The following is a 57,671-nucleotide window of genomic DNA, read 5'->3' on the forward strand; positions in this document are numbered from 1 at the left end:
TTATTGGCGGTTTTTTTATATTTAAAGCACTTAATTGAGCTTCATTAACAGCGCCAATAACAACTTAGTATCATTGTTCAGTATCGTTTTCTACGCAAAAAATGCCATTCATGCAATTTTTGGCACCTGTTTCCCATGGTGATTGAAGCGGTAACGCTTCTGCTTTTTGGTAACGAGCGATTACCCATTCGCTCATCTCATCACCATCTTCATCAATACTGGAGGTAGGGTATTTCTCCTGACGCTGACTATCGCTTAGCGCTATAAAGCCTAACAAAGCTTGAGCGTCTCTAGCCAAAACACTATTGGGACGTCTGGCTAATTTGAGTATTAACGGCCGATATTCGGGTGCGACAAATTCATGAATGCTGTCATCCGTCCATTGCGTATTTTCTGAACCAAATAATAGTAAATAACGATAGACCTCAAATAAATATTTGGCGTCTTGATGTGCGTAGCCTTTCGGATAGCGTGCTAGATAATCTTCCCAAAACTGTGCGCGTTCAATCAACTCTTGCAAAGAAAAGGCAATCGCCGCGTCAAACCAAAATATTTTCTGATTATCCATTGCCATGCGCTCAATAAACGCTTTTTGATCTTGGCGCAGATAAGGGGTAAATATATCTGCCATGGCTTGTAAGTCATGAGTGAATTCGTAATAGCCTTCGCCCAAATATATGACCCTTACGTCAGCGTCGTCCTCTACCAGTCTAATAAGATATTGCAATCTTGGGTTTAGCGTCTTCAGTAGGGGCTCGGGCACCTTTTTGCCTTCGTCTGCCATTTCCATAACGATATTGAAATTCTTATCCTCTATAGTCTCATTTGTGAGTAAAAAACGCTCATACATCGCTTGGTAGTCTTTTAGCAACCTCAATACTTCGGCATTACTAGCCGTTGGCAAACAGGATTTCAGCGATTTTTGGATGGCATAAATAGCTTCAATCTTGCTGGTGTCATCTATCTTTTCCATAGATTTACTCAACGCCAAGCAAATTTTTGCGTCTATCGCTGGCTCTGTGACCACAGCTGGTTTAGATTGTTCTATGCTTAGGGGTTGCTTGTTATTTTGCTCTACTTTTTGCCTGTCGTTTGATTCAGTAGGCATTTCTACCTTCGGTTGACAACCACTTAAGGCAACCAGCAAGCTCATTACTGTGGTAAGAGATAATAGAGTTTTTTGCATGCGAACCATCCTTTAAATAAAGGTTAAAAACAGTAGCGAATTATTTTTGCTGTATTTTTGAGTTTTAACCCGCCCAAGTGCCTTTCTATACCGCCATTCTCTACCGCCTTGTTAGTCGAGACGCTCATCTTGGCAAATCACCCCGTTTGAGCAATCTCTATTATCACCATCAGTATTCCAAAAGGATGGTATCTGCATCGCTTGATTTAATCGATAGTAGGTCATTGTCCTCTCATGCATCTCGTAACCATCTTCATCGGTACTAGGTGCTGGATAGTGCTCTTGACGTTCGTTATCGGATAATGCCATGAAATTAAGATAGTTTGTTGCATCTTTTGCCAAGACACTATCGGGACGTTTGCTGAGTGCAACCATCGTCTGCTTATACTCTGGTTCCAGAAACTCACGGATATCATCATCCGTCCATTGGGTATTGTCTGAACCAAAAAATAAGTAATAGCGATACGAGTCTAGTATGGTTTTGGCATCTTTTACCGCGTAGCCATTTGGATAGCGCGTTATATAACCCTCCCAAAACACGGCACGCTCAACCAACTCTGCAAAAGAGGTAGTAATGGCGGCATCACTCAAAAAGATATCTTGATTCTCTATTGCCATTTGCTGGATAAATGCTTTTTGGTCTTGGCGTAAATAAGGGGTAAATATATCTGCCATGGCTTTCAAATCATGACTAAAGGAATAGTAACCTTCGCCTAAATTGTAAACTCTAACATCGGCACCATTTTGGATGAGACCAATCAAGTAGCGTACGCGTGGGCTCAGATTTTTTAGTTTTTCTTCCGCTACTTTTTCGCCTTGCTCTAAGGCATTCATTACTTCAAAAAAATCGTTATTGAATTCTTCGTCATTAATATCACTATCATCCCATAAAAAGCGCTCATACATCGCTTGATAGTCTTTTAGCACATTCAATACTTCGGCATTACTAGCCGTTGGCAAACAGGATTTAAGCAGTTTTTGAATGGCATAAATAGCTTCAATTTTGCTGGTGTTATCCACTTTTTGCATGGCGTCACTGAGGGCTAAACAGGTCTTGGCGTCTATCGCTGAATTATCAGCAATCGTAGGCTTAGGCGATTTGTTTACTGATGGTTGGCGAATTTGGTCGGTGCTGTCTTTGACCTCTACTTCAGGCGCTTCTGATTTAGGCTGACAAGCATTTAAAGTAAACAGCAAGCTCATCCCTATAGTGAATGATAAAATAGTTTTTTGCATGCATTACGTCCTGTAAATAAAGGATAAAAAGAGCAGGGGCTATCTTGGAAAACTACGTTGATATGACGGTATTTTTTGAAGGCATTTTTTGAAAACACATTTTTTATATCAAACTAAGAATATCCGCTTAATAAGCTTATAAGACCGCATAAATAATAACGTTTAATAATCCAAAAATATACGTATGTCGGTGTTTTTGTTTGTAAATTTCACTTGGAATGCTGGCTTTTACCCCTATAAAGAACACGGCTTATACATAGCATGCTTAGTCAGTTCAAGAAGCAAAAGTACGTGCTATTGACCAATTATCGATAAACTTTATAACTGTCGTTTTATAACAACAAACAAGGCTTTTTATGGCACACGATAACTTATTTGAACCCATCACAATGGGCACCCAAACCCTAAAAAACCGCATTATTATGGCACCATTAACACGCTTGCGCTCTGTCGAGCCAGGTGACGTACCGACAGCACTGGCAAGTGAGTACTATTCACAGCGTGCAAGTGCTGGCTTAATTATTGCTGAAGCCACGCAGGTGTCTTTTCAGGCAAAAGGTTATGCGGGCGCACCCGGTATCCATACCCAAGATCAGACGACGGCATGGAAAACTATCGTCGATAATGTCCATGCAAAAGGCGGCAAGATTGTTGTACAGCTGTGGCATACGGGTTTAGTCGCGCACGAAAGCGTGCAGCCTGATGGCAAAGCGCCAATCTCTGCCTCTGATGTCCATGTTGGTGTGCGCACCTCACTTCGCGATAGCAATAATCAAGCCATTCGTGTTGAGGCGACTACCCCGCGCCCAGCGACGATTGATGAGATCAAGCAAGTTGCCACTGACTTTGGTCTTGCGACCAAAAACGCCAAAGAAGCGGGCTTTGATGGTGTAGAGATTCATGGTGCTCATGGCTACCTTTTGCATCAGTTTTGGGCTCAGCATACTAACCAACGTGATGATGAATATGGCGGCAGTCGTGACAACCGTGCCCGCTTGATGTTAGAAGTGATTGATGCTTGCGTTGGCGCATGGGATGCTGATCATGTTGGTATTCGTATCTCACCGCTTGGGACGTTTAATAATGTCGAAGCGGGCTATCATGAAGACGAAAATATCTGGCTGGTTGAGCAAATTAATAAGCGCGGTATCATGTATCTACATCTGTCTGAGCCTGATTGGGCAGGTGGCACGCCGTATAGCAATGAGTTCCGTCAGCGTGTCCGTAATGCCTTTGGTCAGATGGTTATCGCCGCTGGTGGCTACACCGCTGAAAAAGCTGAGAAAAATATTAAAGATGGTTATATTGATGCGGTTGCTTTTGGTCGTGACTATATTGCCAACCCCGATTTGGCTGAGCGTATCCGTGAAGAGGCGCCACTGAATGAGCAGCATCCAGAGAGCTTTTATGGTGGCACTACTGAAGGCTATACCGATTATCCATTTTTAAACCAAGCATAATCGTTTATTAGTCAATGCTCTTGATGAAAATAGAGTGATAGCCCAACAAAAAAGCCACTTTGCTATGATTAGCAAAGTGGCTTTTTTAATGGTTCAATTTAACTATTCGTACTAACGGTTTAGCTTTAGCTATTTACCAAATTGACCCGTTTGATAATCACGAAACGTTTGTTTTAGCTCAGCTTGTGTATTCATCACAAACGGTCCGTAGCCTGCAATCGGTTCACCGATAGGCTCACCGCTTAATAATAACAATTTGACGGGCGTTAAAGGCTCATCATCATTCGTAGCGTAAGAGTAATCAATCTCAATGCTATCATTGTCAGCAACCGTATGATTGACATCAGGCGCTGCAAACTGAATCAGGCTACCAGCTGCCACAGGTGTATTGTTAATAAGTAGCTCGCCTTCTTGCACCAATAACATGACACTGTGTGTGCTCGGTACTTGCAACGTCGTTGACCCTGCGCTATGCAAGGCAATATCCCACATATTAATAGCGGTAAAAGTACTTGCCGCGCCGGATGTGTTTTGCGATTGACTAGCACTTTGCCATTGACCTGCGATTATGGCAGCTGTACCAACGATATTGCCATTTTTATTATCTTTAAGCTCAACCACAGGCAAGTCGGCACGCTTAAGAGATTGATATTTAGGGTCAGTGAGCTTGTGGGCGCTTGGCAGATTGACCCACAATTGCACCATACTAAAAAGCCCGCCGCGTTGACTAAATGCTGGTGAGTGGAATTCTTCGTGCATAATGCCGCGCCCAGCAGTCATCCACTGCACATCACCTTCTTGAATCACACCATGGCCACCGGTTGAATCGCCATGACTGATTTCCCCTGCATAGGCGATAGTGACCGTCTCAAAGCCCTTGTGCGGATGCTGTCCGACACCGTGAGGACGCGATTCATAGTTGGAATTGGGCTCAAAGCTGGTAGGTTTACCGTAATCTAATAATAAAAACGGATCGGTATGCTGGTAATTAAAGTCGGGATTATCCTCAAGGTGATTGACCAAGGTTTTTACATAAAAACCGTCACCAACCCAATGTGATTCTTTATCACTATGAATGTTTTTGATTGAACGCATGTCGCACCTCGCAAGCCTAAGCCTGTTATGTAATATCAATAATTTTTTTGATACCCATAAAATAGCTATTATTAAATAATTCTAAATTTATTTAGGTATATGTTAAGTGTATATTGTATTTATATTCACAATTATCAAGTGTTGAATCAGTAATATATTCGGTACAAAATAGAAGCTGGTTTGATAAAACTGAGTCAACAAAGTCAGTTCAAACTTTATAAATATAATTTAATACTAAATAATCTCACCGCAGACAAAGCCACTGGCCCACGCCCATTGAAAGTTATAGCCGCCAAGCCAACCTGTAACATCCAGCACTTCACCGATAAAATATAAGCCATCTTGATAATTACTCTGCATGGTTTTTGACGATACTTCATCGGTTTTTATCCCGCCACGCGTGACTTCAGCAGTACGATAACCTTCGGTGCCAGAAGGCTTAAGCAGCCAGCCGTTGAGCGTTGCGCCAAGTTCTATCAAGCGCTCATCTTTAATGTTAGCAAGCTCAGTATTTTTGATATCTTCCCATAGATGCGTTTGTAGCGCTGCCAGTAGCTTTTTAGGCAATGCGCTATCCGTATAATCCGCCAAAACCGTACGGATAAGTTGTCTAGGATGTGATTTTTTATGAGCAAGAAAAAGCGCGGTCATATCCGTGTCTGGTAGTAGATTAATACTGATGGTTTCACCAGTATGCCAATAGTTTGATAGCTGTAGCATGGCAGGACCTGAGAGTCCGCGATGGGTAAATAACAGCGGCAATTTAAATGAGATACGCTCATTACTAGCAATCACCGGCAGGCTAATACCAGCAAGCGTGCGAATCAGCTCACCTGTTTTATCGGTAAAGGTAAAAGGTACTAGGCTGGCGTCAGTCACTATGAGGGTATGATCAAATTGCTGCGCCAATTCATAACCCAAACCACTAGCGCCCATCGTCGGAATGGACAAACCGCCTGTTGCCACCACCAATGATTCACAGCGATAGCCTGTTTGCGGAAGTTTGGTTTGATTTGCTGTGTCTTTTCTTTCTTGCTTTTCTTTTTTACTGAGTACCTTAGTTGTCAATAACTCAAAGCGGGTATTTTTATCTGCTTCGAGTGCTTGTACACTTTCAATCTGAGTATTAAGCCTTACTTGTACGCCCACAGCAGCACACTCATCAAGTAGCATGGTCAAGATATCTTGCGCCGAATCGTCACAAAATAGCTGACCGTGTTCGCGCTCATGGTAGGGGATTTTATGCTGCTCAACCATGCCGATAAACTCCCAACTGGGATAACGGCTGAGCGCTGATTTACAAAAATGTGGGTTGCTACCGATAAAATGCTCAGGCTCAACGAAATAATTGGTAAAGTTGCAACGTCCACCGCCTGACATAAGGATTTTTTTGCCTGCTTTATTGGCATGATCAAGTACCAATACGCGGCGACCACGGCGACCCGCTGTTAGCGCACAGTATAGCCCTGACGCACCAGCACCGATGATGATGACATCATAATGGGCGTGTTGTGGTGCATTGCGGTGATTGTCCATGATGGTTTGTTCCTGATTTAAAAAGTAAAAATGGGACTGATAGCGCATTTCTTATTTAAAAAGATATGTTCTTATGGATGTGGCTTGCAGCGATTTCTTTAGGGTAGCTATTGTCCATGTTTTATATCAGGTTACAAGGATTAATTAGCACGGTAATAAATTATAAAAGAGTTTAAAAATGGGTGGTGTATCAAAAAGTATGCTGATTAAAATTTGAACAATTCTTGAAGCCTTGAAAGGCCTGTAGAATAAGAAAACTTAGCATAGGTTTCTTATTGACTTTTATCGCTAGCATACTTCTTAGAACACCACCAATATTTCTTTGGCTGGAGGATCTACTCTAACAATAATAGATTGTTCATACTCTAAAGCTTCTGCTACTGGAAAAGGCAAATCTATCTTTTTATTATTTATATAAATGACCCCATCATTAATATCAAAATTTGAAAAAATCATTTCTATAACCTCTTTGTATTTCTAAATGAAGATTCAGGTAAACGCTCTAAAAGTTCGTACTGTATTGAGTTTCCTACGCCAGAAAACTCTGGCAAAGGATTCACTGTTCCTGTCCGAATCTTCGTACTACAACCAGGAAGTTTTGATACAGTATTAATCAGTTCCCCTTTTTATCATGAACGCCAAGCGATTAGTCTATCAATAATTTTAATACATTCCTCTTGAGGTAATATGAATTCATCCATATCCATTGCTATTAAGCTGTGCAGATCACTCTGAAGTTCATAAGGTATCTCGTTAGAATAATCAAGCAAAAATTTCATAGCTTGTATTGATACCTTAGTAGGTTGGTAGTCGGCCAATATATGTCTTCTCAATTCCAACAACTCAGCTTTTATAAGTTCATTCATATTCTCACCTTAAAATTGCCCATCGTAAATATATTTGGTGGTGTATCAAAAAGTATGCTGATTAAAATTTTAACAATTTCTGAAGCTTTGAAAACCCTATAGAACCAGAGAACTTAGTATAGATTTCTTATTGACTTTTATCTCCAGCATACTTTTTAGAACACCACCTAAAAATGCTCTACATAGCAAATATTACACACTTATTAAGTAATTAATAAAATCAGATATGAATCATTAAGTCTACAGGCGTACAGTGAAATTGTTGTGATTGGTGGTTGATGTCTTGCAACCATTCTGCTTATTTGTCACACTATCCTTAAGTGTCAAAATTATGGAAGATGACCCTTATCACCTGTGTAAGTCTTCGCTATCTGCGATGGTTGCTACAGGTCATAATAATTAAAAAAGGATGACCCTATGACCCAAAAATCATTTCCGATTGCGGCTGAGTTTGTCGCCGCTGCCAATATCACCGCCGAGCAGTATGCTGAAGAGTACAAGCAATCCATTGCATCACCTGAGGCGACCGATGCCTTTTGGGCAAAGCGTGCCGAGCTGATTGATTGGATAAAAAAACCCACCAAAATTAGCGACGTCAGTTATGATCTGGAAGATTTTCGCATCAAATGGTATGAAGATGGTGAGCTGAATATTTCAGTCAATTGTCTTGATCGTCACGTCAAAAATAATCCTTATAAGCCTGCCATTATTTGGGAAGGCGACCACCCTTCACTACATAAAATCATCTCATTTAAAGAGCTGCATTCAGCGGTCTGTCGCTTAGGTAATGCGATGCGCAAGCTTGGGGTTAAAAAGGGTGACCGCGTCACCTTGTATATGCCAATGGTACCAGAAGCGGTGGTAGCGATGCTGGCATGCACACGCATCGGGGCGGTGCATTCGGTGGTATTTGGCGGCTTCTCTGCTGAGAGCTTGGGCAACCGTATTATTGATAGCCAGTCCAAACTGGTCATTACCGCTGATGAAGGTATTCGCGGTAATAAGCGTACGCCACTCAAAGCCAATGTCGATCGTGCTTTAGACATGGATGGCACGGATAGTGTTACCAATGTCATTGTCGTCCATCGTACAGGCAACTCAGTACCGATGAGTGGTCGCCGTGATGTTTGGTACCATAGTTTGGTGGACGGTGAGTCGCAGCATTGCGAACCTGAGGTCATGAATGCCGAAGACCCGCTATTTTTATTATATACCTCCGGTTCTACTGGTAAGCCTAAAGGCGTCTTGCATACCACCGGCGGTTATATCACTTATGCACTGTCTACTTTTCGGGATGTCTTTGATATCAAAGACGATGATGTTTATTGGTGTACGGCGGATGTCGGTTGGGTGACGGGTCATACCTATGCCACTTACGCACCGCTTGCCAATGGTACCACGACGGTTATGTTTGAAGGGGTGCCAGAATATCCGACTTGGGCACGCATTGGGCATATCATTGATAAACATCAAATCACGATTTTATATACCGCACCGACTGCTATCAGAGCCATGATGAAAGAGGGTGATACCTTTGTTCGTGAGTCGGATCGCTCAAGTCTACGCTTGCTTGGTACGGTTGGAGAGCCAATCAATCCTGAAGCATGGGATTGGTATTATCATCTCGTCGGTGGTGGCAAGTGTCCAATTGTTGATACTTGGTGGCAAACTGAAACTGGCGGTATTATGCTTTCACCGATACCGGGAACGGTAGCACTTAAACCGGGCGCGGCGATGAATCCACTCTATGGCATCATACCTGAAGTCATTGATACTGACGGTACAGCACTTGAGGGTTCTGCTGAGGGTAATTTGGTTATTAATAGTAGCTGGCCCGGTCAGATGCGCACCATTTATAATGACCATAAGCGCTTCTTAAAAACCTACTTTACTGAATATCCTGGCTATTACTTTACCGGCGATGGGGTACAACGGGATGAAGATGGGCATTATTGGATCACCGGTCGTGTCGACGATGTGCTAAATGTCTCGGGGCATAGATTAGGTACGGCAGAGATTGAGAGTGCAGTGGTCGCGCATCCGGCGACTGCTGAAGCGGCGGTTGTTGGTATGCCGCATGATATTCGCGGCACCGGTCTTTGCGCCTTTATCATCCTCAAGTCTAGTGAAACAGCAACGGATTCACTCAAGGCAGAATTGAACCGCCATGTACGTTCCGAGATTGGTCCGATTGCCAATCTAGATGCCATTTATATGGTCAATGTACTACCAAAAACTCGCTCTGGTAAGATCATGCGCCGCATATTGCGTAGCCTAGCGGCAGGGCAATATGTTGGGCTTGGTGATTTATCTACCCTAGCTGATAGCTCAGTGATTAATGAGCTGGTCGAAGTGGTCAAAACCGAACGAGCAAAATAGCCTTGATTATTCAATATTAATGCGCTTTAAATATGATCAGCGTTTGAAAATGATTGTACGCTAAGGTATAAAATGATTGTACGCTAAGGTATAAAAAGCCATGCTATTTTTATAGCATGGCTTTTTACCGATATATTACAGTCCGTCCTAAATAAAAGAAATACAAAGGTTATCAAGCACTACTGGGATTAATTTTTCTTGCTTGCTGTGCCCACGCAGACAGAGGCTGCGAATAATTAATCTCAGTAGCGCTATACTCTTTTAAAAGTGGATGAACTATATTGCTAGGCTTTAAAGGTTCAATGTTTTTTAGAATAACCACGTTATTTTTATCTCACTACTTATTATTTTGCCCCATAATTTATAAGGTTCACTGTCATCATGACTGATTATGCTGCGCATGCTACCGATAAGATACCAACGCCTACCATCGCCATTATCGGTGGTGGTTTGACCGGTTTATTTACTGCCACTTTATTGGAGCGCGCGTTTACTCATGACAATCGCAAGTCGGTCGTACCAAACATTGTTATTTTTGAGAAATCGCGCAGCGTCGGTCGTTTAGCAACGCGTTACCGCACGGACAGCGCTACTACTAAAAACTGGCAATGGGCATTTGGTGCGCAATTTTTTACTGCTAAAAGTGCCGATTTTCAGCAGTTTATCAAGCCTTGGTTGGCGACCAATTTACTACAACCTTGGTGTGCCAATGTAGTAAATTTAACACCTTTCCATGATGCCGCACCGATTGCTGATATCCAAAAAAAAGAACAATGGAATAGCACACAAGCGCGTTATATCAGTACACCAAAGATGACCAGTTGGGGTCGCGCCTTGGCTGATGAATTACAGCATACAAGCATAAACTTTAAAACCCGTGTGGCACCATTAAGTAAAGAGCATTTTGTAGAAAGAAATGATACTAATAGCAAAACAGAGTTGTTCGATGAAGATGGTAACAGTCTTGGTCACTTTGATTGGGTGGTTTGTACGACCCCAAACGGACAGGCGGTGGAATTAATGGCAAATAGTGGCTTTAGTGAGCAAGCGAAAATTAGTAAATCACAGATGCAAGCCTGCTATACCTTGATGCTAGGTTGGGAAGATGGGCAGCCATTACCTGATACCTTAAGTAGCCAAACACATTTATGGGACGTCGCTTATGTCCATGATTCGCCATTGGATCGAATATTTATCGAGCATCAGAAGCCTGCTCATGACCAGCTGCTGCCCAGTGTCACTATCCATGCGCGCAATGATTGGTCGCAGACGCACGTCGATGACGATATTAAGGTAGTAAAAGCGCAGTTACTACAGGCCACGAAGCAAGCTTTGAGCTGGAATGATGAAAGTACGCCTAGCCAAGTTGACTGTCATCGCTGGCGTTATGCGGCAACAATTAGTAATCCAGATAACATAGCGAATAAAGCGCTGCACATCTTAGTAGATGACAAGCACCAATGGATTGTCAGTGGTGATTGGTGTGGGCAAGGTAACATTGAAAGCTGTTATCAAATGGCGGCGGAGACGGTAGCGGTAATTTGCTCTCAAACGACAGGCAAAAAAAGAGCCCACGGAGGGGGTTATTACGGTGTTATCTAACGTTATCTAATGTTAGCTACAAGCTATGTATTGTCTGGTTTACGTGCTAATATCTATTATCTAGCGTTATCACAACTGACCACCAATTAGTTACATTACTGGTGGTCAAAGTGGTGGTCAAGCTCCCATCTGCGTAGATAGATAATAAAGGTGTGTAATCATGGCGGCGTTAACAACTGATACTCAGATTAAAAAAGCCATTAAAGAGGCGCAAGGGCAAAACCGTGTCTATCACACCATTGGTGGGTATCAAGGTTTAAGACTGCGCATGAGGGGTGGTTGCATTGAGTTTCAGCACCGTTACACGCACCCAATGACAGGTAAGCGTAAAGAAATGACGCTAGGACAATACCCAGCATTAACACTTGAGCAGGCAAGACGAGTGCACAACGATAATATGAGCATGCTTGCTAATATGTTGGACCCAATCACCCAGCGTGATAATGAACGAACCAAACAAGCCGCTGCTATCAATAATACATTCCAAGCGGTCGCTGATGATTGGCTAAGCGAGTTGACTAATAACCCCGACCACCAGCCAGCGACAAGCACACTAAGAAATGTACATAACTATCTTAGACCGCTGACGACTGCTTTTGGCAAGTTCCCCGTTAGTGAAATTACTACTCAGCAAGTCCTAGCTTTATGCCGTGACATACAGGGAGTCTATGTGCACAAAGGTAATCGCGTTAAGCACATGGCGCAGCGCATCTTTGCCCATGCTGTACTAAAGGGGTTTATTGAATATAACCCAGTAATGCAGCTATCAGGTGCTAAAGCATTAAAGCCTACTAGAACCAAGCATCATGCTTCACTGACAGATCCTAAGGACTTTGCTGTGCTATTAAAAGACATTGACGAGCTCAGCGATAAGCAGGTGTACAACAAGCCAATATTAAAGCTATTAACCCTAACCTTTGCACGTATAGGTGATATATGTGCAATGAGGTGGTCAGACATTGACCTTAATGCTAAGCAGTGGGCATTTAAGCCACAGAAAGGGCAGCGTCGTGAGGACATGGTAGAGAGTTTGGTGGTACCACTGGCATCGCAAGCAATAGCCGTTATAGAGCAGATGCAGTCATTAACAGGTGGACATGAATATGTGTTTTATAACCCTAGACGTAAGAAAGGTTTTTATCATGATCCGCAGTTAGTGAACAAAGTGTTAAATGACCCATCTATGAACAGCGGCGGCATTGGTGCCAATTATGAGGACAGAGGTTATAAAGAGGTGCATACGCCACATGGGTTCCGTGCCAGCGCAAAAACTATGCTGATGGAGCGATTAGGCTATGACGAGCTACTAACAGAGATACAGCTAGGGCACCAAATGCTTAACAAGTACGGCACTGCTTACAACCGTATGCAAGCCGTAGATGAACGAAAGCGCATGATGACGGACTGGGCAAACTATTTAGATGATATCAAAGACGGTAAGTTTGATAACGTCATTCATGCCAACTTCAAACAACAATCACAAAAGCTGGGTTAATGCTCAGCTAACCACTTTGCAAGGCTAGGGGTTGCTCCCGAACGACAGATATTCACACCCTTAAACTGTCACCGCCTTGCTCCTATTTCAGTCTAAGGGTGTAGGGGTGTGATATGAGTATTCTAGCTAATAAGATTGAAGATAAAGGAAGAGGATTTATCTTAGTTTCGGAGGTATTAGAACTAATATCAAAGGTGACCAATAACGATCTAAATATTGTTAAGGATTCTCTATTATCTGATGATATTCAAGTAAGCATACCGGTGTACCATAAAACTAATATACACGAGTTTGATGTTCCAGACGCTAATAGGCCAGAAGGTTATTTTAATAGTACCTATAAAGCATTAACGGAGACGCTTACAGGCAATGAATATTTCTATATTGATGACTTAGAGGATTTCAAGCCTTTAAGGAGATTAGATATTTTCGCTTATCAGCGTGGCTATCACTACATTGCTAAACAGACAGTGGGGAAATTTAAGTCAGGTAAGTCATTAGGGAAATTCAAGTCAAGTAAATCATTAGGGAAATTCAGGTCAGGCGAATATGTCACTGGCTTAAGTCTTACTCGTGCCATTTTTCTGCTTAAAGAAGGTGCTATTGAAAAGCGTACTATTGAGCAGCACAAGCAAGATATGTCTCTACAAGGTGACTCTATTTTGCCTAGTCTTATCGTTGATGAGTACGATACAAATGATGATATTGATCAGCAAAATAAGAACTGCGAAGACGAGTATTTGACAGTGTATAGGACAATAGAGCTTATTAAAGAAAGAACGGGCCTTTATTATGACCTTACTAAACTAAGAGACGTGGCGAGAAAGAAAGAGGTTATACCGTGCTTTTATTTTAGCGGCTATGTTGGCAGTTCAGTAGGTAAGAGAACTGGTCGTTTATACACAGAGTTTGTCACTGGCTATTTTACATATGGTGGCTTGAAGGATGAAATAGATAAACCTGGAAGGTACATAGAACTTCCATCTTCAAAAGTAAAAAATGACCTAATGATTTATCGTGTCCTTGAGAAACAAACCGCAGAATATACGGATTACGATGAAGAAATATGCCTTTTTACAAGCAAGCCGAGAGGGTCCTATGATGCAGACAAATTGGAGTTAACGTATATTGATAATGGCGAAATCAGGTTTTCTAAATCAGCAATAGACCGTTACTTAGATTCAACTACTAAGGTCAGTTCTGTTTCATTAGAAGATCAAAAAGCAGCGGATTCCCAAGCTACTATCGATAAAATCACCATCGAAAAAGCCGAGATGCAATCTGAGTTGATAAAAGTTAGGGCTCAGTTAGAAGAAGCCGTACAGTCACAAGCGAGCATGCCAGTCCATCCCGATTCAATAAAAATACCACACCAAGCATTCCCGACAATAGACAAGGTGATGTATGCAATGGCTAAGCTTACTAAACTAGATAACTCAAACCCATATGGTCAGAATAGGTCATCTTTAAATGAAGCAATTCTTAGAACTTTATCCGAAAATGGTTTTAAACTTGAGTATGAGGCTGTAGGTAAATGGCTGACAAGAATCAATGATGTAAAAAGCCTTACAAGTGAGCCTGTAACTACTCCTGAGAAACTAAAAGCTGCGGCCGAGTTAAAGTCTAATGTTTAGTGATTTCTATTAGTGGTGATAGTTGTATAAAACTTAGAGTAAACTCTTCATTCTTACCCGCCATTGTGCGGGTTTTTCATTGTCTAAAAACCTGCTATTGCATAAGAAAATAAAGGTTATCTACAGTAGATAGGTTGCTGTCTACTGTAGAACCTTATGAAGCCCCCATCCTTTAATCTATAAGCTAGAGTTAAAGCGGCTAAGTCGCTTGCTTAAATGCCAAGTACCTAAGCAATGGTTTAGGACTTAGCAATACACAAAGAGGTAGATTCTAATGCAACTAGCACAAAGTTACCTACAAGGTCAGGCAAGTCCGTTTGATGGCGTACTCGAAGCCTATGGTCAAGGTCAGATATTCCGTCAGAACAAAGACTTACTGCAAACACAACAAGCAGAACAAGCGCGTAAAATACAAGCTCAACAACAGCTTGAACAGCTTGATTGGGATGACATGGGCGCAGTCAGTCGTGTTGTCGCTCAGTTCCCCGAATACACCAAAGGCGCTCAGGATTATTATAAGAACATGGAAGCTAAAGAGCAGCAAGCTATGCTTTTTGATATGAGCGCATCCATATCAGCACTAGGAAGCAACAGACCTGATGTAGCTGTGCAAAAAATTCGCGATAAGGCTAACGCTTATCGTGATGCGGGAAACGAAGAAAAAGCCGAAGAATACTCACAATTAGCTGAATGGATGGCAACCGATCCGCAGACGGCTCGTAAGTCTCTATTAATGAACTACTCAGCCCTTGCAGGCAAAGACGCAGGCGCAGCGTTCAAGTCATACACTGACGCGAATATTACTGAGAACGAATCGCCTTATGTTATTGATGGAAAAGTCGCAGATACAAACAAAACCAATGTAGAGGCTAATGAGATTGAGGTTTTACTACCAGGCAATAAAGCCAAGCTAGAAGCCGAAGAAGTCGATACATTAGCAAGTGCTAAGCAGAAAATCGCAAACGCTGGTGAGTCTGATGCTCGTACCAATCGCATAGGTCAGCTACTACCGTCAGAAATAGCGTCGATGGACGCTGGCACAAGCCTAAAGACAGCGCAAGCAGGTTTGGCGGCAACGCAAGCGACCGACATACCGATTGCACGTGCAGATGCACAGGCGCAACAGGCTGTCGCTAATGATATCGCGCAATTAAAACTACAGTTAGCCAGTGAAGGCAATCAAGTAGCCCGAGAACGCCTACAAGTGCAGATTGATAAGCTTGAGCACACCAAGGCAGCTTATGCGGCAGGTTTAACAACTAAACAGATTGAAACTAATCAAAAGAACCAAGAACGTTTGGCTCAGTATGAAAGTCAAAAAGAAGGGTTGGCACAATCACGCTCAACTATCACTCGCTTGCTAAATAATAAGGGCGCTATGTACGGCTTATTTGGCGGCGGCGCAGTTGGCCCTATAGCTGGTAAAATGCCATCAATCAGAGCTGCTACAAAAGCGTTTGAAAAAGATATCGAAACCCTAAAGAGCCAAGTGTTTTTGACTCAGGTGGAGAAGATGCGAGGCTTGGGTGCGCTGACCGACTTTGAGGGTAAGAAATTAGAGTCAGCTATTGCTAGCCTTGATCTTGATATGGGCGAAAAGGAAATGATAAGAAATCTAACTATCATCCATGACAGTACGAAGCTCGCAGATGAGCGCCTAAATAGTAAGTATAAAGACTTGCTAGGTGAAGTCAGTAAGAACGCAACAGGCTCAACGGCTGGGCGTTCCTATATGAAGTATGCTAATTAATTACTTTAAGCCTACTCAGCCTCTACTCGAGGCTGGCAAGCAAACTAAATTGCTGAACCTTACTATTTTGGTTATAGTGCTTAGACATACATTATAGTAATACTTCTGTAATGAAATAATATTGATGGTACTGGTAGTGCTGAGTTTAATACCTCGCACTACTAATTCTTAAAGGCCCACACATGGAATATCTACTACTAGGTATCGGAATTCTTGCTGGTATTCTTGCTTTAGCATTGTTGGGTTATTTGGCAAGAATGCTTTGGCGATTTGGTAAACACCTGAAAGTTAAAGTGCCTGCACTTTGGTACATTTATAGTGGTTTTTGGATTTTATTACTATTAATTGTTCTAGTGGCAGTTTTTGGAAGTGCTATTACCTATTACAGTCAGGAAAAAGAGAAGAAAGCTAAGCATGCTTTTTTAGACACTAATTCAAAGCTCATAGATAGTGCCGTAAATGATTTGGTTGAGCTAAAATACTTATCAGATAGAACGTTTTATATTGGTTCCGATGTTGATGAATTAGCATCGTGCATACCAAGTCTCATTGAGTTGGAAAAAAACTATGATAATAGCAATAGTGGGTATTTCGATCTAAGCTACGCAATTGGAGATCGAGCTGAAGAGCTGGGTGACAAGTCAACACCTTGGAATAACCTAACTCAGAAAGAAAGAGACAGGATATCTTTAAAAATTATTGATTGCGATAAAGTATTAGGGTTACTGACAGATGATGAATATGAAAGACAGAAAAGACTTGTGTTAGTAAAAATACAGCCAATACCTAAGAATGAAATAAAGAAAGAAATCGAGAGCCTGCGAGAAATGGGCATGAATGATGCGGAAATTATGGACGCACTGCTTATTCATAAGGATTTTGGAGCTAACTTACAACTTCTTGCTGAACGATTTGAAGATACGGGCTCAATAGACCCCTTATATGGTGTTGGTAATCGCATAGGTTTAAACACGCATGATACAGGGCCATCAGCTGACATGGCCAAACTGCAATCAAGGCTTGATGAATATGATGCACGTTCAGAAGCTACCAGAGAAGCGATAGCCAACCTAAATACTAGTCCAGCAATTAATTATAGCCAACGCAAGAGCACTCCTCCTGTAGTGAAAATTGAAAAGCCGGAAAAAATCAGGATTGAGCAGAATAAAGAAGGTTATGAGTTGGTGCCTGAGAAGGAAGATGTAATAGTGGTCGACTGAGAGAATACGCAACAGTCTTGCCAGCGTTCTAACAACAGCCTTACTTCAATTAGTAGGGCTTTTTTAATGCCTACAACAAACAAACTAAATGCATAGAGCTGCCTACTATCGATAAAAAGGTTATCTACAGTAGACAACCTGCTATCTACAGTAGAACCTTTCACGGCTTACAACTTCTAAGATTGCTAATGCTGATAACGGCAATTAACGGCATTACACAGGAGTTAGCAATATGCTACATATATCAGATAATCCCCAAACCACTGCAGAGTTACACCCAAACGGTCAAACAAGAATCAAGGCTGCTGCAGCAATCATAGGCGTTCATCATCAAACGTTACGCAGATGGTGGAAAGATGACAAGTTTCCAAAACCCACGGACATTCACGGCATCCTGCTATTTAAGAACGCTGACTTATTATCATGGCTAGCAAGTCACAGTACAGATGTGGATAGTGACCAAGATAACCACTTGCCAGCGCAGGAGGCTTGATTATGCTGACTATCTCAAACAACAAAGTAGGTATAACAGAAGATGGGCTTTATTGTCTAAATGACTTGCATAAGGCAAGTGGTGGTGAGAAAAAGCATGCACCATACCGCTTTATGAGGAATGCTGAAACAAGAAAGCTAATTAAAGAGGTAGAGCGAACCCCAAATGTGGTGAACGGCAATACCGTAAAGGCATACAAGGTGATTAAAGGTGGTAATGCAAAGAGCAAACAAGGTACATACGTCTGTAAAGAGTTGGTTTATCGCTATGGGATGTGGATTAGTGCAGAGTTTACTTTACTCATTATTCGTACTTTTGATGAGGTCGCAAATCATCAGTATAAGCTTAGTAAGCGGCTCGATGGACTATGTAAAGACATAAACACTGTAACTTTAAACCTTAGTAGTGCTGGACGCTTTCTAAACATTGCTGGCAAGCAAATTAAGCCGCAATTGCAGCGCAGCATTGATGAAACGCTTAAACAGATGCAGCCTAGTCTTGAGCTCACAGGGGGTAACAAGTCATGAGTGATAATCATACCAAACTCAATGTAAGAGCCCGTCACGGAGTGAATTCGAGCCTAAATGATACAAATTCGAGTTTAAAAGCACAGAATTCGAGTCTAAGTGACATGAATTCGAGTTTTAATAGCAGCATTATAAATATGTGCGCTAAATTAGATAAAGTCACTAAATATCAGCTTGATCCAAGGTGCAAAAAAAATGATGTAACAGGGGCGGTTACCCATTTTTTTGTAAAACAAGCCGTTGCAACTGATGATAACAACGGTTACTATAAAGACCTCTCAAAAATCACTAGCGACTCGCCAAGTCGTGCATTATTGGCTTTTTTTGTGCCTAATACTTGCCTAGCCTCTCAAGCGAAGCATGTTAACAGCACAGCATTTATATACCTACCAGCTTATTGCAAGTATGGGGGTAAAACCGTCTATGACGGGTTGACGTTGCAAAATAAAAGAGCTTTAGGGCGAATATGCAAGGCGGCTTCTAGTGATGCCGAGAGTAAGACCCGTCACCTTTTGGACTTGTCAAAACATGACATTCAAAGCGTGACATTAACTCAAAAATCACTAGGAGATAGCTATCATGGCTAAATCAATCTGTACGACCTCAACCACCCAAGCCCCTACCAACAGTACACTAGCCGCATTCAAAGCTGGTGACAGCGTGCTATGCCCGTCTGTGGGCAATGGTACTTATAAGCTATTCAACAAATCAAAAGACTGCCTAACTATCAATATTGGCAATGTTGAGTGCTTATATCGCGCTGATGGTAGAGCCTATCATGACGACTGCTACGTATTGCCGTCACTATTCCACGATACAAAAGACAACCGCCAAGCGATTGCAACGCTATACAGTGGCATACCTACCAGCCAATCAAGCCAGCGTACAGTCATAGACACCACCGAAGCAGACGACAAAGAAGTGATTTTAATATCTGCCTTTGATTTATCAGATATTGCTTGCGACATTGAAAGCGCGGCTATTGTCATAAGTGACATTGGTAGTCTGTTAGGACTTATTCATTACGAGAAAATAGACACTCACACCGCTATATCAATGGCACGCTTAACGCATGACGCTACTGTAACGTGGTATGACCTATTACAAAGACAAGTAAATTCAATCAAAGAAACCCTAGCAATGACTCGTTACGGCAAGGAGGGTAAACAGTGAAAACCTACCCACCAAAGCAGGGCCGTAAACACGCTAAGCGCAAAAGCTACTATAAGAAGTATAGAGAGCAGCGCAAACCGAACCAGTCACAAGCAAGGGGGACTAGATGACCACCACACCACAAACAAACACCCATGAAAAAGCCCGCGCATCTAGCGCAGGCTTTGAAATGGTAAGTCGATTTAATGCAGCCACACGGCAAGGGCTAGCAGATGACAATATATTACTTAGTCTTTATGACTTATATGAGCAGTTAGGCATACAAAACAAGCTATTGCACCTTGATAGCAATATTACCATAACCACAGGCTTTGATACAGGTACTAGAGCACCTACAGAGGGCACGATAGGGCTAGTATTGAGTAATAACCAAGATGAACCCGTCACCCTTGCCAGCGTCAGGCCTAACAGCAATCAAAAGCCGCTAATCATTGACCGTATGCAGCCCTCTGCCTTAATCATTGGGACGTTAGATAGCACCCGTGAGCTGATAGCCGTTGATAACTTAGATGACGCTGTAATGCTTGCTCAATACTTAATAATGGATAATGTCACGGTGCTGGCAAGCGTTGACAGTCTGCTATTCAATGGCATGGTAAAGCATTTTGCCGAAACCTATCCCGTAACTATCTTTACCACTATAGATAAGAAAGATAAGGTATGTAAGCCGCTGACAGGTGCAAATGTTAAAGCGATGATTACTGTTTTTGATGTGTTGCTACAGTTAGATAATCATTCTACTTATGCAGATATTCTAGCTGATAGTGATACAACTATACTCGATCTACAGGCTGAAATATGGGGCGAACCTGAACCGTTAGCCACTAACCCAAGCCAGCCTACACCATTCCCTATCCATGCTTTTAAAGGTATATTGCGTGCCAGCGTTGAGGCGATTTCATATCACACGCAAACACCTATGGCTATGGCGGGCTTTTGCTCACTTGGAGCAGTGGCACATATTGGGCAACGTTTTATTACTGCCCCTATGGGTTATAACAGTATGCCGACAAGCCTATTTTTTATCATTGAGGGCGACAGTGGTAGCGGCAAGTCACAAGCAATGGGCTTAAGTCATTTCAAGATACGTGAACATGAACGCCAACTATATGAGGACTACTTAAGCGACTTGGAGCAGTGGGAGAACAACAAGGCTAGTCAAAAAGGTAAGGACATAGCCGATTTTTTAGCCAGCACGCCCAAACCTCAGAACCCTATGACGTTATTTGATGATGCAACCATTGAGCCGATACTCGATAGATTTATCAATGGAGAAATGAGCAACGCATCATGGACGACAGACGAAGCAGGGCAGTTTTTCAATGGTCACACTATGCAAGGTGATACCGCGGGCAATGCCTTATCAGCGCTCACCAAGCTATGGAGTGATGGGCACGTGTCCCGCGTGCGTTCACAAAAGAACCAATATGCCAACGTCCGGACCCAAGCCTATGACGTTCGCATGACGCTATTGTTAATGGGGCAGCGCATCATCTTAGAAACCGCACTAACTGATGAAATGATGAACCAACAAGGCTTTTTAGCAAGGGCGCTTATTGCTTGCCCTGAGAGCTTGCAAGGCACGCGCATATGGAATGATGAACAGCGCCGAAAGATTGACCCTTACAACGACCCAGCCATGATTGCCTACTGGTCCCGTTGTCAAAGCTTACTTGATCCTTGCCCCGCTAATATGCCTGAAACCCCGCAAGGCGCACCCAATCGCATACCGATGAAGTGGGCAAACAGTGAAGCAGAAAATACTTTTTATAAGCATATGCAAGACATTGAGAACCGCCAAGCAGTAGGCAAGCACTTGGAATATTTAAAAGCGTATGCCTCGCGTATGTCAGAAAATGCAAGCCGTATCGCTGCATTGATGGCGTTCTTTGATGGACGCATGACCATTACCACCGATGATATTACCCGCGCTTTTATGTTAGTTGAATACTCAACAGCTGAACGCTTGCGCTATATCGATGCAACGCCGACAGGTGAGGAAAACGACAGCGAGAAGTTAAGCCGCTGGCTTGTGGCTCACTGCCAAGCGCAAGGAGTGGGAAAGGTGGCTTATGCCACAGTCCAAAGCCGTGTTAATCCTAAACGCTTGCGTAAAAAAATAGTGCTGGAGGTGGTCATTGAGGAGTTGATCGCTAAAAATTATATACGTGTTGTCAGTAATGATGATGTTCGTTTTATTCATATCAACCCCATGCTATTGACCCAATAGCATGATTATATAAATACATTTATGCTTAAAGGTGGGAAAACGAGGAAAACGGGAAAGTCACACCGCTAAAGCTATACCAATAAAGACTTGCAAGGATTTCCCGCTTTTGGGGCAAGTGGGAAAATGGGGAAAGTTAGGGGGAAACGGCGGCAATATTACTGGCTCACTTTCCCCGCCTTCCCGTTTTCCTTTTTAGTGGGAATGCGGGCAAACCCTTTAGCATAAAGGCTTACAGCATGTCACTTTCCCACTTTCCCAACTTTCCCGCTTTTTAAGAATATATATAATAGTCACTACACGGATATAGGTGCCATATGAACAGATCAAACAATGTGACCGTTGAGGAATATTGCAAAGACTTACTGCAGAAAGTCACAAGCTGGCAAGAAGAAAATAAAAAAGCCCGCCTATTGGACGCGCAAGCCGTCAATACGTCCGACTATGCCAAACGTGAAGCATTGATAAAAGTTGCTGAGGTAAAAATATATACAGCCAAGCAGACGGGCGATTGTATTAGCGAATACATGGGCTAGTATCTTCACCAATGGAAAGGAAACAACATACAAAGGTGGGCGTTAATCGTCTGCCTTTTTTATTGGGTATTCATCAAGGAATGAGCGTGCCAGCATGTTGTAAAATGTTGTGGTTGGCATTACTGTACTAGGGTTATAAATATCAATGATATAATCAAGGTTATAAATTGCTTAATGATTTAGATAACAGGTGAACATACATGCCAGCAATAGCCACAGCGTCAAACCTTAGTCACCACCTAAAATTAAGAATATCTCACTACCGCGATCAACTGACACGCCAAAAGGCTGAGAGCATACAGGTAGGCTATGAGCACCGCGGCAAGTCATATAGTTACGACATTAAGCTATCAAGGACAGCGTGCAACTATGGCGGTCATCGTCATTGGTGGTTATGCCCTAAGTGTAGTAAGCGGGTATCGGTGCTTTATTGTGCAGGTGCTTACGTCTGCAGGCATTGCATAGGTGGCAAGTATGGCTCACAGCTTGAGCAACCTATTGATAACCTATTCAGGCGTTTGAATGCGATTAGAGCCCAGCTAGGCTGGCAAGACGGCATCATTCATGGCATTGGCGAACGACCTAAAGGAATGCACCAGAGCACGTTTAATAAAATTTTACTTGAGTATCAACAACTAGAGCAAAAGCTTATAGGGGCACACTATGCGACTACCTGATTTAAACGACCTGATACAAGATTTACAGTTAGCCAAGCAGATGGCAATTGAAGACAACAACCCAAACGCCTTGATTATGGCAACCATTGGACAAGCTAAGCTGCTAGGTATCGATAAGCCAATCAAGGACGTAACACTAATCAGAGATGTTGAGCCACAGCAAACACTAGACTACTCAATGCTAAGTGATGACGAATTAAGGCAGCTCATAGCGATTACTGAGAAAGTGGAAAAGGCTGTACTTGATAAAAGAATAGAGCACGCCCGCAACGAGTATTAGTAACTGAAAGATACCCACAGTTGGTGGGAATCCTATTTTGCGCATGAATCAAGACTTTTCGGACATCTTAGAGAGAGGTTTTTGGACATCGTAGAGGGAAGTAGATAAATCCAAATTTGGTTCTATCTATTTTGGGCGTTATTTAAGTCCCGCCAATGACGGAAGTTAATAATCCATGTAAAAGACAGAGCATTACCGCCAACGGCAATCATGCTCAACAAGATGAATGACAGAGATGTGATTTACGCTTGGAACAGATGCGTCCAAACTTGGACTTATCTATTTCGAGTGTTATTCAGCTTTCACACCGTGCGTAAGTTAAGGGTAGCACCGCTCAAAGTTGGTCAGTGGGTATCAGATGGAGATTTGAGCCATTGGCGATAATTCAATTTTGCGTGTCCATAAAACCACAAACCCCAGTGGGGTAGATATCCCCAAGTTTGGGGATATCTAATTTTGTCAGTCCATAATAGATTAGATGCGCGCAGTTTTGAGCGTATCTCATGCAAAGGGTAGTATTCGGACACGTTAGAACCTAACAAAACCTAACATTCAAATCAGAACAATGCAGCCGCGCATGTTGTCAAAAGTTAACATTCAGCACAAAAGCAAACTACTACTTTTTACTACATTGGCAGCGCCTAGCCGTCATGGCGAACCCCAAGAATACCCCAAGATTAGAACCTGTTAAAACCTGTTATTCAGATAGCTGCCGACTTAATAAAACTTAAGGTTAGGGTTAGGGTTAGGACGGTCCGATTACGGTCCGTATAGATAACGCCTTTAATCTTGCCCACATTCCAAATGTGATCAAGTTCTAACCTTCACTGGCATCAATCGTCAGTATATTGGTTAGATGTGTTTGAGCAGAAGTTACAGCTAAATCGATATAGGAGTCATCATCATGAAAGATATTTACTACACTACTAAAGACATTAAAGAGATATTTCAATGGCGGTCTGACGATACACTCGCCCAACGTCGAAAGTCTGGATTTTTACCTGAGCCTGATATTTATGGTCGACCAAATAAATGGCTTAAAGTTAAAATTGACGCTATTGTTGGGGTCGATACGAATCCAAGAGCAGTAGTCGGGACAACAAAGTAATACTATGAACCTGTCTAAACTTGACCTTCAAAATCAACTTGCGCGCATTTGAAATACTAGCAAGGGTCACATTTCAAATGCTACCCTTCCCCAGCTTTGGGTAGGCTGGCGAGTCGATAGCAGATATCAACTTTAGGTAGCATTTCTTGCACGTCCTCAAATTGAGGAAGTCAGAAATCACCGGGGCAATTCACTGCTCAAAATTGAGCAATGGCTGGCGAGTTAATATCACTGTCCGTTTTTAGATAATAGGGTTCGACATGATGTCGAACGGTATTCTTGCCAGCAATTTAGTTGGAACAGAGGAGCCTACTAAACATAAGTTAAATTATTGTTGATAGAGGTGATTTGCAGTGCTATGGTTCAAATTTATATTATTCGACTATTAAGGTAGTAGCCTATGAAAATGTGGTCAGCACTTCTTATATCTATGTTAATGATGGCACCAGTCGTACAGGCGAATGCTCAAAACTACCCTTGTTCTAAAAGCATGGGCGGTGTATCGCATTGCAAAGATGGTAAGTTTGTTTGTAAGAATGGTAAAATTAGCCAGTCTAAGAAAGTTTGTACTAGTTAGGCTTTGCTAGATTGAAAGGCAGTAAAAAACCCACATCACAGTGGGTTTTTTTATTCATGTTACTAAATAGAATAACAGTTTGTATTAAGCTGCTAACTCAATAATAAATTCTTTTCTAATACTCCATGGAATTGGAGTTACGTTATAGTTAAGTAGCGATTGTTTAACAGAAGCAGAAATTTTTTGATCAGTATCGTTAATGATAGCAAATAGTTCGGAGTTATCAGGTCGAACCAGTTTAGTATCACTCCAGCTAAATAGAAGTTGCTCAACGTTTGATTTGTTTGGCTGAGTCATTACTTGCAAGATACGTTCGGGTTGTTCCTTATGTTTCGGAATTACGAAGTCGAAATGAAAGTCAAATCCTGATTTACCATTTAGATTAACTGATGGTACATATCTGATATCATTTTCATCTAACCATTCTTTTACATCTTCATAAAATAAGCTTGCAATACTGCTACTAGCTAATGCAAACATATCGTTAACTGATAGCATTGCTTGAATAAAATTATTCTTTTTAACAGGGAAATTATCGGTGTTTGCAGTAATAAACAGTTCATTCCCATTTATTAGTTGGACACCAAAACCGTTAAGTATCTCATTAAGTATTTTCTTTCTTTTTGGTGTGTTGAATTGGACACCGGAAGCTTCTAGATCATCTATAATATAGCCACCATCACTAAAATTAATACCTTCATCATTATAGTTTGCGTAAAACTGTAAGCAGTCATTATGCCGATCTAGATGAGGTGTGGTGATTTCCACCCACCCTTGTCCAACTTCCTTAAAACAAGTTTTATCTCTAAGCCATTTAATATAATTATCAAAATGGCCTTGAAATAGGTCTACTGGTAAAGCATTGGTTTTCATTTCAAAAACTCACAGTAGGTTCGTTAAATGGATTAATAGAAATATTACAAAATTTACGGAATATTTCGAAAAATTCCCACATGTCTTTACAGTTATCAAATTCTGTAGGTAGGGCATAAGCCCACTTATCACCGTAACCCTCTTTATATATATGAATGTGAGGGCATGGAATTTCTTCATCATTAGGGTTTCTATGCGGTGGCCCACCTATATCTAACCTAACTAAGATTATACTCTTCCTTGCTCTAGTCTGATATGTGATTTTGTGAAGGTCAAATTTGCCTGGTGTAATATTTAAAAAAAATTCCTCTCTCTTATCTGAACTAATTAGTGTTGCAACTTTTTTTAGATGATCAAAGATTAATCCACCACCTATGTCCACAGGTATTTTAATTAAGGAAATCAGGTGTTCAGCTTCTTTTTGGGTAAGTTGCATATTGTTCTCTAAATTACAATTGTTAATCGTCTAGCCAACGACTGTTTAGTAAATCCAATAATATAAGATACTGGGTTATATTAAAAATTCTTTCCATCCTCAAGCATGTCCCGCTGCTCATCACATACTTTCAATCCAATCTCTCTAGCCTCACTCAAATCAGCACCTTGCTTAATGCTATAAGGCACGTTTGGCGTTACACCTATTACCTTAATTATATTGGCAGCAGCCTTGTTGAGTGGGGTACCAACATAAGACTCATCAGTAAATCCCATCGGCGCAAAGAATACTCCGCGGCCAAACTCTACATGGTAACTACATCCAATCTCACCTGATGCAGTGAATGGGTAAGGTGTGTCGTTATCAGCTCCCCAAAATTCCTCATGCACTGGAACGAAGCCAGCACCATAGTTTTCATCTTGAACTACAGGAGTGCATGAAACTATCGATAGAGCTAATAGGGTAATTAACCACCTAGACATATTGATTCGCATGGCACACCGTCCTTATCGCCATCTATCTGCGTATTGCCGCAGGCAAGTTGCTGCTGGGCTTCTACGCATGTTGTTATCTGACTACAGGTTTTCTTAATAAAGTTACTGCAGATAGAGCCGGTAGGTGGCAATGGTATAATAGTGCCAGAACCATTAGAGGAACCTGCGCTAGGTTTGCTATAGCATTTACTAGCACCTTTTGATGGCAAACGATCATTATTAAAGTTGAGGTCGGAGCTATTTTTACCGCTTCGATAATCAGATGGCTTTATAGGATATCGATTTGCCCACAAGCCCCTACCATTTGAACGCGCCACAATCTCAGCGTTGGCATATTCAATGCGATCGTAAGGTGTCTGACTACTTTGATATTCTTTATAATGCCAAGCCGCACCCTTTTGCAATTGGTTCAAGTTGCAGTCAACATTATTAGCAATGACCTTACCAAGCAGACGATCGTATCTATCTCTTTCAGTCCATTCGATAGTAACGATAGCATTGTTTGTACACTGATATAAGGCAGTAGTGCTTTCTGTTCCGTACTCTTGTGCCGATTCTGGTGCATCAATACCTAGTAAACGTACGCGCTCGCTTTGTCCTGATGCTTGAGTAACCTCTACCGTATCACCATCGATAACACGTGTCCCAGTGGCATTCAGCACATTAGGTTCATAGCATTTGGTTGTATTACCACTGTTAGAGCCATTGTTGCCACCAACGACGCCAGTAGAGCCCATAGTGGCGTCCCTCATAGCGTCAATGTCATCGTAACCACCACACCCAGCAAGAGCTAATACCAAACCAACAACCACTAAGTTTCTCATGACCAATCACCAGGGTAATATTTACCCAACTGTAAACGATTGGTAACTTTTCGGCAACTGTTTAGAATTGATATTTAAGGTTTTTGTGCATACTAGAGAACACTAGATACTTATCTGAAGGCAATGGTGAGTAGGTATGAAAGCTACTAATAAAGCTGGCGAGCATGATTGTACTTTTGAGAGAAATGAGATCATCAGAATTTTGAGCAGATGGTGGTCAAATTGGTGGTCAATTCAATATATTAAAATATTAATTATATATAAATCAGTATGTTACAGGTAAAAAAAGAGCCCACGGAGGAGGAACCGTGGACTGAGGAAAACTTATTATGCGGCTGAACTATTAATGCTGAACTATTAATAATGAATCATGCAGTAATGAATCGTTAGCCACAAATAAATTGATACAAATTTATTATTGTTAATATAAAGATGATGTCAAAGGATGATATTTCAAGAAATTCTTACATCTACTTACAATATTCAGTGTACAACTGTATTGATGTTGTCAGGTCATCATAACTGAAATCTTATGATTTACCTAAGCTGGTTTACATGTTATTACGTTTCAAGCAATGGGTTTATTAAGTCTATTGTAAAGGCTCAGTGGTATATCGATATTTTTGTTAAGCAATTTTGATTAAACAACAGGAATTATTTAGAGTAAATAGGCAGTCAATTCAGTATAAAAGACGCTTAATTATAAGAATGTACGGCTGGTATCAACGAACATACAGAGATGGCATGACGACTTGCCTGAAAAATGCTAAGCTATCTGCCATTATTATGTCTATATTAAACTGGGTTTGCCATGACTGAGAGTAAGCATTTGCATACGCAGGAGCCGCAAAATACCAAGAGTATTTTTAATTTACCCAACAACCTGACGATTGCGCGTATCTTAATGATTCCGCTATTCGTGGCCATCGCCTATTGGCCGCCTGCCATGGGAATTGGCATGCCAGCAATCTCAGATAATGTGATTGCAAAGGTGGGTATGAGTGAGTTTAGCGATAGCTTATTACGCCATTTATTATTGACTGGTGTGTTTATCCTAGCTGCAATTACCGATTGGCTCGATGGCTATTTTGCGCGTAAGCTTAATGTAGTATCAGCCTTTGGTCGCTTTTTAGATCCCGTGGCTGATAAGCTAATGGTAGCCGCCGCACTGATTATATTGGTGCAATGGCATCCTAATATCATTATGGCGATTGCGGCTATTGTGATTATCTCACGTGAGATCGCCGTCTCAGCATTGCGCGAATGGATGGCAGAGTTGGGCAAAAGCACCAGTGTTGCTGTCTCTTATGTGGGCAAGCTTAAGACCACCTTTCAGATGATAGCCATTACGGTGCTACTATTAAACTGGGAGTCACTTGAAACTGTCGGCTATGTGCTAATGGTTGCAGCGGTAATTTTAACTTTGTGGTCGATGATGATTTATTTAAGAGCAGCTTGGCCTTACTTAAAACAAAGTGGTTAAATATTTAGCGACTAAATATATAGTGACTAAATCTACTGCATTGATATCAAAACCGTAAAATCTAGACAATAAAAAACGCCAGTCGCACCAGCCACTGGCGTTTTTTTATTGCCTATTTTTATTGGTTAACTATATTTGATTAGAGACTGTTTGATTATTCTGTGATTATAGTTAAGCTTAAGATATACTGAAACAAGTAAATAAAAAAAATAAGCATTGGAAATAAGCATTGGATAGGTATGGCGTAAAATCATTCAAATAAGGATATGATATGGATATGACATTGCAAAAGAAACAGTCAGCCGCTGCCGTTTTATTACTGGCACTAATAACAGGTTGTTCGTCATCGCCAACCATGCAAAAAGAAACCGCAGATGTGGCACAAAGTACGCAAGAGCAGTCAAAGCAAGACCGTTCAGCGGATATGCAAACCGATTCAAGACAGCCAGAGTCGATGCAAGACGCGGCTGAATCAGAACGTTTGGGTACTCAGTGGGGTGATGATGTTGACTCAGAAGTGACCACCGTTGATCTACGTCGTGTCAGTGACGAGCCTATTGCGCAAATGCAGGTCTCTTACGCTGACAAAAATTATAAGGGGCGTGCGGTAAATAGTATGTCCTTACTGGCCGGAAAAGTTGAATTCTCAGCCGCTACGGATAGTGGACAACTACCGCTTTATCGTGATGGTAGTAATTACTATCTGCAAGGCAAAGCAGGTCAAGCCTATCGCTTGGTTTACCACAATAATAGCGCCAACACGTATGAGATCGTCGCCAGTGTCGATGGCTTAAATGTTCTCGATGGCAGTACAGCCAGTCGTTATGATAGCGGTTATGTTTTGAATCCAAATGATGAGTTGGTCATTGAGGGCTTCCGAAAAAGTAACAGTGCGGTTGCCTCCTTTATTTTTAGCAAACCAGACAACGCTTATGCTGCTAATACTGATACCGGTTCGATAGAGAATACGGGAATTATTGGTACCGTTATTTATGAGCTGTACGATCCTGCTAAACCTAAGTATAAGCCTCAGCCTAAATCAAAACAGCCACAAGCGTATCCAGCAGATAATGGCTATGCAAAACCGCCACAATAACCGTGATTAATGTATGATTAATACCTGATTAAATGAACAATAAAAAACGCTAGTAAGCATATTGCTACTGGCGTTTTTTATTGTTTTATCCTGCTATAAAATAATGCTATTAGTAAATTATTTTCATAGCTAATAAAGGTTAAACTTTAGCGAAAGATAAAGATTATAGCGTTATTGAGAAATTTTCACCCAAACTATCACCAACAGCCGTATCTGTTACCGCTGCGGCAGAAATTTTAAATACATTAGCAAATGAATTACCATTAGCCCAATATTCTGCACCGTGCGGTACTACTTTTATCAACTGCACTTTTGGATCTTCTTTGCCATGCTCAAAGTAAGCATTGTAGATAGTTGACCACAATTCATCGAGCTTGTCTTTATCGTCAACCAGTTCGGCTTTACCTGCGATAGACAGATAGTCTTTGTTATCTTGGGTTGCGTAGGCAAGATTAACTTCAGGATGCTTTTTAATGTTTTCAACAGTCTCAGATGGTGTATGACCAATGAACCAAATCTCTTTGGCACCAATACTAGTTTCGGTGGTATTCATCGGGCAAGAATGTAGATGATCGTCGCTGGTACGAGTAGTCATCATGGTGTATTTAACATCTTTCACCAGCGCTTGAATTTTATCCATTTGTTCTTGTTTACTCATAATATTTATCCTTGTCGTTATGAATGCGTTATGAATGCGTTATGAATGCGTTATGAATGCGTTATGAAATATTGTTATAAATATTGATCATGATGTGACGTACTATTATTAGAGTGAGCTTATATTTATTATGCTTATATTTATAAAAACTCTCACTCTTAATAAAAGTACATCATTTTCAACGGACTGATATATTCTGACTCATGCTTTATCCTATAGTGAGTTCAGTATAAAAACGATACAGCGGAACTGAAATGGATTTTTCGCAGCCTCTGTCGACGTAGGCACAGCAAGCCAGGAAAATTTATTCCAGTTTCGCGTAAAAATATCATGTATCTGTTTTATTTAGAATTGACTATACAGATTACTTTATAAAGTCACTGAAAAGGTTTCACCCATATTTTCAGCCGTTTTACCTTCTTGTACCGCAGCTGCCGCCATTTTAAACATATTTACGACTGAGCTGCCGCTAATCCAGCACTCTGCACCATGAGGTACGACTTTAATTAACTGCACGTTCTCATCTTCTTTACCGTTAGCAAAAAAGGCATTATAAACAGGCGACCACAACTCATCTAGTTTGTCTTTATCGGTTGATAGTTCGGCATTACCACTGATAGAGACATAGTTTTTTGCATCTTGGGTGGCATAAGTCAAACCGATTCTTGGGTCGTCTTGAATGTCTTTTACGACATCTGATGTTTTATCGCCGATAAACCAAATCTCTTTTACACCAAGATTGGTTTCACTGGTCGTCATTGGCCAAGCATGAATATCACCTTTTTTATTGGTGGTACTCATCATTGCAAATTTAACATCTTTGATGACATCTTGAATTTTGTCGATATGGTCTTGTTTACTCATAGTGGATATCCTTTTTCATTATAGTAGTTGAATGGCTATTCATTGAATTTTAAATTTATAGTTATTAATTTTTCAGTGTAGACGAGCAAGTGCTATTTATTAAAAGAGCAAACACCTCGCTCGTCAGTAACTGTTATCTAGAATACCGATGAGGGGTAGTCTATTTATATAGGTTGCCAGTAATGCGATGTGAGTGTTTGTAAGGATTACAAGCTTTAGGTAAAAATTGTGACGGCAGAGATTTAAAGTTTCTGCTATGAAATTATAGTGCTTAAATAGTGCTTAAAAAGTAACGCTAGCTTCCTTTATAACAGAGGTTTAGTGATTGTTTGGCGGCGCTTATTAGCAATTTATCTTGGTTTAGACCTGCTTATTACAGGGCTTCTTGTTATAATACGCGGACCATTTACTTTGCATGGCAGAGATGCCTGTTCTTGCCTATATCCTATGGAATATGCCTTTATGATGACCATCGCCGGACAACCGTTTCTTACCGATTTTCAGACGCAGCAACTCATCAGTCAGTTTCAGCAAAAAACCGAACTAAATGTCAGCCAAATTAATACTCAGCAAGTTTATGTGCTGTCACGGGAATTAGACGGTGATGAGCATAAAAAGGCGTTGGATTTACTGGCGGTTGACAGTACGACTGTACTTGAAGCCCCGCAAGACAATCAACTACAAGTCATTGTTGGTCCGCGTTTTGGTACGATTTCGCCATGGGCAAGTAAAGCGACCGATATTTTTAATAACTGTGAAATTGCGATCAATCGCGTTGAGCGCGTTATCGTTTATACCCTAACACTTGAGGGTAATGCTGCTAGTAAGCATTTGCCAAAGGTAGCCGAGCAGTTATTGTTTGACCGTATGACCCAAAGCTTGGTTTATGACTTAGCAGAAGTAAATAAGCTGTTTGATGACCAGCAGCCAGCGTCGCTCAATCATATTGATGTCATCGGCGAAGGGCAGTCTGCGTTAGAGGCTGCCAATACAGAATTTGGTTTTGCCTTATCTAGCGAAGATATTGACTATTTAATGAATGCTTACGTTAATGAGCTAAAGCGCAATCCGACTGACGTTGAGCTGATGATGTTTGCACAGGCGAACTCAGAGCATTGCCGTCATAAGATTTTCAACGCTGAGTGGACAGTTGATGGTGAAGTCCAACCAAAATCATTATTTCAGATGATTAAAAATACTTATAAAGCCAATCCGCAAGGCATTTTGTCTGCTTATAAAGACAACGCAGCAGTAATGGCAGGGTCTGCAGGCTGGCGTTTTTATCCCGTTCCTACTGATGCAACCGACGTAAATGCTGCCCATCCTTACGATTTTCATCAAGAAGAAATCGACATCTTAATGAAAGTCGAAACTCATAACCATCCAACCGCGATTGCCCCTTATGCTGGTGCAGCAACGGGTGCAGGCGGTGAGATTCGTGATGAAGGCGCAACCGGTCGTGGCGGTAAACCAAAAGCCGGTCTAACAGGTTTCCATGTGTCGCACTTACATATCCCAGAGCTTGCCGAAAAATGGGAGCAGTCTGGTCAATTGAGCACGCAGGATTATGGTACGCCGGATCGTATGGCAACCAGTCTTGAAATCATGACCGAAGCACCATTAGGTAGTGCTAATTTCTCTAATGAGTTTGGTCGCCCGAACCTATGCGGTTACTTCCGTAGCTTCCAGCTTGATACCTCAGCGGCAAAAGATGGCAGCCAAATGCGCGGCTATCATAAGCCGATTATGCTGGCAGGTGGTTACGGCAATATCAAACGCAACCTCATTGAAAAAAACGCCATTCAACAAGGTGATCTATTAATCGTCCTTGGTGGCCCTGCCATGCAGATTGGTCTTGGCGGCGGCGCGGCTTCTTCTGTTGATAGTGGTTCATTAGATGAAGGCTTGGACTTTGCCTCCGTTCAGCGTGATAACGCTGAGATGGAACGTCGCTGCCAAGAAGTGATGGATCGCTGCTGGGCCTTAGCGGGTAATGATGTCGATGCCAGCAACAATGGCAAAGATGGCAACCCAATTGTTTCTCTCCATGACGTCGGTGCAGGTGGCTTATCAAATGCTATGCCTGAGCTGGTCAATGACCATGAAATGGGCGCGCATCTAAATTTACGCCGTATTCCGTCATTAGAAGCTGGCATGTCACCGATGGCGATTTGGTCAAACGAAGCGCAAGAGCGTTACGTACTCGCAATTCGCCCTGAAAGCGAAGCCCAGTTCGATGCCATTTGTGCCCGTGAGCGCTGCCCATATGCGATTTTGGGTACAGCAACGGATATTCGTCAGCTGATCGTTGATGATGAATTATTAGCGGAACAGCCAGTTGATATGCCTATGCAAGTATTGCTTGGTGGTACGCCGCAGATGAAGCGTCGCTTTAGCCGTACAGAGACTACCTTGCCAGCATTAGAATTAGGCGAAGTTAATCTAGCCGAATCAATCAAAGACGTCTTACGTCATCCAACCGTTGCTAGCAAGTCATTCTTAATTAGTATTGGTGACCGTTCTATCACTGGTATGGTCGTCCGCGATCAATATGTTGGTCGCTATCAAGTGCCAGTATCAGATTGCGCGATTACCGCTTCAGGCTTGATTGCTTTAGATGGTCAGCCGATGAGTGGTGAGGCGATGAGTGTCGGCGAACGGACGCCTGTCGCGCTTATTAGCCCAAAAGCTTCTGCACGATTGGCAGTTGGTGAAGCAATCACCAATATCGCTGGCGCACGTATTACTCAGCTATCTGATATCACCATGTCGGCAAACTGGATGGCAGCGTGTGGCGACGATACAGAAGATGCTGCATTGTTTGACGCGGTATATACCGTTGGTGAAGAGTTATGCCCAGCGCTTGGTATTGCCATTCCAGTCGGTAAAGACTCGCTATCGATGCGTGCCAATTGGACAGATGACAATGCCAACAATTCTAAGCAGGGCAGCACGGATAAATCAGTGGTTTCGCCAATGAGCCTCGTGATTACGGCTTTTGCGCCTGTTATTGACGTTGCAAAAACCTTAACGCCTGAGCTCATTAATGGCGATAGCGCGTTTTATCGTATTGACTTATCCAAAGGCAAACTGCGCCTCGGCGGCTCAATCCTCGCGCAAACTTTAAGCCAATTAGGCAATGACTGCCCAGATTTAGCACAGCCAAGTGACTTGATCGATTTCTTTAACTTTATCCAAGCGGGTAACGAGCAAGAAGTTATCAGCGCTTATCACGATATCGGTGATGGTGGTTTGCTAGCGACTATCGCTGAGATGCAATTCACCAGCCGTCAAGGTATCAAGCTATCATTGACTGACGATAACTTATTGGGTCAATTGTTCAGTGAAGAGCTGGGTGCAGTTATTCAAGTATTGCCAGAAAATGTCGCTGCCTTGATGGAATTGGCAGAACAGCATAACGTTAGCGATATGCTTAGTCTGGTCGGTCAAAGCTCGGAAGAAGACAGTCTGCTTATTCAAACGCCGTTGCATATGGGCGATGACACCTTACGCTTTAGCCGTACTGAGTTGCAGCAAGAATGGAGTCAGGTCAGCTATCAAATCGCTCGTCGCCGTGATAACCCTGCTTGCGTACAGCAAGAGTATGACTTGATTGCCGATACAAACTATAAAGGTCTTATCGCTGCGCCAAACTTCGATCTCAATCAAAAAGTCGAAGCGCCATATTTAGCTAGTCGCGAAAACAAACCAAGAGTCGCCATCTTGCGTGAGCAAGGTGTCAACGGTCAGACAGAAATGGCAGCAGGCTTTACTCAAGCTGGCTTTGAAGCGGTAGACGTGCATATGAGCGATTTGCTCAGCGGTCGTATTAATCTACGTGATTTCGACGGTTTGGTCGCGTGTGGTGGCTTTAGTTATGGTGATGTATTGGGCGCAGGCTCTGGTTGGGCAAACTCTATCTTGTTCCATGACGAATTACGCATGCAGTTTGTGCGCTTCTTTGCCCGTCCTGATACCTTTTCACTTGGCGTCTGTAACGGTTGTCAGATGATGGCGCAGTTAAAAGATCTCATCCCAGGTGCGGAAAACTTCCCACGCTTTATCGCCAATAAATCAGCTCGCTTTGAAGCGCGTACGGTCAACGTAAAAGTCGAGCGTACCAAGTCCATCCTGTTCAAAGGTATGCAAGACAGTATCTTGCCGATTGCGGTTGCTCATGGTGAAGGCTATGCCACGCTTAACGAGACAGAAATCGATGGCATGGCAAAACACGGTCAACTCGCTATGCGCTTTGTCGATAGCCAAGGTCAGCCAACTGAAACGTATCCGCTCAATCCAAACGGTTCGGTTGGCGGTGTCACTGGTCTGTGTAGCACCGATGGTCGCGTTACGCTCATGATGCCGCATCCTGAGCGTACGCTACGTGCGTACAATCACAGCTGGAAACCGGCTGTCTGGGACGAAGATGGCGCGTGGATGCGCATGTTCCGTAACGCCCGTGCTTGGTTGCGTTAAGATATAGGCTAAGTTATTTTAGAGTATTGTTTTAGACAGCTGTTTTTTAAAATAAGAAGGTGGGCTTCGGCTCACCTTTTTTGTGTTTGGGGTTTGGGTTTTTGAGAAGTAGGGGAGATGACCCTATTCAACTAGAAGTATATAAATATATTCATTAAGTGAAATGAGCTATTAAAACTACTATCTTACTTGCTATCAATGTTTTAGACCTTTATATTACTAAGGAATTAATTGTTTCAACTTAGTTAGGACGGTTAGATGAGTGACAAAGCTGTAAATGCAGGTGTTACAGCTCAAACAGGCTTTGAGTTGCAGAGAAACTGTGCACTCCTTTTACTACTTGAAAACTATGATTTCTACAAAGATAAAGATTTTTTCTTGTGCATAGAACATCAAGATGACTTTCTATTTGCGTTTACAACAGATGATTCTAAGACGCTTTTAAAGGTTAATACCTATCAGTCTAAAAAGAAATCAGGATCTGTATGGAAAATTAATGCCGATTTTGGTGAAATCATAACGAAAATACTTGGAGTTGGAACTACTCTTAGAAAAGACAACATGCCTAAGTGCAAAAGCTACGACCATATTTTGACTTTTATATCAAACACTCATATGGCTTTTGAATACAATCCAAATAAGAGCCAAAAGATTAAAGGTGAAAAATCAGAATACTGTCATATCAATGAACAAAATGAAAAACAAATATTTAAAGATCTACCACAAAATATTAAAGATAAGTTTAACATCCAAGTCCAAAATCACTGTCAAAGTAAGTCTGTTACAGTTGACGAGACTGAATTCAATAACTTAAATTTCCAATGGATCGACTTTCCAAAAACCGCTAAAAAACAAAAAGAAGCTTTGATAGGTTTAATGTCTACGAATTTTTCACATGTCGTTGACCCTAAAGCATCTGTTGAGCTATTCATTGAGCTGTTTAAACGAGTTGAACAAATATATAATCAAAAAGGTATAGCTAGCTTACTAGATGAATCAAAAAGACTATACGGGCATGACCTTAAAAAGACTTTAGAGATTATTCAAGTAGAACAAAAGACATATAAGAAATGGCGTGAAAATGCTAATTCTTTTGCCCCTACTTTTAGAATACCTATATTTATTCAAGAGAATGCTGAAGATAAAATAAGAGAAACCTTCGAGTACTTTAAAGATTTAAGTAATTTTGAACACTTAGAGATAAAGAATTTCGTTGCTAATCATGATTATCGACGTACATGCTATGATACATCAGAGATGTTTAGTTTATATATGACTGAGATTAAAAAAAATATTAAAATAAGTCTAGATGATATCGATGTTTTTTTTGCTTGCTTATGTGCGTATGTCGAGCATTACGATAAGGATTTTTTGTGAATATTATTAATTTTAAGAGTTTGTTTGTATATTCTGAAGATAAAGAGGTGTGTTTTTATCAGACGTTTAATAAGAGAGTTAATATTGTTAGTGGTTGCAATACATCAGGAAAAAGCACTTTAATTCAAAGCTTTTTATATGCTCTTGGTATTAATGATATAAAAGAAAAACTTAGTGAAGTTTTAGATATGCAACCAGTTTTTAGGTTGGATTTTACATTAGAGAATGAAGACGAACTCACTAATTATATTTTAATTCGAGATGATGGTACAATTTATCTAAAGAAAAATGATGAAAGATTAATTTCTTTTTATGGAGTCGGTGCGAATACTGGTAGAGAACGTACAAAGTTCAAAAATTATCTTAGTAATATTTTTGGTTTCAATATGTATGTTGAGTATAGAGGAGATTACATTACTGCTCCTCTTGAAGCATTTTATTTACCTTATTATGTTTCTCAATCTGTTGGTTGGGTATATCTACAAGAGTCTTTTTCAAACTTTCAGTTTTATAAAGATTTCAGACGTGATTATTTAGATTATTATTTAGGAATATCAACAAACTGGGACAGAGAAGAGTTGATTGCACTTAACAAACAAAGAAATGAGCTTAATACTGAGATTAAATTACTTGATAAGCAAAAAAGTAGTACCAATTTTGAAATAGCAAAAAACGTAGATGAAGCTTTTGGTGTAGAGGCACAAGAATATATTAATGATTATGTTGAGTTATATCGGAGCTTACAAGAAGCTAAAACTAATTTAATAAAAAATGCTAACCAACTTGCTATCTATGAAAACCATCTAAAAATAGTTAGAAAAACGAAGAGTAATATTAAACATCAAAAATTTGATAGTATCGATTCTTGTCCAGCATGTTTGCAAACGCTTCATTATTCTCTAGAGAGAATATATGAGTATCATCAAAAAAAGAATGATAACCTAAAAATTGAAGAACACTTAAAAGATAAGTTAAAAGTATGTCAATCAAAAATTAATAGTTATAGAAGTAAGATAGAAGAGTTAGAAGAAAATATTCAAAAAAGATATAGTGTTTTGGAGAAGATTGAACATTTAGATATAGACTATAATACTTGGATAGAAATAAAAGCTGATGCACGTCAGTATAACAATTTAACAGCAAATATTTTTGAACTTAATAGTAAATTGGAAGATACAAAGAAAAAACTAAACAACTTTGATGAAACTAAAGCAGACTCTTTAAGAGCTCAGAAAGCGAATAAGTTTTCTAGATTGTTTAAAAAAGCTTTGTCCGATTTAGAGGTAAAGCCATTAGAAGAAGATAGATATTTAGATATTTATCGTATTAACTCCTTTCCATATCAAGGCGTAGAGCTTCATTCTACGATGCTGGCTTATCATCTTTGCTTTAATAAAATAATTTTGGAGACTGATGGCATTCATAGACTGCCTCTTTTGTTAGATGGGGTTTTGAAAGAAGATATTGATCCAAGTAGCTTAGTTAAGATTTTTAAATTTATTGGTAAAAATTTACCTAAAGATACACAGTCTTTTATTTCTGTTTCGGATTATAGGGCTAGTGAAGATAAAATAGATGGTAGTGAAGTAGTAATGAGGTTTGCAGTTGAGGATATAAAGGAAGAGTATTTTGATGAAGAGTCTGAAATTATTTATATATCCGACAATAAAAAGAAGAGAGTTTTTCTTTCTCAGTTTTTAGATAAAAAATTAGATATTTATCAGGATACTATAAATATATTGAGTACGTAGAATAGGCTGTGCTTTGTCTTCGTTTTCTATGAAAGCTCGGCAAACCTAACCTATTCTACGATAACCGCTCAATTACTCACCATCTAAACCCTCTTTCTTAGCCTCAGCAATCAACTCATGAATCTTCGCACTTTCTTTTAGCACACAGGCATCATACGTAGAGGGAAGTTGAGATTATTTCTTCCCTCCTGCTGTTCCTATGCTTGTTTGGCTTTTTCTTCTAGGTATCTCTGTAGATCGTTTGCTCAGAGTTATTCAGCGTTTATCTATCTTATCACTTTTTAATATCCAAAAAAAACGGCACTGAAATCAGTACCGTTTTATAAGTCGTGACAATTTAAAAGCTAAATACGAATCGCCAAAATCAATCCCAGCTTAAAATTACCTTACCGCATTGCCCACTTTCCATGATATCAAAGCCTTCTTGAAAATCATCAATGTGCATGCGATGGGTAATGATTGGCGACAAATCAATACCGCTAATCAGCATTTGCTCCATCTGATACCAAGTCTCCCACATCTCACGCCCATAAATACCCTTCAGGGTTAACGCCTTGAAAATAATCTTGCTCCAATCCACCGTGGTGGTGTTAGGTAAAATGCCCAAGAGAGAGATTTTAGAGCCGTTATACATGTTACTAATCATCGAATCAAAGGCCTGAGGCGAGCCAGACATTTCAAGCCCAATATCAAAGCCGTGCATGTTTAACGTATCGATGGCGCCTTCGATGGTTTCACCTTTGGCTGGGTTTATGGTCATAGTCGCGCCCATTTTTTTGGCAAGCGCCAAGCGATAATCGCTGATATCACTGACCACAATATTACGCGCCCCTGCGAAGCGGCAAATCGCCGTTGCCATTGAACCAATCAGCCCCGCACCCGTAATCAGCACATCCTCACCAAGTACAGGAAATGATAAGGCGGTATGAGTGGCATTGCCAAAGGGGTCCATAATGGCTGCCATCTCATCGCTGATACGCTCATCGAGTTTTATGACATTATCGGCAGGTATCACCAAGTATTCGGCAAACGCGCCATCGCGGTCAACGCCCACGCCTATAGTGTTTTCGCACACATGTAGCTTACCACGGCGGCAGTTGCGGCAATGCCCGCAAGCGATATGTCCTTCGCCTGTGACTCGGTCACCCACTTCAAAATGCTGCACTCCATCGCCCACTTCACTAATGATGCCGACGTATTCATGTCCGATAATCATCGGCGTCTTTATGGTTTTTTGTGACCACTCATCCCACTTATAAATGTGCAAATCTGTACCACAAATGGCGGTTTTTTTAATTTTTATTTTAACGTCATTGATGCCGACCGTAGGTTCTGGCATGTCTTGCATCCAGATGCCTTTTTTGTCATAGGCTTTAACCAGTGCTTTCATATTTTTCTCTTATTTAGCTGTGTTGCATTTAATTGTTGAATCCAGTAGGTAACTATGTAATTACGTAACTAGCGAACTACTCTTAATCAATCACCTTCATTTGCTTGGCGACTTTAATAAAGGCGGCGATACACTGGTCTAGCTGCTCGCGAGTATGGGCGGCAGAGAGCTGGACACGGATGCGAGCCTCGTCTTTGGGTACGACAGGGTAGAAGAAGCCAATCACATAAATGCCCTCGCAAAGCAGCGCATCTGCCATTTGTTGCGAGACATTAGCGTCATAAAGCATAACCGCACAAATTGCCGATTCGGTAGGCTTGATATCGAAGCCCGCATCTTTCATTTGCTTAACAAAATAGGCGGTATTTTCATGCAATTGGTCTTGTAGGGTATTGTCTTGCGCTAGCATCTCAAATGCTTTTACCCCAGCTGCCGCCACCATGGGAGGAATGGAGTTTGAAAACAGATACGGGCGCGAGCGTTGACGCAACATCTCAATAATTTCTTTTTTACCCGTAGTAAAGCCGCCAATAGCACCGCCAAATGCCTTGCCTAAGGTGCCAGTGATAAGCTCAATATCACCACGTAGATTAAACAATTCAGTCACGCCGCCACCGGTGTGACCGACGACGCCTGCTGAATGCGATTCGTCAATCATCACCATGGCATCATATTTTTGTGCCAACGCATAAATCTCATCCATTGGCGCCACATTACCATCCATTGAAAACACACCATCGGTCACAATTAAACGAAAACGCTGTGCTTGCGCCGCTTGTAATTGAGTCTCTAAATCTTGCATATCCGCATTGGCATAGCGATAACGCGCGGCTTTACACAGGCGCACACCATCAATGATTGAGGCATGATTTAACGAATCAGAAATAATGGCATCCTCGCCGGTCAGCAATGGCTCAAATGCACCGCCATTGGCATCGAAACAGGCCGCATAAAGAATCGTATCTTCGGTATTAAAAAACTTAGAAATTGCCGCCTCTAATTGCTTATGCAAATCTTGCGTACCACAAATAAAACGCACCGATGACATACCATAACCTGAGTTTTCAATGGCTTGGATAGCCGCCTTTTTGATCTCAGGGTGGTCAGACAATCCAAGGTAATTATTGGCACAGAAGTTAAGCACCTCACGGCCATCGGCGATCTTGATTAGCGCATCTTGCGGGGAGGTGATAATGCGCTCGGTTTTATACAGCCCTGCCGCGCGTATATCGCTGATTTCTTGTTGTAGATGTTTCTGAAAGGCTTGATACATAAAAATTCCTTTTTTAATATTATTTGAGTCTGCATTGATAATGCAGATATTAGGACTGCTGATAGGACCAAACTATCAAAGCTGCGCATCATCCTAGCCTTCAGTAAAACTAACGATATGGGAAACCAACGATATGGTGCGAGCAGTGATACTATCTATAACCCCGTAAGCGGTAATTTTATCATTAGCCCATCTCAATAAGTAGCCCAAATAGCTGGTGGATAGGACTATTTTTTTGAAACTATATAGTATTGTTTGGTTATAGTATTGGCCTCAAGGCTGCCTAGTCTTGTCTCTTTAAGCATAAGACATCAACTTGCGCATCTTTGTAATATCGGCTGGCAAGTAACCTCCATCCAACTTACAAGCTTTCAATACAACTAAAATCACTTAGCTCGACCTATACCGAAAAGAGTCACCAAGACGGTCATGGCAGCCACCATTAAAGACAAAAACCCACCATGCCAATGATAGAAGGTATTGACGGATAGATGGCTATATTGCCCTAGATTAAGCTTACAATGGCATTAACACTGACCCAAGATCCCCAAAACAGTTTTTCTTCATAATCACACCTTAGCTCATTGATGGCTATTCATCCTTCGAACTTTCAACAGTCTCTCTTTGAGCCTCAGCGATCAACTCATGAATCTTAGCGCTTTCTTTTAATACACAAGCATCATAGGCAGAGAGAGGCTCGGCTTCCTGCTGTTCTTTTTGCTCTTGTTTGGCTTTTTCTTCTAAATACTTTTGCAGCTCATCTTGCTCATTTGGTTGTGAGTTACCCATGGTTCATTCTCCTGACTATTTAGTTATCCGCTATTCGCCATCCGATTTAGTATAGCGGCTAATCTCGCGTTATTCTCTTCGATATATTTATCACCTAGCGTGATTATCTCAGCCGCTGATTGTACGGTTTCGGGATAGCTCTTAAGTCCACTTTGGATAGCATCACTGCCATTTACTATCATCTTAGCAAGGCTTTCTTTGGTCACTTCAAAATGACACTGCCAACCCATAATCCAAGTGCCAAGCGCTTTATGCTGCGAAGTTTGATAGATAAACCCTTGATTCTCCCATGCCTCCGTTGATGCGATAATACTAGCGCCTTTTGGACAGTCAAAACCATCACCATGAAAGTGAAAGACGGTAAAATCTTGCTTAGGTAAATCCTGTAATAGAGGATGTGATTGTCCTTTGGGCGTCAATCGAATGGGTAACCAACCGATTTCCTTTACGCCAGACGGTTGAACGTTAGCGCCCAAACAATGCGCGATAAGTTGCGCCCCTAAGCAGATACCGATCACCGTTTTTCCAGCATCAATAGCTTGTCTAATAAAATGCTTTTCAGCGATTAGCCAAGGATATTTTTCTTCATCGTGGACGCTCATTGGTCCGCCCATCACGATGAGCCAATCAAAGTGGTCTTGCTCTGGCAAGGAACAGTCATCGTAAGAGCGACTGATATTCATCATATGGTGGTGGCTATTTGCCCATTGTTTGATGAAGCTCAGGTCTTCGTAATCGGTATGGAATAGGGCGTGGATGCGTAGCGTCATTTTATACCTTCGATTAAAGAGCCTTATATTAGCAATAGGGCTTGGTCATCACGTGTAAACCCAGAACATGAACCTAAACCATGAACTCAATAAAAATCATCACGACCAGCATACTTCTTATTGAGCGCCTTTAAAATCGCATAAGTTTCTATATCTATCACGCCCGTTGGATGATGCGGGCGAAAGTGTAATTGAAAGGCATAAATAACATCACGGCTTTTTTTATCCCACTCATCGCTGTTATTTAGTTGATAACCGTAATCGCGAAAGGCTTGCTTAATCTCGGGTATGGTTGCTGCTGCAAACTCATCTTGACTCATAAAGAACTGTTTATCAAATTCATCATACCAAGCGCCAATGCCGTACTCTTTATACAGTCGTTGCCAAGGAAACTTCGCACCGGGATCAATCTTACGCGAGGGTGCCATATCCGCATGACCGATGATGTTTTTTGGTGAGATGTCATATCTCTTTGCTAAGTCTTGTACCAATTGCCCGACTTTTTTAACCTGCAACTCATCAAATTCGACATAGTGCTCATAAGGATGGTAGTCGAGCTTGCCGTTTTTTAAGGCGTTTCGATATTCATGCTTAATGCCAGCATTGACAATCTCGATGCCGATAGAGGTATCGTTTAATATCGTTCTGCCTGCAAAGCCACCATTACCCGCATGCCAAGCACGTTCGTTTTCTGGCACTAAGTTATAGATTTTGTCATCGTCGTTGTTTAAAATCAGGTAATGCGCACTCACATTTCCAGTGGTCAATGTTTTTATAGATCTGGCATTATTGCTCACCGTATAGTGCAGAACGATGGATTTAATACGCTCGCTCTTGCCAGTGGCTTGGTAGGTTTCGCTATCTATGACATAGCTCTCAATGGTGGCTACTTGAGAGGTCGTCACGCAGCCGATTAAGGGCAGTGTAAAGCCACATGCTAATGCTAAAAAGATGTTTTTTGCCATGAAATGCTCGGTTTAAAAGCTAGGTTTTATAAGAATTACTTTAATTCGATTGGGGTTTTTAGATAACTAAAGTCCTTTAGCTGACCTGTAAATAAACTCAGCTGTCCATCACTAAATTTATATAAAACATTCATACTGCTATCAGAGATAATATAACCTGTATCCCAAGGGTTTTTTATAATATCGCCATATGAGTTAAATATAGCTTCGTCATTGGTACTTTCGGGCTTACAAGTAGCAATGTTACTATGACGAATGATCGAGCTACATTGAATTTGATATAGCGTTTTCGTTTTGTTATTAGGTTTGAATTCAAGTATTTTACCTGATTCCCTATCAACGACTACTACCTGATCACCATCGAAGGCAATACCTTCAAGTTGATGAAACTGTGGTTCACCAGAGGTTGTATTGTTATCCCAGTGGGAAGTAATACTTGCAGAGTTTGTCTTAGCATCAAAAGCAACCTCATAAACTATTTGTTCACCAAGTAAATATAATTTATCTCTATTCTTTTGCATTACGGTGATACGCTCAGTGTTTTCAAGGTTATCTAATCCTGTTACTTCGGTGACAATGCCTTTCTTATCAATAAATTTAAAAATGTTGCCAAAAACACCGTCTATGAACATCCAGCCTTGATCATCTATTGCTATGATACTTGAGGGGATATCAAATTCCGACTGAGATGAATAAGAGGGTTTTTGAATATTTTTTCCCATTATATATTGTACTCGCTTAGCTAATTTAGCATCAGACTCTGCTTCAGTAAGTCGCTTACCAGCAAACAAATAAGGGGAGTAATCGGGAGTGACTTGAATAATTGTATTATTAGCAGTTAAAAGTATGTTGCCATCTTTATACTGTTTCATATCAAGTTTTGGATATCGATCTAATTAAACCTTAGTTGTCGTTACTTTGCCTGTTTTATCAACTACGCGCATGCCATAGCCGTTGTTATCAAACAATAAAATATGCTTTTTGTCTGGCGATAACAGTAACTTTCGAGGGGTAGATAGAACGGCATTTTGACTGTCGCCATCAACTGTGCCGTCAAAAAAAGACATGACGGATACATCATCGCTTTCATAAGCATCGTTTTGCTTTATTAATGCCAATGCTGATGTGCAAGAGAGAGCTAATAAAATTGAAACTAACGTTTGTTTTATCATGTTGAAACCTTTCTAATCTTCTTCGCCAAAACCGTTTTCCAACTGTCCTCCAAACACTCAATCGCTAGCCATGGCTCAATTATCTTTGCATCAAATTTCTCTTTTGAGTTCGACAATTGCCATAGCTTCTCTAATGTTGCGAACGGATAAGGTCGCTCGATTAAATAGACAGGCAAATCAGCGTTAATCATGCCATCACGAACGACTTGAAAATACCAACCAGCGATACCTTGTTTGCTCACCCAAGAAGCGATATTGGGTACTTTAGTAAACTGTCCGATTTGGTCATTGATTTTGTAGCAAGGGCGACGCGGTTGAACGATGCGTAATTGCACACTATCTTCACCATTCCCATCAATGACTTCATCTTGCCCATACTGAAAAACGTCGCCAATACAAACCGTCGCTTCCGTCATTTCTGGCATACCACTCACCGCTTCCGTCGTCAGGTTTTCACCTAATGTACCGACACGTACCTTTAAACCAAACTCGGTATTAATCTGCTCATAAGTGGCAGGCGGCAATTGATGAACCGCTTTTAAAGGTCCACCATGATGACGGCGATCCGCTTGCTCATCAGTGGTCAAGCCCATAAAGTTGACAGCGACAGGTGCTTTGATGGGCGCTTTATCAATGGCGCTCATTTGCTCACGGGCGAACGGCATAGCTTTACCAGCACGGACGCAAGTTAAGTTAGCGATATGTAGTGGCAGGGTTTGGTTAAAGTCGGCTGTATTTTTTTGGATGGTAGATTCTATCGATTCTATATTCATAGGTGTTAAGCTCATTGATTTTCCTAATCTATAAAGACTTATTAGGTAAGTGGCTTTGTAGTTGCTAGCATTAATAATGAGTATTATCTTAGCCTAATCATTCGTTTGATTATACGAGTTTAGAGCTTTAAATTTATTAGAGCTTCAAGATTTATTAGGGCTTTAATATTTATTGGGGCTTTAAGCTTATCAGTACATAAAATTTAAATAAAAAAAGACCAGAATAGTCATCTGGTCTTTTTGGTTTTTACAGCGTTATGGCAATAAATAATATTATTTATTTTTATTGCGACGACCTGCTGTTTTCTTTTCACGCGGCACGGCGACCAGCTCAGCCAATTGTTCAGGCGACGACCATAGACCTTCTAAGTCATAGAACTCACGTGCTTGCGGCGTCATCATATGCACGACGACTGCACCCAAATCAATCAACGTCCAGTCAGAATCGATACCGCCTTCACGGCCAAGTGGCATAAAGCCGCCCAGTTTAGCTTCAGCACCGACACTGTCAGCCATCGCACGCACATGGCGTTTAGACGTACCGTCAGCGATGACGATGCGTTCCATCACGTCAGTTAAGTCTGCTACATCCATTACGGTTATGTTTTTAGCTTTCATATCGTCTAGCGCGCTTTCAACAAGGGTCAAGCATTCTTGTAAGCGTTCTTCAGTCATGGTATTGGTCATAAATTTTAATCTCTTGAATCGTAAATATTTAAAATAAAATGGTAAATCGTCAATTTGCATGCATTTATATTGTCCAACTGAGCCTATATAGCCAGTTACATATAAAGACAGGATGAGCAAAATGACAAAGATAAGGCGATTTTAACGGAATTGAGCAGCAGAATATAGCTGATGGGCGATAATATATTGATAAACAGCAGGATTTAGCCATTTAGCTAATGGATTGGGTTTAGTATTGCTTATGATATCATTTATTGGTGGTACAGATGTAATTTGCGTTTCGGCTAAAGGCATTATATTCAATCGATTTTTCGTCTGCTGTAACTGCTGGCGTATTTGGGTACTCGATACTGCGGCGACAGGGCGCGAGTCTATATAAATGTGACCTTGATGGTTGTTTTTTAGGACACCGCTGTCTGTTAAGTTTTGAGAGGTGGGCGTTAATAACTCAGTGGCTAAACTGACGGTTAAGTGTTGCAGCTGCACGGATAATTGGGATTGTAAGTGAGCCTGCAAAACAGACATATCTTGTGTGACTAAATCTTTATCAACAAGGTTTGTATTAATGTCAAAAAAGCTTTTATTGATACTAAGGCTATCGTCACGGTCAAAAACCCATAGATTGACGTAATCTGTGAGTTGTAAACCCTCTTTCCATTTATCTAAACTACGCGCGCTGTCCATGCCCATAATAAATATCAAACTGTCATGCGGGTAGCGGGCGCGCAATGTCTGCATACTATCGATAGTATAGACAGGCGGCGTCTGCCACAGCTCAAGCTCATTAATCTGTAGCGGTGTATCTTGGGTTGCGAGCTTTAGCATGGCTAAGCGGTGCTCAGGGTCTGTGCTATTTTCTTTAAAAGGCGAGCGCGCATTGGGTAGCAGCGATACATGCAGCGCGCGCTGTTGCTGCTTCGCTATCGGCAATAAGTATTGATAAACGTACAAGGCCATTTGCAAATGACCATTATGCACAGGATCAAATGAGCCACCCAAATAAGCACGAATGGCAGGGGCAATCGAATATTGATATTTCTTTTTTTGCTTAAAATTAATCTCTGGCATAGATACGCTAAAAAAATAAATTGATATGGATAAAGTAGGTTAAGCGAGCAATTGAGCAAGCAAGCAAGTCTTATATTGTAGAGTGCAAGTAGGCAGCTGTCATTAATATAGTTAAAGCAATTAAAAAAACCATACAGTGCTACTGGGATAAATTTTTCGAAGCCTCTGGAGCGTAAAGCGCCCAGCAAATGAGGAAGATTTATTTTAGTAGCACGTGGCTGTGGCTATCAGCCTATTGATTTTGCTCTGCCTTGACTATAGCGCTTAAAAGCCATAAAAAATAGCCAATAAAAAACCGACCATCATGGTGATAGTCGGTTAAATATAGAATGATTACGCATAAATTTTAACGCAATTAAATCGCGTCGCTATGCGCTTGAATGGCGGTAAGGGCGATGGTATAGATAATATCATCGACCAATGCACCACGTGATAAGTCATTGACGGGCTTATTCAAACCTTGCAACATCGGACCGACACTGACCACATTGGCGCTACGTTGCACCGCTTTATAAGTGGTGTTACCCGTATTAAGGTCTGGGAAGATAAAGACGTTTGCTTGTCCAGCAACCGGTGAGTCTGGCGCTTTTTGTTTACCGACGCTCATCACAGAAGCCGCATCATACTGCAACGGTCCATCAACGGCGAGATGCGGGGCACGCTCGCGGACGATTTGGGTCGCACGAATGACCTTTTCAACATCAGCACCGGTACCTGAAGCACCTGTTGAATAGCTAATCATGGCAACTTTTGGATTGATACCAAAGGCTGCCGCCGACTGCGCCGACTGAATAGCAATCTCAGCCAATTCTTCGGCAGTCGGGTCAGGATTAATAGCGCAATCACCATATACCACCACTTGCTCTGGTAATAGCATAAAGAAAATTGACGAAACTAAAGAATACTGCGGCGCCGTTTTAATCAACTGGAACGCTGGGCGTACGGTGTTGGCAGTAGTATGAACGGCACCAGAGACTAAGCCGTCAACTTCGTCCATCTCCAACATAGTCGTACCCAAATAGACGGTGTCTTTTAGGTATTCGGCGGCGACTTCGGCATTGGTTTTACCCTTACGGCGTTCAACGACGGCAGCGATATATTTGTCCATATCAAGGGTGTCAGGGTCGATGATTTCCAGACCTTCTGGCAAAATCAAGTCGCGGTTTTTGGCCACTTGCTCGACATCGCTACGCTTAGCGAGTAATACACAATTGGCAATACCGCGGCTTTGGCAGATACAAGCTGCTTCGACCGTACGTGGTTCAGAGCCCTCTGGCAGTACGATACGTTTTTTGGCACTTTGCGCTTTTTTGACCACTTGATGACGAAATGCCGATGGTGACAGACGCGGCTCATGATTGCGACTAAAGTATTCTTTAATCCAACTGAGATCCAAGTGTGCTGCTACATAACGCGCCACTTCTTCAGCACGTTCGGTGTCATCGCTTGGAATCTCAGCGCTCATATGGACAAGGCTTTGTACGGTCTCGTAGCTGTCATCTTCGACGCTCATGACTGGGATACCAGTTTTGAGTGCGGATTGCCAAAGCTCAGCCACCGTCGGACTGGGCACGACGCCGCCTGTTAAGACCAGTCCAGCCAATGGAATGCCGTTGATGCAGGCGAGTCCAGCAGCTAATAACAAATCATCACGGTCACCAGGTACGACGATAAGGGTGCCACGTTTAAACACTTCATCGACGCGTGCAACCGAGCGGGCGGTCAAACTGATACGATTAATCCGGCGTGATTTTGCTTCACCGACATTTAGCCAAGTAGCATCAAGCTCAGCGGCGATATCCCAAGTACGAGGTACAGATAGCGAGTCACTAAACGGCACCACACCGATTAAGCGGAATTGTTCGGTATTGAAGTGTGGCGATAGGCGCTGGACTTCTTGCATAAAGCCGCTGTCCAAGCTCACAATCGATTCACCAGGGGCAACGATTTGATTTTCTAAGGTGCTTTGCGTATTCGGCAAGTCATGCATACGCATTAAGATACAGCCTAAAGTACGGTCGCTTGCCATACCACCAAATTCACGAGCATGGACATCAAGCTTATCGGCTAAATAGGCAGGTTTACTAGTATCAGCGGTGCTAACAAAGATGATTCTGGCATCTAGTGCATGGGCAATCGCACGGTTGATTTGTGAGGCATAAGAGGTCTCAGTGGTCGATACCAAGCCTTCGCAGATCACTACATCGTAATCATCGCCGAGGGTATGATAGTTGACGACCACTTCTTCCATTAAGTCATCAAGGTTGTCGTCGCCAATCATACGCTCAACCCGTTGACGGCTGATAGATTTAGGTGGCGTCAGACCAAATGCATGCATGGCTAACGCGCTCGAGCTGTCTAAACTGTTTTGCTTATCAAGCGTATCGTCTTGCAAAAACGGCTTCATAAAACCCGCTTTGATACCGTTATAATCAAAAGCACGAATCAAGCCCAAAGCGGCTGACGTCACACCGATACCGCGACTGATTGGCACAAGTAAAATAGTTTGCATAATATATCCTACTGTTTATTATTTTTTTCAAGAAAAGCTCAACCTTTTGCATATAAGAAGTCATTTACACTTCTTATATGCAGTAGGATGAGTCTTATTGTAGACCTAATGCTGCACGAGTTTCTTGGGCGATACGGCACTCTTCGTCAGTTGGCACAACCCACAGCTCAATGCTGCTATCGTCAGTGTGGAAACTGCCTTCTTTGCCAGCATATAAGTCAGCGTTCTTATTGGCATCTACTTTGATACCAAAATGCGGCATCATCTCTAAAATACGTGTACGCGTGGTAACAGAGTTTTCACCAATACCACCGGTAAAGACAATACCTGTAAATTTGGGTAGGGCACAGCTTAGACTGGCAAGGTATTTAGCAACGCGATAGCAGAACATCTCAATAGCAAGCATTGCATCTTCGTGTCCTTCATTAGCGGCTTGCTCAACGGTACGCAAATCATTCGATAAGCCTGAAATGCCAAGCAGACCACTTTCGTTATTGAGCATTTTATCAATTTCTTCTAAGCTCATGCCCAATTGACGCTTTAGATGGATGTGTAGGCTAGGATCGACATCACCACTACGCGTACCCATCATTAAGCCTTCAAGTGGCGTTAAACCCATGCTAGTATCAAGGCTTTTACCATCGTAGACAGCGGTCGCTGAACAGCCGTTACCTAAATGCGCAGTCAACCAACCATGTGGTCCTTCCGCGCTAGTAATCTCGCTGGCGCGTTCTGATACATAAGCGTGCGAGGTACCATGGAAGCCATAACGACGGATTTTATGTTCTGAATAAAGTGCTTTTGGTAGCGGATAACGGAAAGCGACAGGTGGCATGGTTTGATGGAAAGCGGTGTCAAATACTACGACTTGCGGAATATCAGGATAAATGGCTTGCACCGCTTCGATACCCAAAGCGTTAGCAGGATTGTGTAGGGGCGCCAATACTTTCAAGCGTTTAACTTCTTGTAAGACATGATCATCAACTTGCACGGCTTCTGAGTATTCACGGCCGCCATGTACCGCTCGGTGACCAACAGCGATGAAGTGATACTGTTCAAGTAGGGCAAGGATTTTTTGTAAAGCGAGTTCATGACGACCACCAGGGATAGCAATCTCAAGTTTTTCACCGTTCAAAGCAGTATGTTTAATACGAGCAGTATCAAGACCTAAGTTTTCTGCAAGACCAGTGATACGAGTGCTTTCATCATCACTAATCAAGGCATATTTGATTGAAGAGGAGCCGCAGTTCAGTACCAAAGTAGGATTGGTTAGGGTCGATGTTTCAGAGTTTTTGTCATCAAAAGTGGTGGTTACGCCAGCGCTCATACTCTATCCTTAGATTATATTTCATAAAGGGTAATCATCATCGATGACCACCTGTTAAATAAACGAAAACCAGCTATATTTTGCTGGTATATGCCAGACAGCTGACATAGGCAAACAATCATACGGCTGATTTACATCATGCTTGGGCTATGAATGTTTCCAAGGCTTTTTAAATACTTCTTAATGCCTTTAAGCGTTAATCGGAAGCCCATTAGCGCCTCGTCACAGCCGCAAGGGTTGAGTATAATGTACCATAATTTTGAAGTTATACCACGATAACTATAAGGTTTTAATAAGCAATCTTCTAACTGTTCAATACAAGTGTACACCGAGGCTAGCCAGCGTTTCACAGCTATGGCAAAATAAAAACCCCCTTTATAAAAATTGTAAGTAAGTTTGTCTAAGTTTATCCTAGCTTGATAAAGAAATGTTTATACACGGGATTTCAGTTAGCAAGATCGTCTATTGATATAGTTGATTCACTTTAAAAAATATACAGTGCTGCTAGGATGATTTTTTCGAAGCTTCATAGCTATATTTTTGCAAATTTATTCAGCAATCAGACTGCGTAGGCGCACAGCTTTATGGAATAATGCTATGATTAAAAAATGGTCATCTTTTTCCTGTTGTATGCTGGCTTCATTTTCACTGATAGCGATTTTTATCCTATTCAAACCATTGCAAGATTAAGGTCATCCATTCTATGTTTACTGTAAAACGCACCTCAAAAACTGAATGCTCTAACGCCGTCACTGGTGTCAGTCGCCCTGCTATTTATAAATTAATACTCGGCACTACTGTCCTGATAGGCGTTACAGCCTTAAGCGGCTGCGGGCAAAAAGGCGATTTATATCTTGTAGAATCCAGTAGCCAAACAGTTCGAGATAGCGCTGCGATACTTGATAGTGGTAATAATCCACAGGATGATACTGCCTTTGCTGGCATTGACGATGATAACCAAGCTACAGACTATCAAAATACGGATAATTTTAAGCTGCCTGAACCCAGTAACGACCCTAACGATTATTAATTTTTACGAAACAATAAAGCGGTTAAAGTACTTTTTGAGACTGTTTTAACACTTTATTTTCACCTTGTTACCCTGATTATATTCGAGATATTTATATGAGTCATTCTGAGCAAAAAGCTGGCGAAACAGTCACCACCCATACTGAGCAAGGGTTCTATATTAATCCTGAAGCCTTAACTACCCACTTGCCTGCGTTGCACTATCGCAATGACGCCTTGCATATGGAGCAAGTTAGTATTAATGAGGTGGTCAAACACTACGGTACGCCATGTTATGTCTATTCAAAACAGGCGATATTAGATGTTTATCAATCTTACACCGATAGCTTCTCCAGTTTGAATCATCAGATTTGCTATGCGGTGAAAGCAAACTCTAATCTAGCGGTGCTTGGCGTGCTAGCAGAAGCAGGAGCAGGGTTTGATATTGTCTCTCGCGGTGAGTTGATGCGCGTATTAGCCGCCGGTGGCGAGGCGTCACGGGTAGTATTTTCAGGCGTTGGTAAGACTTATAGCGACATTGAATATGCTCTTACCCAAGGTATTAGTTGCTTTAACGTCGAGTCCATTAGTGAGCTGACGTTAATTAATGAAGTGGCGGCGCAGTTGAATAAGAAAGCACCGATATCACTGCGGGTCAATCCAGATGTTGACGCCAAGACGCATCCATATATCTCGACAGGACTAAAAGACAATAAGTTCGGTGTTGCCCACGAAGACGCGATAGCCGTCTATCAACAAGCAGCGGAGCTGTCTCATATCAACATCGTTGGTATCGACTGTCATATTGGCTCACAGCTTACTGAAGTAGAGCCATTCGTAGCAGCGTTGGACAAAATAATTGAGCTGGTGCATAGCTTACGTGAAAAAGGCATTGAGCTACGTCATATCGATTTGGGTGGCGGCTTAGGGGTGCGCTACATCGATGAAACGCCAGTGTCTATCGGTGAGTTTGCAGCTGCGTTATTACCGAAGCTTAGCGAGCTTGGCTTGACGGTATTTTTTGAGCCGGGTCGTAGTATCGTTGCTAATGCGGGTGTTTTATTGACGCAAGTTGACGTATTAAAACCAACTGAACATAAGAACTTTGCCATTGTCGATGCGGCGATGAATGATTTGATTCGTCCAGCGCTGTATCAAGCAGAAATGGCAGTGATTCCAAGCGTCTTACCTAGCGATGGTATTGATACTGACGGCACACAGCCATGGGATATCGTTGGTGCTATTTGTGAAACGGGTGACTTTTTGGCGAAAGATCGTCTATTGTCGCTCGCGACAGGCGATATTTTGGCAATCACGGGTGCTGGCGCTTATGGTTTTACCATGAGTAGCAACTATAACTCGCGTCCACGTGCCAGTGAAGTGATGATTGCCGATGATCGCCATCAGCTGATTCGTCAGCGCGAGACCATTGAGTCGTTATATGCGAGTGAAACATTGTGGCAAGGCTGATTTAATTGGCAAGCGGTAGTTGAAACACCTCAAAAACGATACAGTGCTACTAGGATAAATTTTCTAAAGCCTCTGTCACGCTTGCGAACAGTAAGCTAGCAAAATGGTTACCAGTAGCACGTGAGTATTAACTACCACCTACTAACTATCAACCTACTAACTATCAACCTACTAACTATCAACCTACTAACTATCAACGTTTCTTTTTTACTATGCCTTGACCATGAATAGCATGATCAAAAACGCATTATATTTGACGTTTAAAACCAACCCATTATCGAGATGATAGTGGGTTTTTTTATGGCAGGCCCTGATCGAATGTATGAATATTAAGAGATGAATATAACTTGGCATTTGATGACGGTGATAGTTATGATTGTAACTGACAGCGTGCTAATATAAGACATACATAAAAATAGGATAGGGTATCAGGGATATGCTAATAGAATTTACTAAGATGCATGGGCTGGGCAATGACTTTATGGTCATCGATTTAGTGACTCAGCGCTTAGAGTTGACCAAGGATTTGGTACAGTTATTGGGTGATCGTCATCTAGGTATTGGTTTTGATCAGTTGCTGGTAGTCGAGCCACCGATGCGCCCCGATGTTGATTTTAGCTACCGTATTTTTAATACCGATGGTACGGAGGTCGAGCAGTGCGGCAATGGCGCGCGCTGTTTCGCCCGTTTCGTACAAGCGCGCAAACTGTCATTTAAGCAGCGCCTGCGCGTTGAGACCGCAAGTGGTATTATCTCGTTGACCACCGACCGCTACGGCTGGGTAGAAGTCGATATGGGCAAACCGAAGTTTGAGCCAAGCGAAATTCCTTTTACACCAAGAGCCACGACCAAAATTCAGAATGCTTATCATTTGGACGTTAATGGCACGCCTGTGCAGCTGTATGTCGCCAATATGGGCAATCCACATGCGGTGATTAAAGTCGATAATGTACTCGATGCAAAAGTTGAAACCTTGGGCAAAGCCATCGAATCGCATCCCGCCTTTCCAGAGCGCGTCAATGTCGGTTTTATGCAAGTAATGAACCAACGTCATATTCGTTTGCGAGTTTATGAGCGCGGTGTCGGTGAGACGCAAGCCTGTGGTACCGGCGCTTGTGCAGCCGTTGCCATCGGCATACGCGAAGGCTGGCTTGACGAAGGCGAAGATATACGCGCACAGCTTTATGGCGGCAGCATGGTTATCAAATGGCAGCCGGGCTATTCAGTCATGATGACGGGACCAACTGCTTTTGTTTATGAAGGCGTATTTAGCCCAGACGGTCTGATGGCACAAGCGGGCATCAAGCCCAATCCAGAAGGCTAATTGGAAATGATAAGCAGCATTTATTTGCTGCTAGATAAATAGCATGGTTATTTCTAATATGGTGATGTCTAATAAAAAAAGTCAGTCTACAGAGCTAAAAGTAGAGCCGCAAGCATGGCTATCTGCAGAATTAGCCATCACCATAGAGGCAGATGCGGCGCTACGCGAATTACTAGCGCCTGTGCATCGTTGGCTGAATGTCTTGTCCGTGCGTAATCACTCGCCACATACATTGGCGGCTTATTTTGCTGGCTTAAACCAACTGGCGCTGTTTCTGCGCGGTAAACGCCTAACATGGACGCGCTGTGATAAGCGTCAGTTAGCCCAGCATATTAGCCAGCGCCTCGATGAAGACAAGCTGGCACTTGCCAGCGTCCAGCAAGAGCTGTCGGCTATCCGCCATTTTTATGGTTGGCTGATTGAAGAGGATCTGGCACGTATTAACCCAACGACGGGCTATCAACTTAAGCGCAGCCCTAGACCATTACCGTCTATTGCTGACATAGATTTATTGACCCAATTACTTGACCAAGAAATCCCTGATACATCCGAACAAGCGCGCTTATGGTTGCGTGATAAAGCGATGTTTGAATTGCTTTATAGTAGTGGTCTACGCGTCGGCGAGCTGGTGGCGCTGGATATGGCAGATGTGGACTTGTCTGATTTACGAGTACGCGTGACGGGTAAAGGTAATAAGACGCGCTTGGTGCCGTTAGGCGCAAAAGCGGCAGAGGCGATTAGCCGTTATTTGCCACACCGTAATCTATGGGTAGAGCAGATGGATAGTGCATTATTTATTAGTGAAAAATTAGGCACACGTTTGTCAACGCGGGCGGTACAACAACGCCTAAAAGTCGCAGCCACACGTGCGGGTATCGCCCAAAATATGTATCCCCATCTATTACGCCATTGTTTTGCTTCCCACATGCTATCGGGTAGCGGCGACTTACGTGCTGTCCAAGAAATGCTCGGGCATAGCGATATTAGTACCACCCAAATCTATACCCATGTTGATTTCGCTAAGCTCACGCAAGTCTATGACCGCGCCCATCCACGCGCCACTCATGCACAGAAAGAGAGCGATTCAACCACTTAATTTTAAAAGTTTCTTTTATTAAGAACCCCCTTTATCAAAATCTGCTTTATCAAAAACTCCTTTATAAAAAAACAGCCTTACGCCAACCGATGACAGTCAAAAATAGGCATCTTTTGTCGCCCTTGTTCTTGGGCGAACTTATCTAAAGTCGCTAAGACAACTTGATAATTTTTATCTTCTTCAATGATCGCTGACTTGTTCAACTCGCTACTCTCATAGCTATCGATAATGGTTCCGTCAAAAGCGGTGATTGCAGTATGTCCCCATGTCTGACGAGTATCACCATCTTTATAAGCGTGGTCACCGCCTTGTGCTGCGCCAATGACCATACACTGGCTGTCTAAAGCCCTTGCTCTCAACAGTAGTTCCCAGTGTGCCTGTCCCGTTAGGTAAGTAAAGGCTGACGGTGCACTTAATAGTTCTGCACCCGCTTGCCGCAGACGCTGCGCTAATGCTGGAAAACGCAAATCAAAGCAGACCATCATGCCGAGCTGGTAGACTACATCGTCTAAATCGAGCGCTGCTACGACCGTTTGTGTACCCGGCTCAAAGGTGGCCGCTTCATTATAACTGCCTTGCTTATCGGCAACCGTCGCGGTGAATAAGTGAATTTTGTCATAACGTGCGACTCGCTTACCATCGGGTGCAAATAGCTGAC

The 57,671-nt window shown here is 42.0% G+C and carries 50 protein-coding genes (1 of these 50 running past the window's edge); 25 read left to right on the forward strand and 25 right to left on the reverse strand.

Annotated elements, in window-relative coordinates; translation table 11 throughout:
- Window positions 1-70: 70 nt before the first annotated feature.
- Window positions 71-1,186 carry a hypothetical protein gene (locus CAN34_RS05435; RefSeq protein WP_089554782.1) on the reverse strand — a complete coding sequence of 372 codons (1,116 nt, stop codon included), beginning with the start codon at window positions 1,184-1,186 and terminating at the stop codon, window positions 71-73.
- A gap of 111 nt (window positions 1,187-1,297) precedes the next feature.
- Window positions 1,298-2,422 (reverse strand): hypothetical protein, encoded by a 1,125-nt coding sequence (locus tag CAN34_RS05440; RefSeq protein WP_089554783.1) that lies wholly within the window; start codon window positions 2,420-2,422, stop codon window positions 1,298-1,300.
- Between the two features lie 356 nt (window positions 2,423-2,778).
- On the opposite strand from CAN34_RS05440, the gene CAN34_RS05445 reads away from it, so the two are divergent.
- A complete protein-coding gene (locus CAN34_RS05445; protein WP_089554784.1) occupies window positions 2,779-3,882 on the forward strand; it encodes an alkene reductase in 1,104 nt (367 codons plus the stop codon).
- Window positions 3,883-4,011: 129 nt separating this feature from the next.
- Here CAN34_RS05445 and CAN34_RS05450 read toward each other — a convergent pair whose 3' ends face one another.
- From CAN34_RS05450 to CAN34_RS05460, 4 genes are all read right to left on the reverse strand, one after another.
- Window positions 4,012-4,977 carry a pirin family protein gene (locus CAN34_RS05450; RefSeq protein WP_089554785.1) on the reverse strand — a complete coding sequence of 322 codons (966 nt, stop codon included), beginning with the start codon at window positions 4,975-4,977 and terminating at the stop codon, window positions 4,012-4,014.
- A 234-nt stretch (window positions 4,978-5,211) separates the two neighbouring features.
- The gene (locus CAN34_RS05455) at window positions 5,212-6,513 is read right to left on the reverse strand and encodes an NAD(P)/FAD-dependent oxidoreductase (protein WP_089554786.1); all 1,302 of its coding nucleotides are present in this window, start codon (window positions 6,511-6,513) and stop codon (window positions 5,212-5,214) included.
- 300 nt (window positions 6,514-6,813) lie between these two features.
- Complete coding sequence (locus CAN34_RS14225; protein ID WP_165767617.1) at window positions 6,814-6,969, reverse strand: hypothetical protein; 156 nt, start codon at window positions 6,967-6,969, stop codon at window positions 6,814-6,816.
- 173 nt (window positions 6,970-7,142) lie between these two features.
- On the reverse strand, window positions 7,143-7,379 hold the full coding sequence (locus CAN34_RS05460) for a hypothetical protein (protein ID WP_089554787.1): 237 nt from the start codon (window positions 7,377-7,379) through the stop codon (window positions 7,143-7,145).
- Window positions 7,380-7,796: 417 nt separating this feature from the next.
- Between CAN34_RS05460 and acs the strand changes: the two genes are divergently transcribed.
- The 15 genes from acs to CAN34_RS05535 all read left to right on the forward strand — a co-directional run bounded on the left by acs (window position 7,797) and on the right by CAN34_RS05535 (window position 24,480).
- Window positions 7,797-9,758 carry an acetate--CoA ligase gene (gene acs, locus CAN34_RS05465; protein ID WP_089554788.1) on the forward strand — a complete coding sequence of 654 codons (1,962 nt, stop codon included), beginning with the start codon at window positions 7,797-7,799 and terminating at the stop codon, window positions 9,756-9,758.
- A 381-nt stretch (window positions 9,759-10,139) separates the two neighbouring features.
- Window positions 10,140-11,360, forward strand: a complete 1,221-nt coding sequence (locus tag CAN34_RS05470) for an NAD(P)/FAD-dependent oxidoreductase (protein WP_089554789.1) — start codon at window positions 10,140-10,142, stop codon at window positions 11,358-11,360.
- Between the two features lie 160 nt (window positions 11,361-11,520).
- Complete coding sequence (locus CAN34_RS05475) at window positions 11,521-12,855, forward strand: tyrosine-type recombinase/integrase (protein WP_089554790.1); 1,335 nt, start codon at window positions 11,521-11,523, stop codon at window positions 12,853-12,855.
- Between the two features lie 113 nt (window positions 12,856-12,968).
- Entirely contained in the window at window positions 12,969-14,489 is a 1,521-nt protein-coding gene (locus CAN34_RS05480) for a hypothetical protein (RefSeq protein WP_089554791.1), read from the forward strand.
- 274 nt (window positions 14,490-14,763) lie between these two features.
- The gene (locus CAN34_RS05485) at window positions 14,764-16,239 is read left to right on the forward strand and encodes a hypothetical protein (protein ID WP_089554792.1); all 1,476 of its coding nucleotides are present in this window, start codon (window positions 14,764-14,766) and stop codon (window positions 16,237-16,239) included.
- A gap of 182 nt (window positions 16,240-16,421) precedes the next feature.
- Window positions 16,422-17,459, forward strand: a complete 1,038-nt coding sequence (locus CAN34_RS05490; RefSeq protein ID WP_089554793.1) for a hypothetical protein — start codon at window positions 16,422-16,424, stop codon at window positions 17,457-17,459.
- Between the two features lie 232 nt (window positions 17,460-17,691).
- Window positions 17,692-17,952 carry an AlpA family transcriptional regulator gene (locus tag CAN34_RS05495; protein WP_089554794.1) on the forward strand — a complete coding sequence of 87 codons (261 nt, stop codon included), beginning with the start codon at window positions 17,692-17,694 and terminating at the stop codon, window positions 17,950-17,952.
- A gap of 2 nt (window positions 17,953-17,954) precedes the next feature.
- The gene (locus CAN34_RS05500; protein ID WP_089554795.1) at window positions 17,955-18,479 is read left to right on the forward strand and encodes a KilA-N domain-containing protein; all 525 of its coding nucleotides are present in this window, start codon (window positions 17,955-17,957) and stop codon (window positions 18,477-18,479) included.
- On the forward strand, window positions 18,476-19,066 hold the full coding sequence (locus tag CAN34_RS05505; protein ID WP_089554796.1) for a hypothetical protein: 591 nt from the start codon (window positions 18,476-18,478) through the stop codon (window positions 19,064-19,066). The genes CAN34_RS05500 and CAN34_RS05505 overlap by 4 nt, the downstream gene beginning before the upstream one ends.
- A complete protein-coding gene (locus CAN34_RS05510; RefSeq protein WP_089554797.1) occupies window positions 19,059-19,652 on the forward strand; it encodes a hypothetical protein in 594 nt (197 codons plus the stop codon). Before CAN34_RS05505 ends, CAN34_RS05510 begins: the two co-directional genes overlap by 8 nt.
- A gap of 106 nt (window positions 19,653-19,758) precedes the next feature.
- Window positions 19,759-21,882 carry a DUF3987 domain-containing protein gene (locus CAN34_RS05515; protein ID WP_089554798.1) on the forward strand — a complete coding sequence of 708 codons (2,124 nt, stop codon included), beginning with the start codon at window positions 19,759-19,761 and terminating at the stop codon, window positions 21,880-21,882.
- A gap of 314 nt (window positions 21,883-22,196) precedes the next feature.
- The gene (locus CAN34_RS05520; protein ID WP_089554799.1) at window positions 22,197-22,415 is read left to right on the forward strand and encodes a hypothetical protein; all 219 of its coding nucleotides are present in this window, start codon (window positions 22,197-22,199) and stop codon (window positions 22,413-22,415) included.
- Between the two features lie 200 nt (window positions 22,416-22,615).
- Window positions 22,616-23,092, forward strand: coding sequence for a hypothetical protein (locus tag CAN34_RS05525; RefSeq protein ID WP_089554800.1), 477 nt, complete (start codon window positions 22,616-22,618; stop codon window positions 23,090-23,092).
- The gene (locus CAN34_RS05530; RefSeq protein ID WP_089554801.1) at window positions 23,079-23,372 is read left to right on the forward strand and encodes a hypothetical protein; all 294 of its coding nucleotides are present in this window, start codon (window positions 23,079-23,081) and stop codon (window positions 23,370-23,372) included. The genes CAN34_RS05525 and CAN34_RS05530 overlap by 14 nt, the downstream gene beginning before the upstream one ends.
- Window positions 23,373-24,276: 904 nt before the next feature.
- Window positions 24,277-24,480 (forward strand): hypothetical protein, encoded by a 204-nt coding sequence (locus CAN34_RS05535; RefSeq protein WP_089554802.1) that lies wholly within the window; start codon window positions 24,277-24,279, stop codon window positions 24,478-24,480.
- Window positions 24,481-25,141: 661 nt separating this feature from the next.
- Here the strand turns inward: CAN34_RS05535 and CAN34_RS05540 are convergent.
- The 4 genes from CAN34_RS05540 to CAN34_RS05555 form a co-directional block, all read right to left on the reverse strand.
- A complete protein-coding gene (locus tag CAN34_RS05540; RefSeq protein WP_089554803.1) occupies window positions 25,142-25,930 on the reverse strand; it encodes a DUF1829 domain-containing protein in 789 nt (262 codons plus the stop codon).
- 1 nt (window position 25,931) lies between these two features.
- On the reverse strand, window positions 25,932-26,366 hold the full coding sequence (locus CAN34_RS05545; protein WP_174668344.1) for a hypothetical protein: 435 nt from the start codon (window positions 26,364-26,366) through the stop codon (window positions 25,932-25,934).
- An 80-nt stretch (window positions 26,367-26,446) separates the two neighbouring features.
- The gene (locus CAN34_RS05550; protein ID WP_254423102.1) at window positions 26,447-26,860 is read right to left on the reverse strand and encodes a hypothetical protein; all 414 of its coding nucleotides are present in this window, start codon (window positions 26,858-26,860) and stop codon (window positions 26,447-26,449) included.
- The gene (locus CAN34_RS05555; RefSeq protein ID WP_089554804.1) at window positions 26,833-27,684 is read right to left on the reverse strand and encodes a thermonuclease family protein; all 852 of its coding nucleotides are present in this window, start codon (window positions 27,682-27,684) and stop codon (window positions 26,833-26,835) included. Before CAN34_RS05555 ends, CAN34_RS05550 begins: the two co-directional genes overlap by 28 nt.
- 811 nt (window positions 27,685-28,495) lie before the next feature.
- Between CAN34_RS05555 and pgsA the strand changes: the two genes are divergently transcribed.
- Window positions 28,496-29,167: a CDP-diacylglycerol--glycerol-3-phosphate 3-phosphatidyltransferase gene (gene pgsA, locus CAN34_RS05560; RefSeq protein WP_079690714.1), complete on the forward strand. Its 672-nt coding sequence runs from the start codon at window positions 28,496-28,498 to the stop codon at window positions 29,165-29,167.
- 424 nt (window positions 29,168-29,591) lie between these two features.
- Window positions 29,592-30,263, forward strand: a complete 672-nt coding sequence (locus CAN34_RS05565; RefSeq protein ID WP_254423103.1) for a hypothetical protein — start codon at window positions 29,592-29,594, stop codon at window positions 30,261-30,263.
- Window positions 30,264-30,426: 163 nt separating this feature from the next.
- Here CAN34_RS05565 and CAN34_RS05570 read toward each other — a convergent pair whose 3' ends face one another.
- Both CAN34_RS05570 and CAN34_RS05575 read right to left on the reverse strand, forming a co-directional pair.
- Entirely contained in the window at window positions 30,427-30,921 is a 495-nt protein-coding gene (locus CAN34_RS05570; protein WP_089554806.1) for a pyridoxamine 5'-phosphate oxidase family protein, read from the reverse strand.
- A 369-nt stretch (window positions 30,922-31,290) separates the two neighbouring features.
- The gene (locus tag CAN34_RS05575) at window positions 31,291-31,785 is read right to left on the reverse strand and encodes a pyridoxamine 5'-phosphate oxidase family protein (RefSeq protein WP_089554807.1); all 495 of its coding nucleotides are present in this window, start codon (window positions 31,783-31,785) and stop codon (window positions 31,291-31,293) included.
- Between the two features lie 462 nt (window positions 31,786-32,247).
- On the opposite strand from CAN34_RS05575, the gene purL reads away from it, so the two are divergent.
- The 3 genes from purL to CAN34_RS05590 all read left to right on the forward strand — a co-directional run bounded on the left by purL (window position 32,248) and on the right by CAN34_RS05590 (window position 39,389).
- On the forward strand, window positions 32,248-36,261 hold the full coding sequence (gene purL, locus CAN34_RS05580; RefSeq protein WP_089554808.1) for a phosphoribosylformylglycinamidine synthase: 4,014 nt from the start codon (window positions 32,248-32,250) through the stop codon (window positions 36,259-36,261).
- 258 nt (window positions 36,262-36,519) lie between these two features.
- Window positions 36,520-37,638 carry a hypothetical protein gene (locus CAN34_RS05585; protein ID WP_089554809.1) on the forward strand — a complete coding sequence of 373 codons (1,119 nt, stop codon included), beginning with the start codon at window positions 36,520-36,522 and terminating at the stop codon, window positions 37,636-37,638.
- Window positions 37,635-39,389 carry an AAA family ATPase gene (locus tag CAN34_RS05590; protein WP_089554810.1) on the forward strand — a complete coding sequence of 585 codons (1,755 nt, stop codon included), beginning with the start codon at window positions 37,635-37,637 and terminating at the stop codon, window positions 39,387-39,389. Before CAN34_RS05585 ends, CAN34_RS05590 begins: the two co-directional genes overlap by 4 nt.
- 364 nt (window positions 39,390-39,753) lie before the next feature.
- Here CAN34_RS05590 and tdh read toward each other — a convergent pair whose 3' ends face one another.
- The 12 genes from tdh to CAN34_RS05650 all read right to left on the reverse strand — a co-directional run bounded on the left by tdh (window position 39,754) and on the right by CAN34_RS05650 (window position 52,115).
- Complete coding sequence (gene tdh / locus CAN34_RS05595; protein WP_089554811.1) at window positions 39,754-40,779, reverse strand: L-threonine 3-dehydrogenase; 1,026 nt, start codon at window positions 40,777-40,779, stop codon at window positions 39,754-39,756.
- A gap of 82 nt (window positions 40,780-40,861) precedes the next feature.
- Window positions 40,862-42,052, reverse strand: a complete 1,191-nt coding sequence (gene kbl / locus CAN34_RS05600) for a glycine C-acetyltransferase (protein WP_089554812.1) — start codon at window positions 42,050-42,052, stop codon at window positions 40,862-40,864.
- Window positions 42,053-42,643: 591 nt separating this feature from the next.
- Window positions 42,644-42,841 (reverse strand): hypothetical protein, encoded by a 198-nt coding sequence (locus CAN34_RS05605; RefSeq protein ID WP_089554813.1) that lies wholly within the window; start codon window positions 42,839-42,841, stop codon window positions 42,644-42,646.
- A 23-nt stretch (window positions 42,842-42,864) separates the two neighbouring features.
- Complete coding sequence (locus CAN34_RS05610) at window positions 42,865-43,611, reverse strand: type 1 glutamine amidotransferase (RefSeq protein ID WP_089554814.1); 747 nt, start codon at window positions 43,609-43,611, stop codon at window positions 42,865-42,867.
- Window positions 43,612-43,697: 86 nt separating this feature from the next.
- Window positions 43,698-44,576: an N-acetylmuramoyl-L-alanine amidase gene (locus CAN34_RS05615; protein ID WP_089554815.1), complete on the reverse strand. Its 879-nt coding sequence runs from the start codon at window positions 44,574-44,576 to the stop codon at window positions 43,698-43,700.
- A gap of 35 nt (window positions 44,577-44,611) precedes the next feature.
- Window positions 44,612-45,448, reverse strand: coding sequence for a hypothetical protein (locus CAN34_RS05620; RefSeq protein WP_089554816.1), 837 nt, complete (start codon window positions 45,446-45,448; stop codon window positions 44,612-44,614).
- A gap of 24 nt (window positions 45,449-45,472) precedes the next feature.
- Window positions 45,473-45,748 carry a hypothetical protein gene (locus CAN34_RS05625; protein WP_089554817.1) on the reverse strand — a complete coding sequence of 92 codons (276 nt, stop codon included), beginning with the start codon at window positions 45,746-45,748 and terminating at the stop codon, window positions 45,473-45,475.
- Complete coding sequence (locus CAN34_RS05630; RefSeq protein WP_254423104.1) at window positions 45,745-46,521, reverse strand: MOSC domain-containing protein; 777 nt, start codon at window positions 46,519-46,521, stop codon at window positions 45,745-45,747. The genes CAN34_RS05625 and CAN34_RS05630 overlap by 4 nt, the downstream gene beginning before the upstream one ends.
- A gap of 273 nt (window positions 46,522-46,794) precedes the next feature.
- Window positions 46,795-47,208, reverse strand: a complete 414-nt coding sequence (gene rsfS / locus CAN34_RS05635; protein ID WP_079692985.1) for a ribosome silencing factor — start codon at window positions 47,206-47,208, stop codon at window positions 46,795-46,797.
- Window positions 47,209-47,349: 141 nt separating this feature from the next.
- A complete protein-coding gene (locus CAN34_RS05640; RefSeq protein ID WP_089554819.1) occupies window positions 47,350-48,276 on the reverse strand; it encodes a nicotinate-nicotinamide nucleotide adenylyltransferase in 927 nt (308 codons plus the stop codon).
- A 355-nt stretch (window positions 48,277-48,631) separates the two neighbouring features.
- Window positions 48,632-50,788: a phosphate acetyltransferase gene (gene pta, locus CAN34_RS05645; protein WP_089554820.1), complete on the reverse strand. Its 2,157-nt coding sequence runs from the start codon at window positions 50,786-50,788 to the stop codon at window positions 48,632-48,634.
- A gap of 94 nt (window positions 50,789-50,882) precedes the next feature.
- The gene (locus CAN34_RS05650; protein ID WP_089554821.1) at window positions 50,883-52,115 is read right to left on the reverse strand and encodes an acetate/propionate family kinase; all 1,233 of its coding nucleotides are present in this window, start codon (window positions 52,113-52,115) and stop codon (window positions 50,883-50,885) included.
- Between the two features lie 703 nt (window positions 52,116-52,818).
- Here CAN34_RS05650 and CAN34_RS05655 point away from each other — a divergent pair.
- The 4 genes from CAN34_RS05655 to CAN34_RS05670 all read left to right on the forward strand — a co-directional run bounded on the left by CAN34_RS05655 (window position 52,819) and on the right by CAN34_RS05670 (window position 57,013).
- Entirely contained in the window at window positions 52,819-53,145 is a 327-nt protein-coding gene (locus tag CAN34_RS05655) for a lipoprotein (protein WP_089554822.1), read from the forward strand.
- A 95-nt stretch (window positions 53,146-53,240) separates the two neighbouring features.
- Window positions 53,241-54,593 carry a diaminopimelate decarboxylase gene (gene lysA, locus CAN34_RS05660; protein WP_089554823.1) on the forward strand — a complete coding sequence of 451 codons (1,353 nt, stop codon included), beginning with the start codon at window positions 53,241-53,243 and terminating at the stop codon, window positions 54,591-54,593.
- A 436-nt stretch (window positions 54,594-55,029) separates the two neighbouring features.
- Entirely contained in the window at window positions 55,030-55,917 is an 888-nt protein-coding gene (gene dapF / locus CAN34_RS05665) for a diaminopimelate epimerase (protein ID WP_089554824.1), read from the forward strand.
- 58 nt (window positions 55,918-55,975) lie between these two features.
- The gene (locus tag CAN34_RS05670) at window positions 55,976-57,013 is read left to right on the forward strand and encodes a tyrosine recombinase XerC (protein ID WP_089554827.1); all 1,038 of its coding nucleotides are present in this window, start codon (window positions 55,976-55,978) and stop codon (window positions 57,011-57,013) included.
- A 77-nt stretch (window positions 57,014-57,090) separates the two neighbouring features.
- On the opposite strand, the gene CAN34_RS05675 is transcribed toward CAN34_RS05670, so the two are convergent.
- On the reverse strand, window positions 57,091-57,671 hold the 3' portion of the coding sequence (locus CAN34_RS05675) for a carbon-nitrogen hydrolase family protein (protein WP_089554825.1). 319 nt of this gene lie beyond the right edge of the window; only the last 581 of its 900 coding nucleotides appear in the window; its start codon lies off the right edge, out of view — the gene reads right to left on this strand; the stop codon is at window positions 57,091-57,093.

This window comes from Psychrobacter sp. DAB_AL32B, assembly GCF_002224105.1.
In the GTDB taxonomy this organism is placed as follows: Bacteria; Pseudomonadota; Gammaproteobacteria; order Pseudomonadales; family Moraxellaceae; genus Psychrobacter.

Bases quoted from the DNA above. Each gene is read 5' to 3' on its own strand.
- CAN34_RS05505 (WP_089554796.1), top strand. From the start codon at position 18,476: ATGAGTGATAATCATACCAAACTCAATGTAAGAGCCCGTCACGGAGTG.
- CAN34_RS05630 (WP_254423104.1), bottom strand. From the start codon at position 46,521: ATGAATATAGAATCGATAGAATCTACCATCCAAAAAAATACAGCCGAC.
- CAN34_RS05445 (WP_089554784.1), top strand. From the start codon at position 2,779: ATGGCACACGATAACTTATTTGAACCCATCACAATGGGCACCCAAACC.
- CAN34_RS05620 (WP_089554816.1), bottom strand. From the start codon at position 45,448: ATGAAACAGTATAAAGATGGCAACATACTTTTAACTGCTAATAATACA.
- CAN34_RS05605 (WP_089554813.1), bottom strand. From the start codon at position 42,841: ATGGGTAACTCACAACCAAATGAGCAAGATGAGCTGCAAAAGTATTTA.
- CAN34_RS05575 (WP_089554807.1), bottom strand. From the start codon at position 31,785: ATGAGTAAACAAGACCATATCGACAAAATTCAAGATGTCATCAAAGAT.
- CAN34_RS05570 (WP_089554806.1), bottom strand. From the start codon at position 30,921: ATGAGTAAACAAGAACAAATGGATAAAATTCAAGCGCTGGTGAAAGAT.
- CAN34_RS05435 (WP_089554782.1), bottom strand. From the start codon at position 1,186: ATGCAAAAAACTCTATTATCTCTTACCACAGTAATGAGCTTGCTGGTT.
- CAN34_RS05485 (WP_089554792.1), top strand. From the start codon at position 14,764: ATGCAACTAGCACAAAGTTACCTACAAGGTCAGGCAAGTCCGTTTGAT.
- rsfS (WP_079692985.1), bottom strand. From the start codon at position 47,208: ATGACCAATACCATGACTGAAGAACGCTTACAAGAATGCTTGACCCTT.
- dapF (WP_089554824.1), top strand. From the start codon at position 55,030: ATGCTAATAGAATTTACTAAGATGCATGGGCTGGGCAATGACTTTATG.
- CAN34_RS05515 (WP_089554798.1), top strand. From the start codon at position 19,759: ATGACCACCACACCACAAACAAACACCCATGAAAAAGCCCGCGCATCT.
- CAN34_RS05565 (WP_254423103.1), top strand. From the start codon at position 29,592: ATGCAAACCGATTCAAGACAGCCAGAGTCGATGCAAGACGCGGCTGAA.
- CAN34_RS14225 (WP_165767617.1), bottom strand. From the start codon at position 6,969: ATGATTTTTTCAAATTTTGATATTAATGATGGGGTCATTTATATAAAT.
- CAN34_RS05545 (WP_174668344.1), bottom strand. From the start codon at position 26,366: ATGCAACTTACCCAAAAAGAAGCTGAACACCTGATTTCCTTAATTAAA.
- CAN34_RS05500 (WP_089554795.1), top strand. From the start codon at position 17,955: ATGCTGACTATCTCAAACAACAAAGTAGGTATAACAGAAGATGGGCTT.
- CAN34_RS05640 (WP_089554819.1), bottom strand. From the start codon at position 48,276: ATGCCAGAGATTAATTTTAAGCAAAAAAAGAAATATCAATATTCGATT.
- CAN34_RS05520 (WP_089554799.1), top strand. From the start codon at position 22,197: ATGAACAGATCAAACAATGTGACCGTTGAGGAATATTGCAAAGACTTA.
- CAN34_RS05450 (WP_089554785.1), bottom strand. From the start codon at position 4,977: ATGCGTTCAATCAAAAACATTCATAGTGATAAAGAATCACATTGGGTT.
- CAN34_RS05440 (WP_089554783.1), bottom strand. From the start codon at position 2,422: ATGCAAAAAACTATTTTATCATTCACTATAGGGATGAGCTTGCTGTTT.
- CAN34_RS05530 (WP_089554801.1), top strand. From the start codon at position 23,079: ATGCGACTACCTGATTTAAACGACCTGATACAAGATTTACAGTTAGCC.
- CAN34_RS05510 (WP_089554797.1), top strand. From the start codon at position 19,059: ATGGCTAAATCAATCTGTACGACCTCAACCACCCAAGCCCCTACCAAC.
- CAN34_RS05525 (WP_089554800.1), top strand. From the start codon at position 22,616: ATGCCAGCAATAGCCACAGCGTCAAACCTTAGTCACCACCTAAAATTA.
- CAN34_RS05610 (WP_089554814.1), bottom strand. From the start codon at position 43,611: ATGACGCTACGCATCCACGCCCTATTCCATACCGATTACGAAGACCTG.
- purL (WP_089554808.1), top strand. From the start codon at position 32,248: ATGATGACCATCGCCGGACAACCGTTTCTTACCGATTTTCAGACGCAG.
- CAN34_RS05475 (WP_089554790.1), top strand. From the start codon at position 11,521: ATGGCGGCGTTAACAACTGATACTCAGATTAAAAAAGCCATTAAAGAG.
- CAN34_RS05490 (WP_089554793.1), top strand. From the start codon at position 16,422: ATGGAATATCTACTACTAGGTATCGGAATTCTTGCTGGTATTCTTGCT.
- CAN34_RS05670 (WP_089554827.1), top strand. From the start codon at position 55,976: ATGGTGATGTCTAATAAAAAAAGTCAGTCTACAGAGCTAAAAGTAGAG.
- CAN34_RS05540 (WP_089554803.1), bottom strand. From the start codon at position 25,930: ATGAAAACCAATGCTTTACCAGTAGACCTATTTCAAGGCCATTTTGAT.
- CAN34_RS05495 (WP_089554794.1), top strand. From the start codon at position 17,692: ATGCTACATATATCAGATAATCCCCAAACCACTGCAGAGTTACACCCA.
- CAN34_RS05470 (WP_089554789.1), top strand. From the start codon at position 10,140: ATGACTGATTATGCTGCGCATGCTACCGATAAGATACCAACGCCTACC.
- pgsA (WP_079690714.1), top strand. From the start codon at position 28,496: ATGACTGAGAGTAAGCATTTGCATACGCAGGAGCCGCAAAATACCAAG.
- tdh (WP_089554811.1), bottom strand. From the start codon at position 40,779: ATGAAAGCACTGGTTAAAGCCTATGACAAAAAAGGCATCTGGATGCAA.
- pta (WP_089554820.1), bottom strand. From the start codon at position 50,788: ATGCAAACTATTTTACTTGTGCCAATCAGTCGCGGTATCGGTGTGACG.
- CAN34_RS05460 (WP_089554787.1), bottom strand. From the start codon at position 7,379: ATGAATGAACTTATAAAAGCTGAGTTGTTGGAATTGAGAAGACATATA.
- CAN34_RS05650 (WP_089554821.1), bottom strand. From the start codon at position 52,115: ATGAGCGCTGGCGTAACCACCACTTTTGATGACAAAAACTCTGAAACA.
- lysA (WP_089554823.1), top strand. From the start codon at position 53,241: ATGAGTCATTCTGAGCAAAAAGCTGGCGAAACAGTCACCACCCATACT.
- CAN34_RS05625 (WP_089554817.1), bottom strand. From the start codon at position 45,748: ATGATAAAACAAACGTTAGTTTCAATTTTATTAGCTCTCTCTTGCACA.
- CAN34_RS05615 (WP_089554815.1), bottom strand. From the start codon at position 44,576: ATGGCAAAAAACATCTTTTTAGCATTAGCATGTGGCTTTACACTGCCC.
- acs (WP_089554788.1), top strand. From the start codon at position 7,797: ATGACCCAAAAATCATTTCCGATTGCGGCTGAGTTTGTCGCCGCTGCC.
- kbl (WP_089554812.1), bottom strand. From the start codon at position 42,052: ATGTATCAAGCCTTTCAGAAACATCTACAACAAGAAATCAGCGATATA.
- CAN34_RS05480 (WP_089554791.1), top strand. From the start codon at position 12,969: ATGAGTATTCTAGCTAATAAGATTGAAGATAAAGGAAGAGGATTTATC.
- CAN34_RS05455 (WP_089554786.1), bottom strand. From the start codon at position 6,513: ATGGACAATCACCGCAATGCACCACAACACGCCCATTATGATGTCATC.
- CAN34_RS05535 (WP_089554802.1), top strand. From the start codon at position 24,277: ATGAAAGATATTTACTACACTACTAAAGACATTAAAGAGATATTTCAA.
- CAN34_RS05550 (WP_254423102.1), bottom strand. From the start codon at position 26,860: ATGCGAATCAATATGTCTAGGTGGTTAATTACCCTATTAGCTCTATCG.
- CAN34_RS05655 (WP_089554822.1), top strand. From the start codon at position 52,819: ATGTTTACTGTAAAACGCACCTCAAAAACTGAATGCTCTAACGCCGTC.
- CAN34_RS05555 (WP_089554804.1), bottom strand. From the start codon at position 27,684: ATGAGAAACTTAGTGGTTGTTGGTTTGGTATTAGCTCTTGCTGGGTGT.
- CAN34_RS05585 (WP_089554809.1), top strand. From the start codon at position 36,520: ATGAGTGACAAAGCTGTAAATGCAGGTGTTACAGCTCAAACAGGCTTT.